This window comes from Vibrio sp. 2017_1457_13 (genome assembly GCF_030851525.1).
GTDB classification, from domain to species: domain Bacteria; phylum Pseudomonadota; class Gammaproteobacteria; order Enterobacterales; family Vibrionaceae; genus Vibrio; species Vibrio metschnikovii.
On sequence record NZ_VHTA01000009.1, the window covers coordinates 57,672 to 115,342 of the forward strand.

Sequence of the window (57,671 nt, forward strand, 5' to 3'; positions counted from 1 at the left end):
AAGCGTTGTTGGTGACCCGCAGTGAGCATGGTATGACCTTGTTGCGTCGTGGTATGGAGCCTTTCCATTTGCCAACGCAAGCCAAAGAAGTCTTTGATGTAACCGGTGCTGGTGATACGGTGATTTCGGTGCTTGCTGCGTCGGTGGCTGCAGGTAAATCTTTGGATGAAGCGTGTGTTTTAGCCAATGCTGCCGCTGGCGTTGTGGTTGGAAAACTGGGAACTTCGACGGTATCGACGATTGAATTGGCTGAAGCCATTCATGGTAGCAAAGAGGCGGATTTTGGCATTATTGGTGAAAGTGCGCTGATTGAAGCGGTCAAAAAAGCCAAAGCCCGCGGTGAAAAAGTTGTCATGACTAACGGCTGTTTTGATATTTTACACGCTGGACATGTGTCTTATTTGAACCATGCAGCAGAGCTTGGCGATCGCTTAATTGTAGCGGTTAATACCGATGAGTCGGTGAAACGTTTGAAAGGCCCAGGGCGTCCGGTCAATCCAACCGATCGTCGTATGGCGGTGCTAGCCGGGCTAGGTGCCGTAGATTGGGTGGTTCCATTTAGCGAAGATACTCCGCAGCGCTTAATTTCAGAAGTGTTACCAAGCATTTTAGTTAAAGGTGGCGACTATAAACCTGAAGATATCGCTGGTGGTGAAGAAGTGATTGCTGCGGGTGGTGAAGTGAAAGTACTGAATTTCGAAGAAGGCTGTTCGACCACAGACATTATCAAGGCGATTAAAGGCGGTAAAGGTTAACGACGGTGATCTCGATGGAGATAGCCAATCGCTGTGTTTTCAGTGCGTAAGCGCATAAAAATAAGGGGCTTCAATTGAAGCCCCTTATTTCATTTTGGGATTGCTTTATCGACTCACGCGTTGTAGTCCAGCATTGATATCGAGAATATCTTGTTCGCTGAGAGAGCCAATTGCTTGACTAAGTTGTAGACGATTCAAAATATAATCGTAGCGCGCTGAAGAGAGATTACGGTTAGCGTCATACAGACGTCGCGTTGCATCTAATACATCAACAATCGTCCGAGTACCAACTTCAAAACCGGCTTCGGTTGCTTCTAGGGCAGAACGAGCGGAAATCACCGATTGTTCATAAGCACGTAATGCGCCAATTGAAGCGTTGATATTGTTGTTATAGGCGCGCACATCTTTGACCACGCTGCGGAAGGTCGCTTCTAAGTCTTGGCTTGCGGTGACAAACGCATGTTCGGCTTGTTTGGTTAATGACGTTACGTTACCACCCGTATACAGCGGAACATTGAGATTTAGCCCAATGGTAAAATCGTTAAAATCGGTATTATTCGCGGAATTATTGCTATTCGACTCACGCGCATAATTATAACCACCGTTTAACTTCAACGACGGTAAATGACCGGAACTGGCGAGAGCGATATTATCTTTTGCCACATCTTGAGCAATACGCGAAGAAAGCAAGGCTAAGTTTTGTTGCTGAGCTCGCTCGATCAATGCCTGCATTGATTCCGTATTACGGCTGGCTGAAAAGCGTTGAGTATCAAGAATGCTTAATTGTGAATAGCCTTGACCAGTAATTTCTCTTAATGATTCATAGCTATTGATTAAGGTGTTATCCGCTAAAACTTCTTGCGCTAAAACGCTATCGTATTGCGCTTGTGCATCATGGACATCCGTAATGGCTGAGAGCCCAACGTCAAAACGCTGCTTAGTTTGTTCTAACTGACGTGCCACAGCGGCTTTTTCGGCACGGACAAATTCTAAGTTATCTTGTGCACTCAACACTTCGAAGTAGGCTTGAGCGACGCGCAACATCAATCCTTGTTGTACGGCGGCGTATTGTGCATCGGCTTGGCGAGCTTGTTTCTCAGTAGTATCTAATGATACCCAACTTGAGCGGTTATACAGTTCTTGAGCAAAACTGATGCCTGCTGATAGGCGATCGCTATCGCGCGCATCAACATCGCTACGAGTGAGGTTATACCCAGCCGTTAAATTAATCTGTGGTAACAACGAACTACGGCTCGAATTGATTGCTTCAAAAGCGGCTTCACGACGAGCAGCAGCACTGAGCAATTGCGGATCATTTTGTTTTGCTTGATCATAAATTTGTGCAAGATCATCGGCCCATGCGTTAATACTAAAGCTACCAAGGGTTGCACTCACTAAAAAAGGAAGCAGTTTTTTCATCGGTCCTATTCCTGCCTAGATATGAAAGGAGTTACGTTGACAGAGTGTAACTCAAATTGTTGGTATTTCATGCGAAAGTTTGCACTTTTTTACACTTAATTATCCACTTGTGCAATATAAATTAATGTATTAACCAACCAGTGACAGAGCTTGCGAATGGTTCATTACACAAAAAAGTTTATTTAATCAGCTATCTATCATGATAAAAGAGCAATCACTTAAAAAAAAACATAACTTTTATACAAAAAGTTGAGCAATGTCGTTGGCAGTCGTAAACCTTCATGAGTAAACTAATAGATTCACCGAGAAGGAATGGCTATGCAACCCACAAACCAAGAAAAAGACCACTTTAGCGTTAATGATCTGCAGATTGTCTCAAAAAAGACACTGTTCCAAGGTTTTTTTCGCATGGTTAAATACCAATTTAAGCATCGATTATTCCAAGGTGGGTGGAGTGAGACGATCGAGCGAGAAATGTTCGAGCGTGGTCACGCCGCGGCGCTGTTAGCTTATGATCCTCAACGTGATGAAGTAGTGATCATTGAGCAGATCCGGGTCGGGGCACTAGAACATGATCAGCCATGGCAGAAAGAAATTATCGCAGGCATGATTGAACCGGGTGAGGATGCGCAGGACGTTGTACGTCGTGAAGCATTCGAAGAGGCTGGGATCTCGGTGGCAAGATTAGAAAAAATCACCAGTTATTACCCTTCTTCAGGGGGATGTTCTGAGAAACTCGATGTCTACATTGGTGAAGTAGATACTACACTGGCGGGAGGTGTGCATGGTTTGGACACTGAAGGTGAAGATATTAAAGTGCATGTACTCAGTCGTCAGCAAGCTTATCAATGGATCAAAGATGGCCAAATTGAGAATGGTGCCTCAATAATCGCACTACAATGGTTAGAGTTGCATCATCAGCAATTACAATCTCAATGGCGGAGTTGATAACCTCATGCGCAGATCGATAGCCACTAAGCCGTATCATGTGGATCTTGCGGATCTGATGCGAACTTATGAAACCAATTACGCAAAACTCAATGCTCTGCTGCCAAAACCAGCGAGTGTGGGTGAAGTCCGTTGTTATCAAGCGGCTGATCTGATTTATCAGTTACAAGTGCTCGAGGTCACAAAGTACACAACTTTGGTGGAAATTTGTCAAAGTGATGATATTTCAACGTTTTCATTACCCGTGATGTCTGTCAGGCTGTATCACGATGCACGAGTTGCTGAAGTGTGTGCTAGCGATCAATTAACGCGTATTGCGGCTCGTTATGAGTATCCTAACCATAAGATGGTGCAAAAAGATGAGAAAGCACAAATCAACCGTTTTTTAGGTGATTGGCTCACCTTCTGTTTGAAACAAGGCATTAGCCGAGCGCCGATTAATATTAACTATTCATAGCATTAGGTTTATCAATTTGAACGTGTCGCCCAGTTTAGACCCATCAGACAATATTAAGCTTGTTCAGATCACGGACACGCACCTGTTTGCGGCTGATGACGGTTGTTTACTTAGTGTGAATACAGCAGACAGTTTTCATGCCATTGTGCAAGCGATTATTGAGCAAAAGGTTGCTTTTGATGCTCTGCTTGCTACTGGCGATATTTCACAAGATCATAGCGCGGAGTCTTATCAGCGTTTTGCTTCTGAGATCAGCGCCTTGCAAAAAGCGTGCTTTTGGTTACCGGGTAATCATGATTATAAACCCAACATGGGTAGTGTTATGCCGTCTTCACAACTGCATGCCCCCGAGCATGTCTTGCTTGGGAAGCACTGGCAAATGATTTTACTCGACTCTCAAGTCGTTGGCGTGCCGCATGGCCGTCTCAGTGATTACCAACTGAATCTATTAGATGAAAAACTCGCTCAACATCCAGATCGCTATGCGTTGATTTTATTGCATCATCATCCTCTGTTAGTGGGCAGTGCTTGGCTTGATCAACATACCTTAAAAGACAGTGATGCATTTTGGAGCGTCATTCAGCGACATCAAAACGCACGAGCCGTTTTGTGTGGTCACGTTCATCAAGATATGGACCGCACTTTCGCCGGGGTAAAAGTAATGGCAAGTCCGTCAACGTGTGTACAGTTTAAACCGAATTCCGATGATTTCGCGTTAGATCAATGCTCTCCTGGTTGGCGTGAGCTTGAATTGTACGCTGATGGTCAAGTGACAACGCAGGTCAAACGATTAGCACGCGGAGCCTTTGTGCCGGACTTTACTTCAAATGGGTATTAATATGGGTGTGCGCTCTTCGCTACTGCTGTATATACATGGTTTTAACAGCTCACCGCTTTCACACAAAGCTCAGGTGATCCAGCAGTATTGTGCTCAGCAACGGCCGGATATCAAGGTCGTTATCCCTAAATTAGCGCCTTTTCCACAGCAAGCCGCTGAACAGTTACGTAATTTAATGGAGTCTTATCAAGCCGATTATCAGATTGGTCTGGTGGGAAGTTCATTAGGTGGCTATTTAGCCACTTGGCTTAATGCGCACTATACGGTTCCTGCGGTGTTGGTGAATCCAGCGGTGAAACCGTATGAATTACTGCGTAATTTTCTTGGTGAGCAGCAGAATCCGTATACTCAACAACGTTACCTGCTGACGGTTGATCATATTGATGAATTAAAAGCGCTAGAGATTGACTCGATTGATCATCCTGAGCATTTTTGGCTATTACAGCAAACGGGTGATGAAGTGCTCGATTATCGACAAGCGGTAGAGAAATATCGTCATGCTCGCCAGACGGTTGAAGACGGTGGTGATCATAGTTTTGTTGGTTTTGAGCGCTATCCGTCGGCAATCATCGATTTTCTGCACTTATAAATTCGCTGTCATCATGCGCGAAAAGTCATAATTTTACCTTAGGCTTACGGATGTCACTTGACATCGAAGGGGCTCTTCCAGACTATGTCTGTCTTGTTCTTGCTCCATTGAGCTGCTGTGTTTTATCACCAAATCTGCTTTTTGGTGGATAATTCAAGCGTAAATCCTTAATGGGTAGTAAAGTTACCAATCATTTATCGATAAAAGCATTCCGTATTATGACTGAACAATATAATGCTGGAGCCATCGAAGTTCTCAATGGCTTAGAACCAGTACGTCGCCGTCCCGGGATGTATACGGATACCACGCGTCCCAATCATCTTGGGCAAGAAGTCATCGACAACAGTGTCGATGAAGCGTTGGCCGGATACGCCACCAAGGTTCAGGTGATACTTCACGCTGATCAATCACTAGAGGTGATTGATGATGGGCGTGGTATGCCCGTAGACATTCATCCTGAAGAGAACGTTTCTGGGGTTGAACTTATTTTATGTAAGCTTCACGCTGGCGGTAAATTCTCCAATAAAAGCTACCAATTTTCTGGTGGTTTACACGGGGTGGGGATTTCGGTGGTTAACGCCCTTTCTAAACGGGTTGAAGTGACGGTTCGCCGTGACGGTCAGGTGTATGACATTGCCTTTGAACATGGTGAAAAAGTCTCTGATTTAACGGTCACTGGGACTTGTGGACGTCGTAATCGTGGTACTTCGGTGCATTTTTGGCCAGAAGCGCGTTATTTTGATTCTGCCAATTTTTCCGTCTCGCGTTTGGTCAATAATTTACGCGCCAAAGCCGTACTTTGCCCCGGTCTAGAAATTACTTTCACCGATAAAGTGAACAATAACGAGTATCGTTGGCTGTATGAAGACGGTTTGAAAGACTATCTTGCCGAAGGGGTAAAAGGTTATACCTTATTGCCTGAAGAGCCGTTTACGGGCGAGTTTAAAACCGAGACAGAAGCCGCAAATTGGGCAGTCATTTGGTTACCGGAAGGTGGCGATTTAATTACCGAAAGCTACGTGAACTTAATTCCTACTCCACAAGGTGGTACGCACGTTAATGGTTTACGCCAAGGGCTACTTGATGCGATGCGTGAATTTTGTGAATTTCGTAATTTGTTGCCGCGTGGAGTCAAACTTACCGGTGAGGACGTATTCGATCGCTGCGCCTATGTCTTATCGATAAAAATGCAGGATCCACAATTCGCAGGACAAACCAAAGAGCGACTCTCTTCTCGCCAAACCGCCTCGTTTGTTGCCAGTGTTGTTAAAGATTCGTTTAGCTTATGGTTGAATGAAAAGCCACAATTGGCTGAGCTATTGGCAGAAGTGTGTATCAGCAATGCTCATCGCCGGATGCGCGCGAGTAAAAAAGTGGTGCGTAAGAAAATCGCTTCTGGTCCTGCGCTGCCTGGTAAGTTAACCGATTGTTCTCAGCAAGATCTCAGCCGCACAGAACTGTTTCTGGTCGAAGGGGATTCGGCGGGTGGCAGTGCCAAACAGGCGCGAAACCGTGAGTTTCAAGCCATCATGCCACTGCGCGGTAAAATCCTTAATACTTGGGAAGTCTCGGCCGATCAAGTGCTGGCTTCACAAGAGGTGCATGATATTTCTGTTGCCTTGGGGATTGACCCTGATAATGATGATTTAGAGGCGCTGCGTTACGGTAAAGTCTGTATTTTAGCCGATGCGGACTCTGATGGGTTACACATTGCGACATTGCTGTGCGCCTTATTCACTCGTCATTTTCGTGCCTTGGTTCGTGCCGGTCACGTCTATGTGGCGATGCCGCCACTGTATCGGATTGATTGCGGTAAAGAAGTGCACTATGCACTTGATGACAATGAAAAAAAGGCAATCATCGAACGTCTCAGTAGTAAAAAAGCTAAAATCAACGTCCAACGTTTTAAAGGCTTGGGGGAGATGAATCCTCTGCAATTACGTGAGACCACCATGGATCCGAACACCCGTCGTTTAGTGCAGTTAACCATTGATGACGATAAAGAGACCGATGAAATGATGGATATGTTGCTGGGTAAAAAACGCGCGGACGATCGACGCAGTTGGTTACAACGCAATGGTGATATGGCCGAGGTACAATAGAATGTCGAGTGAAATCAGTTTTGAGGGCGTAGAACAGTTACCGCTGCGCAAGTTTACCGAGGACGCCTATCTCAATTACTCTATGTATGTGATTATGGACCGCGCCTTACCTTATATCGGCGATGGTTTAAAGCCGGTTCAGCGGCGGATCATTTACGCCATGTCTGAGCTGGGGTTGTCGGCATCAGCGAAATACAAAAAATCGGCACGAACCGTCGGTGATGTACTGGGTAAGTATCATCCTCATGGCGATTCGGCCTGTTATGAAGCCATGGTATTGATGGCACAGCCGTTTTCTTATCGTTACCCACTGGTTGATGGTCAAGGCAACTGGGGGGCTCCGGATGATCCTAAATCGTTCGCCGCGATGCGTTATACCGAAGCTAAGTTGTCTAAATTTGCCGAAGTGCTATTGGGTGAATTAGGCCAAGGTACGGTGGAATGGCAGCCTAACTTTGATGGCACCATGCAAGAGCCGAAAATGTTACCGGCTCGCTTACCACATATTTTGCTTAATGGGGTTACCGGCATTGCTGTTGGTATGGCAACCGATATTCCGCCCCATAATGTCCGTGAAGTCGTTGAGGCGACGATTCACCTCATCGAGCATCCTTCTGCCAGTCTTATTGACTTGATACAGTATGTCAAAGGGCCTGATTTTCCAACCGAAGCGGAAATAATTTCACCACCGTCTGATTTAGAAAAAATCTATCAAACCGGGCGTGGTAGCATCAAAATGCGTGCGGTATGGCATAAAGAAGGCTCGGATATCGTTATTTCAGCGCTGCCACACCAAGTCTCTGGTGCGAAACTGTTGGAGCAAATCGCTGGGCAAATGCGCGCTAAAAAGCTGCCGATGGTGGAAGATTTACGCGATGAATCGGATCACGAAAACCCAACACGGATAGTGATTGTACCGCGCTCAAGTCGAGTTGATTGCGATACTTTGATGAATCATTTATTCGCTTCAACTGATTTAGAAAAGAGTTTTCGGGTTAACCTCAATATGATTGGCCTGAACAATCGCCCTGAAGTTAAAGGCTTAACGCAGATTCTGAGTGAATGGATTGAATTTCGCCGTGAAACGGTGCGCGCTCGTTTGCAATATCGTCTTGATAAGGTTTTGGCTCGCTTACATATCCTACAGGGTTTGTTGATTGCTTATCTCAATATTGACGAAGTGATAGAGATCATTCGTCAAGAAGATGAACCCAAAGGCATCTTGATGGAGCGCTTCGGGATTAGCGACATTCAAGCCGATGCGATTTTAGACACCAAACTGCGCCATTTAGCAAAACTTGAAGAAGTCAAAATTCGTGGCGAACAAGATGCTTTGGATAAAGAGCGCGCTAAATTAGAAGAGTTACTTGGTTCTGAGCGACGCTTGAACACGCTACTCAAGAAAGAATTAAAAGCGGATGCGGAAAAATACGGTGACGATCGCCGCTCACCGATTGTTGAGCGTGCGGAGGCCAAAGCCTTAACCGAACGTGACCTGATGCCTAATGAAATGATCACTGTGGTGATCTCAGAGAAAGGTTGGGTACGTCATGCCAAAGGGCATGAGGTTGATTGCCATAGCTTGAACTATAAATCCGGTGATAACTACCTCGCGCATGCTTGCGGGAAGAGTAATCAACAGGTGGCTTTTTTAGGCAGTGATGGGCGTAGTTATTCATTAGAAGCACATACTCTGCCTTCTGCTCGTGGTCAGGGAGAGCCGATTACCGGACGGTTGAACATTACTGAAGGCAGTTCGATTCGCCAAGTAATTATGGGTGAAGACGATCAGCTATGGTTGGTTGGTTCTGATGCCGGTTATGGTTTTGTGTGTAAAGGTTCGGATCTGTTATCGAAAAATCGCAGTGGTAAAGCTTTAGTGAATTTGCCGAATAACTCTGAGTTACTGGCACCACAAGCCGTCAATGATCTGCAGCATGATGAGATTTTAGCGGTGACCAATCAGGGACGAATGCTGCTATTTCCAATCAAAGATCTGCCGCAATTAAGCAAAGGTAAAGGCAATAAGATCATTAATATTCCTAGTGCGAAAGCGAAAGCGCGAGAAGAAGTGGTTTCTCATTTGCTGGCTATTCCGTCTGGATCATCGATTACGCTTTACGCTGGAAAGCGAAAGTTAGGCTTAAAGCCTACGGATTTAGATAATTTCCGAGGTGAGCGAGGCCGCCGAGGGGCACTGCTACCGAGAGGATTACAGCGGGTGACGCAAATAGAGATTGATGCAGAACCTACCGAACCTTTGGTTGTAGAATAAGAGCATAAAAAATCCCCAGCCAATCTGCTGGGGATTTTTTTATGCTCATATTTACTTCAGGGTGGTGGGTATTTTAAACCTCTATCCCTGAGAGACTTATAGCGGCTCTTCAGACCAACCGTCACTATCTGACATATCGGGTGCACCAGGAATGGTATTTTCTTCATCAGCCCAAGTACCAAAATCAATCATCTGACACTGTTTACTACAAAAGGGCCGGAAAGGACTTTGCGCGCTCCACGGCACATCATCGCCACATTGGGGGCACTTTACCACGGTGATTTTTTTTGACATGACACTATCCTGTAGGTAAACCAAATCAGAAGGATACGGATTTAGCAGCACACCGCAAGATCAAAAGGAATATTTCGGCTGCTGGCTTTACCAGAAGAAAAATCAATGAACTTAATGGCAAAGCGATTTTTATGACCAGAAATCATCGGATAGACGCCGTACTCTAAAGGAATCGATAAACGCAGGATATTCGCGTCTTCCGCGTCGCTTTGGTAGAAACCATCTTGTGCCATTCGTGCTCGGAAATGTCCGGTTTCTCGGGTGAGTTTTAGCCATAATGCAAGCGCATCAGATAGGGGTTGCAAGGTTGCAACCCATTGTTTTATGTCGAGTTGCTTCTGTTCTGATGATAAGTGTAGCCAGTAATGCAGAGCGGGAAGATCAAAGCAACAAGAGCCACCGGGGAGGTTAAATCGTTGACGAATGGTACTTAAGAATCGATCATCTTTTAGCGATTGGCCGAAGCGTTCGCCGGCTAATAGGCAGCGATGAACACTGTCAATCTCTTGTAACAGGCTAGTCAGCATCTGTTGGTCGACACCGTCAATATCAATCCATTGTCGGTAGGTTTGACGCTGTTTTTCAATATCTTTTGCTAATTCACTTTTCAGTTGCATCTGCTCAAAAATATCTAGCAGGTCAAAGAGAGAACGAAACAGCAACTGATGCTGAATACCGTCAGCCGTTTGACAGGCTCGATCCATTTGATTGAGCAGCGCTTCGACGCGTAAATAAATGCGCGTTTTTTCATTTAGCGGATGTTCAAACTTATGTGTGCTCATGAAACTGGCCTTGATTGATTTACCTGTATTCTCACCGATTTGTACCGCTCATTACCAGATACTTTTGATGTAATTCTGTGATTTGCGGCAAAAGTTGTCGGTTTTTTGCTCCATTTTTAATCACATCATCGGCCATCGCTAAACGCTCAGCTCGGGTTGCTTGAGCGGCTAAGATCGCTCGAGCTTGTTGTTCATCCACCTTATCTCGTGCCATGGTGCGCGAAATTTGAGTCTGTTCATCTACATCAATCACTAACACGCGATCAACCATCGATTGTAATTGATTTTCAATTAATAACGGTACAACGAGTAAACCATAAGGCGATGTAACGAGCTTTAATTGCTCGGCCATTTGTTGGTTGATCAGTGGGTGTAACGTTGAGTTAAGCCATTGTTTTTCTTTAGGGTCGGCAAAAATTCGTTCACGCAAGGCGCTGCGGTTTAAGTGGCCATCGTCTTGTAAAATATCCTCACCAAAGTGCTCGATGATGGCGCTCAGGCCCGGAGTACCGACTTCAACCACTTGCCGAGCAATGATATCGGCATCAACGATATCAATCGAGAAATGTTCTTGAAACAGATTGGCGACAGTGGTTTTGCCACTCGCGATGCCTCCAGTTAGGCCAATAATCAGCGTCATGAGCGTTATCCTACTAATGAATATAGATACCAAGCGATCAGTTTATCGCCCCACAACATCGCCAGCCAACCAGCAATCGCCAAGTAAGGACCAAACGGGAAAGCTTTATTAATGCCTTGTTTTTGCAAACGCAATTGAATCAATCCAAACACCAAACCGACCAGTGAAGAGAGTAATACGATTAACGGTAATAATTGCCAACCTAACCAAGCTCCGAGCGCGGCAAGCAGCTTAAAGTCACCATAGCCCATACCTTCTTTACCGGTCAGTAGCTTAAATAGCCAATAAATCGACCATAAGCAAAGATAGCCTGCTATCGCTCCAATCACGGCATCATTCAGTGAGAGTGGGCTAATATTCAACAGTGCTAGGCTGATCCCTGCCCACAGTAAAGGCAGAGTCAATTGGTCTGGCAGCAACATACTATCCAAATCAATGAAGGTGGCGGCAATTAACACATAAGTAAACAGCAGCAGTGCCACACTATAAGGGCTAAAGCTAAAGTGCAGAGCAATGATCAAACTGCTCACGGCAGTTAATAGCTCAATCGCCGGATAGCGAGCGCTGATCGGTGCTGAACAGTGCGCGCATTTGCCTTGCAAGCAGAGCCAACTGATAAGTGGAATATTATCTCTTATGCGCAAAGGCGTATGACATTTAGGGCAAGTTGAACGAGGTGTACTGAGCGTGAGCTTGCCATCAGGGGGTGTGATGCCATAGTCAGGAAAAGCATCGGCACATTCTTGACGCCATTCTCGTTGCATCATCGTTGGTAAGCGGTAAATCACCACATTCAAAAAACTACCAATGATTAACCCTAATAGCGTTGCTAAGGCGGGAAATAGCCAAGGTATATAGTAAAAAATGTCCATTTAGGGTGCTCTTGTTAGCAGCAGGAGTGTTATTCCCTTTCAACTTAGAGTGGGCGTGAGGTGGGCTAAGCCTATTGATATTTAATGAGCGCTTAGCAAGGCGATGAGCTTATCACTCATCATGACCAATCTGCTTCTTCAGTGATTTGGGGATAAAACATCGAAAGTGAGTATACTACCCCAATACACTCATTAAGTTAAAGATAGGTAAATACATTGCCACGACCAGTCCACCAACCACTGTACCAAGAAAGACAATAATTAGGGGCTCGAGGATTTTACCTAAATTATCTACGGTGTTATCAACGTCGAATTCATAAATCGTTGCTACTTTATTCAGCATGTCATCGAGCTTACCAGACTCCTCGCCAATCATAACCATTTGTAGAACCAATTCTGGGAAAGCGCCGGTATTGCGCATTGCGATATACATTGGCATGCCTGCCGCAGTATCTCGGTAGACTTGTTGAATAGCCGTTTCAAAATGAAGATTACCTGCGGTTTTCGCGGTCGTTTTTAGGCTATCAAGAATCGGGATCCCAGCCGCAAAGCTGGTGGCGAGGGTTCGGCTAAATTTGGCGATCGACGCTTTGCAGAGTATGCCACCAACAATGGGTATAGTGAGTGCTAAGCGGCTGGTTTTTAAACGGAATTGGAACGATTTTTTACGGATAAGTTTAAAACCGAATACGATGGCAATGCAGAGCAGTACAAAGACTAAGCTGTAGGCTTGAACCAGATGCGACAGTTTAAGTACTTGTTGAGTAAACCAAGGTAACTCGGCACCAAAACCTTGAAACATAAGCTCAAATTCAGGAATAATCATGGTGAGCATTAAGTAAGAGACGCCAAGCGCAACCAACATCACCATCGCTGGATAGATTAACGCTTTGATCACTTTGGCGCGCAGTTGTTCGGTTTTCTCTCGATAGGTGGCAAGGCGCTCAAAAACTTCCGCCAAGTTACCCGATTGTTCACCCGTTTGTACCAAATCAACGTAAAGAGGGTCAAACAGGCTACTGGCGGTACGCATTGCTTTTGAGATCGGCGTCCCTGCTGCTACGCCTTTACTTATTTGAGTGATGATCGATTTCATTTCTGCTTTTTGATGACTATCAGCGACTAACTTTAAGGCTTGAACAATGGGGACCCCCGTCGCGAGCATGGTCGAGAGTTGGCGAGTCAGCAGGGTAATCTCTTTGTTTGTGGCGCGATGAGTGAGACGAGTGATCAAAGAGAGGCTGCTTTTTTTGATCTTTTGAATTTGCACATGTTGATCTTTGAGTTTATCGCGCACTTCCAATTCGCTGATCGCTAAAAATTGCCCTGACACTTTTTTGCCAGAGCTATTGATGCCTTTCCAGCGATAATTTTTCAGTTCTTGTGCTTTAGATAGCGTCATAGCGAGAAATCCAATCGATTAGAAGTAAAGAACACGCTGCAGCTCGTCAATGCTGGTGATCCCCTGTTGGAGTTTTTCTATTCCAGATTCTTGTAAAGTTTGCATACCATTAGCTTTAGCAATGGCTTCGATATGAGTAATGGAAGCGCGCTGCATGATCGCTTCAGCTAATTGGCTATTAAACGCCATCACTTCATAAATGCCGACTCGGCCACTGTAGCCTTTGGTGCACTCACTGCAACCGTTCGGATCCGCCGCGTAGAGAATGTCATCGGCTGATAAGTCAAACTGCTGTTGTTCCGTTACGTTTGGTTGTTTGGCGACTTTACAGTTCGGACATAAACGGCGTGCTAAGCGCTGAGCGATGATTAAGCTTAATGAAGAAGCGAGATTAAAAGGTTCAATGCCCATATTAGTCAGGCGAATCACGGTCTCTGCTGCTGAGTTAGTGTGTAACGTGGAGAGCACTAAATGCCCGGTTTGAGCAGCTTTAACGGCAATTTCAGCTGTCTCGACATCACGGATTTCACCGACCATAACAATGTCCGGATCTTGGCGTAAAAAAGAACGCAGCGCCTTAGCAAAGCCAAAACCGATTTTCGGTTGCACTTGTACCTGATTGATGCCGGGGAGATTGATTTCGACGGGATCTTCGGCGGTAGAAATATTCACCTGCTCACGATTTAATAAACTCAGCCCAGTATAAAGGGAAACGGTTTTGCCGCTGCCGGTTGGACCAGTCATCAAAATCATCCCTTGTGGCTGTTTGAGAGCATTGAGATAGAGCTGTTTTTGCATCTCGTTGTAGCCTAATTTGTCAATATCTAAACTGGCGGCGCTGCTATCGAGTAAACGTAGGACAATTTTTTCTCCCCATAAGGTGGGTAAGGTGGAAACGCGCATATCAATCGCGGTGGTGGCATTGAGGCGCAGTTTAATTCGCCCGTCTTGTGGCAAGCGCCGCTCGGCGATATCCAGTTTCGCTAAAATTTTAATTCGCGCCGCTAGCCGGCGGCCTAAATGGCTGGCGGGTTGTTGGGTTTGCACCAAAATACCATCACAGCGTAAGCGAACTCGATAAAGGGACTCGTAAGGTTCAAAGTGAATATCGGACGCGCCTTTACGCACCGCATCAAGCAAGATTTGGTTAATAAACCGGCTAACTGGAGAGTCATCTTGGCTAAGATCCTCGACTTGTTGCTGCTCATCATCAGAAATATCGACTAAGCTGGCTAGCTCGTCTTGGCTGATCTCTTTGCCTTGCGCAGAATGCCCAACTAATGAGCGTCCGTATAAGCGACGAATAGCCCCTTGTAGTGCTTTATAGTCTGCCAACACCACTTCAATCGCGAGTCCGGTGGCAAAGCGAAATTCTTCTTCTGCTTGCAGATGAGTCGGGTCGGCCATGGCTAAGGTGAGCACCAAGCCATTATTCTCAATTGGTAGCGCTTGGTAGCGCATGATTAACTCACGTAATCCGAGCTGTTGGCACAGCTCTGGGTAGGCATAATCGTTAAGATTTTGGAGCGGTAAAGCGAATATCTGACTGATGTGTTCGCTCAGCTCTTGGCTATCGAAGATCGCTAAATCCAGCAAAGCTTCCGGCGCACTGGCGCCAGAAGCTTGGATATGTTCGACCAGCGCTTTTTCTTGGGTCAGGCTAAGTAGTTGCGCCTGACGCAAAATCGCGATGAGATTGGTGAGCATTTTATATCTTTTAATTTACTATAAAGCGTGACTATTTATTATCCTTCTTTTGTTTTACAGGCTTTGGGTTGTAAATCTGTGTCAATAGATGTCTCACATTTCCAATATCCTTCATCTGTTCTTTCTAATGTGAGCGTTTGAGTAGTAATTTTGGGACTCACACCAGTATCATTAAACTTAAATATGATTTCCCCTGCGCCTTTTTCACCTGGTTTTAAAGAGATTGCACCTAAGGCAGTTTTTCCATCATTGGTAATGCCAACTATACTAAGTTGATCCTCTTTAGGAAAAGCGCCTTCTCCCACAACATAGGTTTCAACATTAGTACGGATTCCTGTGATGGTAGCTAGTGCTGAGGCGGCTTCGCTTTTCGCAACGTAATTTTGGTATTGTGGAACGGCAATTGCCGCTAGCACGCCAATGATCGCCACGACGATCATCAGTTCAATTAGAGTAAAGCCTTGTTGTTTAGTGTAGTGAGTTTTCATGACTGAATTATCCTTGGGTATGGTCAGTTGTTGAGACCGAATTAGGATAAGTGTCTGGTTGCATTAATAAAACTGTCACATAAATGTGTTTCGAGTCAGGCGACAGTTTTTACATCCGCGTTGAAATGTCGTTGCTGAAATTCTGCGAGTCAGTTAAAGATATCCCGATAAACAGTGTGGCAATTGGTGTTTATCGGGAGTGATAAAGAGGCAATGGTGGTTTGATATCAATTCGATGATAGGCTGAGGCGATGCTTCAGGGGGATAAAACCCGATGAACCTTTAGCCTTTTAGGCGCATGGAGAGATCCAACGCTTGAATATGCTTGGTTAATGCCCCTACCGAAATATAATCCACTCCCGTTTGCGCGTATTCGCGAATGGTCGCTAAGGTGACATTGCCTGAGTTTTCCAGAGCAGCCCGTCCTGCGTTGATACGCACGGCTTCACGCATCATCTCTAGGGTAAAATTATCGAGCATAATAATATCAGCCCCGGCGTGAATCGCTTCTTCGAGCTCGGCTAAGTTTTCGGTTTCCACTTCAACCGGTTTGCCCGGATTAAGCGCTTTTGCAGTCGTGATCGCGGGGGTGATCCCGCCGCAAGCAATAATATGATTCTCTTTGATCAGGTAAGCATCAAATACACCGATACGATGGTTAAAGCCCCCGCCACAAGTGACGGCGTATTTTAAGGCATTACGTAGTCCCGGTAGCGTTTTGCGGGTATCCAATAGACGACACGAGGTGCCTTCCAGTTGCTTGACGTATTGGGCGGTAACGGTAGCGCAGCCAGATAAGGTTTGGATAAAATTCATAGCGTTACGTTCACCGGTCAAGAGTGCGCGCGCAGGGCCGCTTAGCGTGCACAATACTTGATTGGGTTCGAGCGAGTCACCATCTTGCACATGCCAATCTATCGCTACTTCACCACCAAGTTGTCGAAAAACTTCATCAGCCCAAGCTTGTCCACAAAATACGCCCGATTCGCGAGTGATGATCGTCGCCACATTATGGACATCGGCAGGGATCAGGCTGGCGGTAATATCTGCCGTTGGATCGACGCTACCACCAAGATCTTCTTCTAGTGCATCACGTACCGCACGCGTAATATCTAAGGGAAGCTGTTGTTTAAGGTAATCAAGGCGTTGTTGGCTGTTATGGGTGTTTTTCATCGCGAATCTAATCTAATATGCTATCGAACGGAGTTTGAATGATACGCTGACTAGGCGTGAAATTCAGCCACTAATCACGGATTTTGTGTAATCGATAAGGTGAAATTGATGATTGACCCAGCAGGCTGGTATCAAGTCGCTCGACATGTTCCGTCGCCTTTTTTTGATCAGCGCACTCAGCAACAACCCATTTCTCTATTGGTCGTGCATAACATCAGTTTACCGCCGGGGCAGTTCGGAGGGCCTTATATTGAACAGTTTTTTACCGGTCAATTGGATCCGAGCGCACACCCATTTTTTGCCACTATTGCGACGATGCAGGTCTCAGCGCACTGTTTAATTCGCCGTGATGGCGAGGTCGTGCAGTTTGTGCCTTTTTCTGGGCGAGCTTGGCATGCTGGACAATCATCCTTTGCGGGTCAAGCGCGGTGTAATGATTATTCAATAGGTATAGAGTTAGAGGGCAGTGATTATGTGCCCTATACTTCAGCGCAATACCAATCATTGGTACGCTTAACAAAGGCTTTGCAACAGCGTTATCCGGCAATCACTCAGCAGCGAATCACCGGTCATCAATATATCGCTCCGCAACGCAAAACCGATCCAGGATTGGTATTTGATTGGCGCTATTTTTTTCAGCAGCTATCGCTTTAATTGAGCTGTTGATATTCAGTGAGGATCTGTTCTACCCAGTTGGCAATACGCTCATCACTGAGTTCATATTGTGAATCTTCATCGAGTGCTAAACCGACAAAATATTCACCATCGGCAGTCAGTGCTTTCGAGGCATCAAAATGGTAACCATGATTGGGCCAGTAGCCAATAAGCTTAGCGCCGCTCTTCTGGATCTCGTCGTGCAGCATCCCCATCGCATCCAGATACCACTCGCCATAGCCTTCTTGATCGCCTAAGCCGAACAATGCGACGCACTTGTCGTTTAGCGGTACGCCATCGATGTGATCCCATATTGCACTCCAATCTTCTTGGATTTCACCAAAATCCCAAGTTGAGATGCCTAAAATCAGCAGGTCGTAATCACGCATTTTGCTTAGTGGCGTCTCCTTGACATTATGGAGGGTCAATAATTCTTCGCCAATAATGGCGCGCATTTTTTCCGCTGCCATTTCGGTATAACAGGTGGTAGAACCGTAAAATAGGCCAATTTTCATAGAATCTTATTCATGGTTTAGAACGATGGACGAATTCTATACCCAATTCGACCAGAGATGCCACCTAGGAGTGGCGACTATTTTGTGGTATTAAGTTGAGGTCTAAATCTAATAAATAATGAGAAGAAGCGGTGTCAAAGCAATTGTCGGCCGACCATGGACTGGTTGAGCAGTTTTTAGATGCGATGTGGATGGAGCGAGGATTAGCGGAAAATACCCTGATGTCTTATCGCAATGACCTCACAAAATTATTGCTCTGGATGGAGCAACACGATTACCGATTAGATTTCATCAGCTTGGCTGGGTTGTTGGAGTATCAGAGCTGGCTAACCGATCAAGATTATAAACAAACCTCACGAGCAAGAATGCTCTCGGCGTTACGTCGTTTATTTCAGTATTTGCATCGTGAAAAAGTGCGTAGTGACGATCCGAGTGCCTTATTGGTGAGCCCTAAATTGCCACAGCGTTTACCGAAAGATCTCAGTGAAGAGCAAGTCGAAGCGCTGTTGAATGCGCCGGATCCTAATGATCCATTGGAGTTGCGTGATAAAGCCATGCTAGAGTTATTGTATGCGACCGGACTGCGTGTTACTGAACTGATTTCGTTAACCATGGAAAACATCAGCTTACGTCAAGGTGTGGTGCGGGTAGTTGGTAAGGGCGGTAAAGAGCGTTTAGTGCCGATGGGTGAAAATGCCATTGAATGGATTGAAACGTTTATCGCTCAAGGGCGCTTACATTTACTGGGCGAGAATACGTCTGATGTGGTCTTCCCAAGTAAACGTGCGCAACAAATGACGCGGCAGACCTTTTGGCATCGGATTAAATATTATGCCGTGATTGCTGGGATTGATGTCGAAAAGCTGTCTCCCCATGTTTTACGTCATGCCTTTGCCACCCATTTACTCAACTATGGTGCCGATTTACGCGTGGTACAGATGCTGCTTGGTCATAGTGACTTATCGACCACGCAAATTTATACTCATGTTGCGACTGAGCGACTCAAACAAATACACAGCGAGCACCATCCAAGGGCTTAAAAGAAAGGATTATTTATGAAGGTTTTACACCGTCTGACGCTTTTTGCTTTACCATTTTTCACCATGGCATGCCATGCACAGGAATCAAAAGAGCAAACGCCAAGTTTGGATAAAGCAGGGTTTGAGCAACGTTTTGCCCCATTAGGTATTGATGTCACGGCTATCGTTGCTTCTGAGATCAGCGGATTGGTCGAAGTGCAAACGCCCGGTGGCGTGTTATATGCCTCACCAGACGGTAAACATTTTATTGCCGGAACGTTATACGCATTGAAGGATGACGGCAGTTATGTCGATGTATTAGCCAAGCGCCAAGCGCCGATTAATGCACAAAAACTACAACAAGTTGCATCGAGCACAATTGAATTTAAAGCGCCTCAAGAGCGCTATATCGTGAGTGTGTTTACCGATACGACCTGCGGTTATTGTGTTCGTTTGCATAGCCAAATTAAAGATTACAATGATTTGGGGATCACCATCCGTTATTTAGCGTTTCCTCGTCAAGGCGTTGCCGGCCCTGTTGCCGAGCAAATGGCGGCGATGTGGTGTGCTAGCGATCCGAAGCAAGCCATGCACGAGGTGAAAATTGAGCGCAAAACGTTAACCCCGCAAGGGAATATCGCTCAATGTAAACAGACCATTGCTGAACATTATCAATTAGGTCAAGAGCTGGGTATTTCAGGTACGCCAGCAATGTTCTTACCAAACGGTGAGATGATCGGTGGCTACTTACCCGCAGCTCAATTACTGCAACGCCTTCAACAAGGCTAATCTCACGACGTTGTTTATTACGAGGAAACAGGCTTGGCATGTCCAAGCCTGATTATTTTTATGATCGAGATCCACAGAAGACCAGAAGTCGATTTAAGCCTATTGCCTGACAGTATCCCCGATTTATTGAAACGTATTTATATTAATCGAGGCATTACCCGTGTTGAGCAATTAGAGAAAAGCGCTAAATCTTTGCATTCGTATCAAAGTCTGCACGGGATTGAACTAGCCGTGTCACTCCTATTGAATGCCATTGAGCAGCAAAAGCGGATCATTATTGTCGGCGATTTTGATGCCGATGGGGCCACGAGTTGCGCGCTGTCGGTATTAGCGCTGAGAATGCTGGGTAGCCGTAATGTTGATTATTTAGTCCCTAATCGTTTTGAAGATGGCTATGGACTCAGTCCTGAAGTGGTTGATCAAGCCTTACATATGGGCGCAGAGATGATCATGACGGTGGATAATGGCGTCTCTTCCATCGAAGGGGTACGTTATGCCAAGCAACATGGTTTGCAAGTCTTAGTCACCGATCACCATTTACCCGGACAGGTATTGCCTGAGGTCGATGCCATGGTGAATCCTAATCTACAGCAGTGTGCGTTTCCGTCAAAAGCGCTTGCTGGAGTAGGGGTGGCGTTTTACTTAATGATGGCACTGTGCGTGCATATGCGTCAGTCAGGATGGTTTATTAAACACGGCATCCCTGAACCTAAACTTATGGAATTGATCGATTTAGTGGCATTAGGTACCGTGGCTGATGTGGTTCCGCTGGATGACAATAATCGGATTTTAGTCCATCAAGGTTTACAGCGTATTCGCGCAGGTAAAGCCCGTCCGGGTATCCAAGCCTTAATTGAAATTGCTAAACGCGATGCGCGAAAGCTAGTGGCCGCCGATTTCGGTTTTGCGCTCGGGCCAAGGATTAACGCGGCTGGGCGGTTGGATGATATGTCGTTTGGGGTTGAACTGTTGTTAACCGACAATATCCATGCCGCGCGGCGTATGGCCAGCGAATTGGATGCCCTGAATCAAACTCGTAAAGAAATCGAAGAAGGGATGAAGCAAGAAGCGTTGGCGTTTTGTGAGCGTCTTCAGTTTGCCGATAATAGCGCGTTGCCACAGGGGTTAGTGTTATTTCAACGAGATTGGCATCAAGGGGTGATCGGTATTTTAGCTTCCCGGGTCAAAGACAAATACCACCGTCCCGTGATTGCCTTTGCCGATGGTGGCGACGGATTAATTAAAGGTTCTTGTCGCTCGATCCCTAGCTTACACATGCGAGATACCTTAGATAAAATTGATACCCAGAATCCGGGGATCATTATCAAATTCGGTGGTCATGCGATGGCGGCAGGGTTAACCATTGCTGAAGCTAACTTGCCGCGTTTTCGTCAGCTGTTTGAGCACGAAGTGGCTTTGCAGTTAGATGAAGCCAGCTTAAAAGGGATCGTACTCAGTGATGGTGAGTTAACTCCAGAAGAGTTCTCGATGCATACCGCCGAGTTATTAAGATCCGCAGGGCCTTGGGGACAAGCCTTCCCTGATCCACTGTTTGACGGTGAGTTTAAAGTTCTCCACCAAAAATTAGTCGGTGAAAAACACTTAAAATTAATGCTTGAACCGTTATTTAAAGGTCGTCCAACCAATATCATGATCGATGGTATTGCTTTTAATGTTGATCTCCGTCGTTGGCCCGATGCTTCGGTGAAAACGGTACGCTTAGCTTATAAACTCGACATTAACGAATTCCGTGGCAACCAGTCTTTACAGTTACTGATTGATTGCTTAGAAGCCAAATAATCCTCGCCAACTTCTCATTCCGGACTGAGTTCACCTACACTCAGTCCGGTCACTCTATTGCTATTATTTTTCGCTACGACCTTATTAGGTTATTGACTTAGGCTTAATTTGTAATTGGTCTGACCTATACTATTGCTGTTTTAATACGCGGTTGTTATCAAAGTGTTTTAACTTGGCGGGTTCTATGATTTGGGTCAACTTTTGACTGGACACTCGCGTTTTAATTATGTTAATTTCTACCCCAACTTGAAATTGGTATTACCAATTGCCTGCAAAAAATGACCAGTAGAAGAACAATAAATTATGGCTTATCAAAGGATTCGTCAGCCGAAACTTTCTGATGTGATAGAGCAAGAGTTAGAACGGTTGATTGTGGAAGGAACATTAGCCCCAGGGCAGCAACTCCCTCCGGAGCGCGAGCTGGCAAAACAGTTCGAGGTTTCTCGTCCTTCGATACGTGAAGCGATACAGCGTTTAGAAGCAAAACGTTTATTGACGCGTCGCCAAGGTGGCGGAACCTTTGTCAGTGAACATATCTGGCAAAGTTTCTCTGATCCTCTGCTAAATTTATTGTCTAGTCATTCGGAAACACAGTTAGATTTACTGGAAGCACGCCATGCGTTGGAAGGTATTTCAGCTTATTTTGCCGCTTTGCGTGGTACCGATGAAGATTTTGCTCGTATTCAAACCAGTTTGGCGCGAATTAGCGAAGTTCAAGACTTGAAAGATACCGAAGCAGAAGCCAGCACGGTCATGGCCTTTTTGATAGCGATTACCGAAGCCACTCATAATGTGGTGCTGCTGCATATCGTTCGTAGCCTTGCGCCTTTGCTTGAGCAAAATATTTTGCAAAATTTTAAATTATTACGCCGCCGCCCCGAAGCGGAGGAGAAAGTAACTAAGCACCGAGCTAATATCGTGGATGCGATCGTTTCTGGTCAGCCAGAAAAAGCACGAGAAATGTCACACTCACATTTAGCTTATATCGAAGAAACATTGTTGGATTTGACCCGAGAAGAGTCTCGACGTGAACGTTCTCTCCGTCGCATCCAACAGGGTAATGAGCCGCAATAGCGGTCCATTGCGGTTCTAAATAAATCCAACCAACAGAAGGATAGATCGCCATGTCTGACATGAAGCATGACGTAGATGCACTGGAAACTCAGGAGTGGCTAGCTGCCCTGGAATCCGTGGTACGTGAAGAAGGCGTAGAGCGTGCGCAATTTTTACTAGAAGAAGTTCTAGAAAAAGCTCGTCTTGGTGGTGTAGATATGCCAACCGGTATCAACACTAATTACATCAATACGATCCCTGCAGCCCAAGAGCCCGCTTACCCTGGCGACACCACGATTGAAAAACGTATTCGTTCAATCATTCGTTGGAACGCGATCATGATTGTTCTTCGTGCTTCGAAGAAAGATCTTGATTTGGGTGGCCATATGGCTTCTTTCCAGTCTTCTGCCGCGTTTTATGAAACGTGCTTCAACCATTTCTTCCGTGCTCCTAACGAAAAAGATGGTGGTGACCTCGTTTATTATCAAGGTCATATTTCTCCAGGAATCTACGCGCGTGCCTTCGTTGAAGGTCGCCTGACTGCTGAACAATTGGACAACTTCCGTCAGGAAGTCGATGGCAAAGGTCTGCCTTCTTACCCACACCCGAAATTGATGCCTGAATTCTGGCAATTCCCGACCGTATCTATGGGTCTGGGTCCAATCGCCTCTATTTATCAAGCTCGTTTCCTTAAGTACCTAGATGGTCGTGGTCTTAAAGATACTTCTGAGCAACGCGTTTACGCTTTCCTTGGTGATGGTGAAATGGATGAGCCAGAATCACGCGGCGCAATCTCTTTTGCTGCTCGTGAAAAACTGGATAACCTATGTTTCCTTATCAACTGTAACTTGCAGCGTCTTGATGGCCCAGTGATGGGTAACGGCAAGATCATTCAAGAGCTAGAAGGCCTATTTAAAGGCGCTGGCTGGAATGTGGTTAAAGTGATTTGGGGTAACAACTGGGATGCACTATTAGCGAAAGACACCTCTGGTAAGTTACTGCAATTGATGAATGAAACCATCGATGGCGATTACCAAACGTTCAAAGCGAAAGATGGTGCTTACGTTCGTGAACACTTCTTTGGTAAATACCCAGAAACAGCGGCACTGGTTGCCGATATGACTGATGATGAGATTTTTGCTCTGAAACGTGGTGGTCATGAGCCATCAAAACTGTTCGCAGCGTTCAAGAATGCGCAAGAAACTAAAGGTCGTCCAACCGTTATCCTAGCGAAAACCGTTAAAGGTTATGGCATGGGTGAAGCGGCGGAAGGTAAAAACATTGCGCACCAAGTGAAGAAAATGGACATGACCCATGTTCTTGCGATGCGTAATCGTCTTGGTTTACAAGATCTTATCTCAGATGAAGCGATCAACGATTTACCTTACTTAACGCTTGAAGAAGGTTCAAAAGAGTACGAGTACTTGCATGCGCGTCGTAAAGCCTTACATGGTTATACACCACAGCGTTTGCCTAACTTTACTCAGCCTTTAGTTATTCCTGAGTTAGAAGAATTCAAACCGCTACTTGAAGAGCAAAAGCGTGATATCTCTTCGACCATGGCGTTTGTACGTACGTTGAATATTCTTCTGAAAGACAAGAATATTGCCAAAAACATCGTACCGATCATTGCTGATGAAGCGCGTACCTTTGGTATGGAAGGTCTGTTCCGTCAAATCGGTATTTACAACCCGCATGGTCAGAACTACACCCCACAAGATCGTGATATCGTTTCTTACTACAAAGAAGCGACGTCAGGCCAGGTATTGCAAGAAGGCATCAACGAGCTAGGCGCAATGTCGTCATGGGTATCAGCGGCGACCTCTTACAGCACTAACGATCTACCGATGATCCCGTTCTATATTTACTACTCGATGTTTGGTTTCCAACGCGTTGGTGATATGGCATGGATGGCGGGCGACCAACAAGCTCGTGGCTTCCTATTGGGCGCAACGGCGGGTCGTACTACGCTAAATGGTGAAGGTCTACAGCATGAAGATGGCCACTCACACATCCTAGCGAGCACAGTACCAAACTGTATCTCTTATGACCCAACCTTCGCTTATGAAGTGGCGGTGATCATTCAAGACGGTATTCGTCGTATGTATGGTGACCAAGAGAACGTGTTCTACTACTTGACGCTAATGAACGAAAACTACGCAATGCCAGCAATGCCTGAAGGCGCTGAAGAAGGCATCCGTAAAGGTATCTACAAGCTAGAAACCTACACAGGTTCAAAAGCGAAAGTTCAGTTGATGAGCTCTGGCACGATCATGAATGAAGTGCGCAAAGCCGCGCAAATTCTGAGTGATGATTATGGCGTTGCTTCGGATGTTTACTCGGTGACTTCATTTAACGAATTAGCTCGTGATGGTCAAGCGTGTGAGCGTGATGCAATGCTTCATCCTGAAGCGGAAGCCAAAGTACCTTATATCGCACAAGTGATGGGTACAGAGCCTGCGATTGCTGCGACTGACTACATGAAAAACTATGCGGAGCAAGTACGTGCTTACGTTCCTGCGGAGTCTTATAAAGTATTAGGTACAGATGGCTTTGGTCGTTCAGACAGCCGTGAAAACCTTCGCCGTCACTTTGAAGTGAATGCAGGTTATGTTGTGGTTGCAGCACTAAGCGAACTGGCCAAACGTGGTGAAGTTGAGAAATCGGTAGTGGTTGAAGCTATCAAGAAATTTGATATCGACACCGAAAAAACTAACCCGCTATACGCTTAATTGAAGGTAGGAAAGAATAATGGCAATCGAAATTAATGTACCGGATATCGGTGCCGATGAGGTTGAAGTTACTGAGATTCTTGTCAGCGTTGGCGACAAGGTTGAAGAAGATCAATCGCTTCTCACTGTTGAAGGTGATAAAGCCTCAATGGAAGTTCCTGCATCTCAAGCAGGTATTGTTAAAGAGATCAAAGTGACTGTCGGCGACAAAGTAACGACCGGCTCTTTGATCATGGTGTTTGAAGCTGAAGGTGCCGCTGCAGCGGCTCCTGTGGCTGAGGCTCCTGTTGCTGCTGCGGCCGCCGCTCCTGCCGCTACTGAACTGAAAGAAGTTCAAGTACCGGATATTGGTAGCGATGAAGTTGAGGTGACTGAAATTATGGTTGCCATCGGCGACGTGGTAACAGAAGAGCAATCGTTGATCACCGTTGAAGGCGATAAAGCCTCAATGGAAGTACCCGCGCCTTTCGCTGGTACAGTGAAAGAAATCAAAATTGCCTCTGGTGACAAAGTGACTACGGGTTCTTTGATCATGGTCTTTGAAGTAGCTGGTTCTGGTACTTCGGCTCCAGCGCCTGTTGCTCAAGCTAGCGCTCCAGCAGCTCCGGCTGTAGCAGCAGATAAAGACGTTCAAGTGCCAGATATCGGTGGCGATGAAGTTGAAGTGACCGAAATCATGGTTGCGGTTGGCGACATGGTTGAAGAAGAGCAATCGTTGATTACTGTTGAAGGCGATAAAGCCTCGATGGAAGTTCCTGCACCTTTTGCTGGTAAAGTGAAAGCGATTAAAGTCGCTGCGGGTGACAAAGTTTCTACTGGCTCACTGATCATGGTGTTTGAAGTGGCTGGCGCAGCTCCTGCGCAAGTGGCGGTTGCTGCTCCTGTACAAGCTTCAGCACCAAGCGCTGCCGCTGCTGCACCAGTAGCACAAGCGAGTGCTGCTACGACAGCTGATTTCCAAGAGAATCATGAATACGCTCATGCCTCTCCAGTGGTTCGTCGTCTCGCTCGTGAGTTCGGTGTTAACCTGTCTAAAGTGAAAGGATCTGGTCGTAAGAGCCGTATCTTAAAAGAAGACGTACAAAACTACGTTAAAGAAGCGCTAAAGCGTCTTGAATCTGGATCCGCGGCGGTCGCTTCTGGTAAAGGTGATGGCGCGGCACTTGGTCTGCTTCCTTGGCCAAAAGTGGACTTTAGCAAGTTTGGTGAAACCGAAGTTCAACCACTTTCTCGCATTAAGAAGATCTCTGGTGCTAACTTGCACCGTAACTGGGTAATGATCCCACACGTTACCCAATGGGATAACGCGGACATCACTGAGTTAGAGAATTTCCGTAAAGAGCAAAACGCTATCGAAGCGAAGAAAGACACTGGCATGAAGATCACCCCACTGGTGTTCATCATGAAAGCGGTCGCTAAAGCGCTAGAAGCCTTCCCTGCATTTAACTCTTCATTGTCTGAAGATGGCGAAAGCTTGATTCTCAAGAAGTACGTTAACGTGGGTATTGCGGTAGATACCCCGAATGGTCTAGTGGTACCTGTATTTAAAGATGTTAATAAAAAAGGCATCTACGAGCTTTCAGCTGAGCTGGCTGAAGTCTCGAAAAAAGCGCGTGCCGGTAAACTGACCGCTGCTGATATGCAAGGTGGCTGCTTTACTATCTCTAGCCTAGGTGGTATTGGTGGTACGGCATTTACGCCGATCGTCAATGCACCAGAAGTGGGTATTCTTGGTGTATCTAAGTCGGAAATTAAGCCAGTGTGGAACGGTAAAGAATTTGCTCCACGCTTACAGCTTCCATTGTCACTGTCTTACGATCACCGAGTGATCGACGGTGCAGAAGGTGCACGCTTTATTACGTACTTGAATGGCTGCCTAAGCGATATTCGTCGTTTAGTATTATAAGCAGTTAGCGAGTGAAGGCGGCTTTTCAGCCGCCTTGATTCAACTATTATCTTGTAATTGGCTGATATAGTGTTTTTTATTCAGCGAATTGTCGTCTAGCTCACAGGCTAAATGGATTTACTTTTCACACCATTAACATCTCTGTAAACTGTTGCGGTCTGAAAAATAATCGTTTTAAACCATTATGTTTGATTAAATTCTTTATTATCAAGCAAGATAGAACCCTCCACTCAGCCTGTTAGGGATATTGACTATAAGAGGTCGAAATGAGCAAAGAAATTAAAGCCCAAGTTGTTGTACTGGGCGCAGGTCCTGCCGGTTACTCCGCGGCTTTCCGTTGTGCGGATTTAGGTCTTGAAACCGTACTCGTTGAACGTTATAGCACCCTTGGTGGTGTTTGTTTGAATGTCGGCTGTATCCCATCAAAAGCGCTACTCCACGTTGCTAAAGTGATTGAAGAAGCGAAAGCGCTCGCTGATCACGGCATTGTATTCGGTGAACCACAAACCGATATTGATAAAGTTCGTTTATGGAAAGAAAAAGTCATTAACCAGCTAACGGGCGGTCTTGGCGGTATGGCTAAGATGCGTAAAGTAACCGTGGTGAATGGCTTTGGTAAATTTACCGGTCCGAATACGCTTGAAGTCGATGGTGAAGAAGGTAAGACACTGGTTAACTTCGATAATGCGATCGTAGCTGCCGGATCTCGTCCAATTAAATTGCCGTTTATTCCTCATGAAGATCCTCGCATTTGGGATTCAACCGATGCACTAGAGCTAAGAGAAGTTCCAGGGAAACTGCTTATTATGGGTGGTGGTATCATCGGTCTTGAGATGGCAACGGTTTACCACTCTCTCGGTTCTAAGATCGACGTTGTTGAGATGTTCGATCAAGTGATTCCTGCGGCAGATAAAGATGTTGTGAAGGTGTATACCAAACGCATTCAGAACAAATTTAACTTGATGCTCGAAACCAAAGTGACCGCTGTAGAAGCTAAAGAAGATGGTATCTACGTGTCAATGGAAGGTAAGAAAGCACCAGCAGAAGCTGAACGTTATGATGCGGTCTTAGTTGCTATCGGTCGTGTGCCAAATGGTAAACTGATGGACGCTGAAAAAGCGGGTATTGAAGTTGATGAGCGTGGCTTTATCCATGTCGATAAGCAAATGCGTACCAATGTGCCACATATTTTTGCGATTGGTGACATTGTCGGTCAGCCAATGTTGGCACACAAAGGTGTCCATGAAGGCCATGTAGCTGCTGAAGTGATCTCTGGTAAGAAACACTACTTTGATCCAAAAGTGATTCCATCCATCGCGTATACCGAGCCAGAAGTTGCTTGGGTTGGTAAGACTGAGAAAGAAGCGAAAGCGGAAGGTCTTAACTACGAAGTCGCTACTTTCCCATGGGCTGCTTCAGGTCGTGCTATTGCTTCTGATTGTGCAGACGGTATGACTAAGCTTATCTTTGATAAAGAGACTCATCGTGTGATCGGTGGTGCGATTGTCGGTACCAATGGTGGTGAACTGCTTGGTGAAATTGGTTTAGCGATTGAAATGGGTTGTGATGCAGAAGATATCGCGCTCACGATTCACGCTCACCCAACGCTGCACGAGTCGGTTGGTCTTGCTGCTGAAGTGTTTGAAGGGACAATTACTGACCTGCCAAACGCGAAAGCCAAAAAGAAAAAGTAATTGATCGTTTTTGAATAATAAAAGCCGCTGAATGATTCAGCGGCTTTTTGCTATCTTTTGAAGTTAACGGGATTCGATCCTCCCGTTATTCAAGATACAGCTGACTAGATAGCTACTGCGCGATCGCCTTGATAGATACAGAGCATATTTAAATAGTTATTAACCAGTTTCTGCATATCGGCCTCATCACGCGCTCGATTGGCTTGAACGAACAGCGAGTAGCAGATGCCGTGAAACAGGGTAGCAAGATCTTCAGGGTTATGTTTGCTACATACTTCTGAGCGCTCAATCGCTTTTGAAAAGACATTTTTCACTAGCAGTTGATTGGTACGATTACTCGACATAAAGAGTGGCCATACTTCATCACGCGTAGAGGCGCTCCACTCAAACCACACTTTTAACCAGTGACAATCGTCGATAGCCAAACTCACCATACCCGACGCGATATTGTGCATATTTTGCTTTGCATGCAAATCGAGATCGATATGGTCAGTTAAGAAATTAGAGAACTCACGCACCACAAAAGTGAGAACGTCATCGACGAGATCTTCACGGGTCGGGAAGTAATTGAATACCGTGGCTACTGAGACCTGAGCGATCTCAGCAATGTCAGCATGGCCGCCACGACCAATACCTCGTTTCGCGAAGACTTCTAGCGCGATTTCCATGAGTTGCTGTTTACGTTTTTGTGGAGATAGCCTTGTTCTAGGGCGTTTCTCAATAGATGCGTCCATAGTTGTTTTCCTTGCCAATTGACTGAGTTGTTGCGTATTTAGTTACGCTAATGATTTTTTTATAATTTGTTTAAAAAACCGTATGAGTGTAATGGTGCATATGTTTCAGGTCAATACGTTGTGGGTAAAAAGTGCGCTTTGTTATGAAATGACTTGTCCTTCAATGAGTTTTATTGATGGTTTAGCGAATGATGTTCATCATTCTGATATTAATAGGCGAGGGAAAACAGAGCGTTAAAGAGGGTAGGTGTTTTAGTCGGGTAATTATGCGCAGTAAGGTGGTGAAAGGTTAACACCCCGCGTCGGCGATGTTATTATACCTACCGAACCAACCTGCGATAGGCTGCACACTGGTGTCGAATGTCGCTCTAACCCATGAGATAGGTATGAAACATACAGTAGAAGTGATGATTTCTGAGCACGATGTTCAGCAACGCATTCGTGAATTAGGTAAACAGATTACTGAGCATTACCAAGAGAGTGAAGATTTAGTCTTGGTTGGATTATTGCGTGGCTCATTTGTGTTTATGGCCGACTTAGCTCGTGCGATTGATAAAATTCATCACGTCGATTTTATGACAGCATCAAGTTACGGCAATAGCATGCAAAGTTCGCGTGATGTACGAATTTTGAAAGATCTGGATGATGACATCAAAGGCAAAGACGTTTTACTGGTTGAAGATATTATCGATACTGGCAATACTCTAACCAAGGTTAAGGAGTTTTTAGCGCTACGTGAGCCTAACTCCATCAATATTTGTACTCTATTAGATAAGCCTTCACGCCGTGAAGTTCATGTCGATGTTCAATGGGTTGGTTTTGAAATTCCTGATGAATTTGTGGTCGGTGTCGGTATTGATTATGCACAGAAGTACCGTCATTTGCCTTACATTGGTAAAGTCGTGCCGCAAGAGTAAGATCAATCTTCACCTAAAAGTATGCCCACCATCATGTGGGCATTACCTCATCGCTTAAAGCGCATCCTAGCTATGATTTAACGACACAATAGCTGATGTTGTGGATTAAGGATCTTCTCCATCGCTTTATGATAGCTTCCGTCAACCAGTTCTTGAGAATCGCAGCGTAGACCTAAATACTCAAGCTTTCCATCTTCAATACCATAGACCATACCATGCAGCTCAACGTCTTGACCACGTAACCAAGCGGTTTGCATGATGGTGGAGTTACCTAGGTTGTAGACTTGCTCTGCGACGTTAATTTCTGCCAGTTTGTCTGAGCGATCTTTCTCTGGCATCTGCTCTAAATAGTGACGATGCTTAAAGTACAAATCGCGAATATGCAGCAGCCAGTTATTGATTAGGCCTAATTGAGGATTATCGATCGCTGCCGTCACACCGCCACAGCCGTAATGACCACAGACAATAATGTGTTTCACTTTTAGTACATCGACCGCGTATTGCACAACCGACAGACAGTTAAGATCAGTATGAATCACTTGATTGGCGACATTACGATGAACAAACAGCTCTCCTGAGTACAATCCAGTTAAGCGTTCTGCTGGGACACGGCTATCCGAGCAACCAATCCATAAAAAATCGGGGTTCTGTCCTTTGGCTAACTTTGCGAAGTATTCTGGCCGTTCGGATTTGATTGACTCTGACCAACGAGAGTTATTTTCAAAAAGCTGTTTAAGTACTGGCATCTTCGTTCCCTTTATTAACTGAGCCAACTATACACAATGTGCTTACACGATTCTCTGATAAATTAGCAGATAGATTACTCATCTGAGCAGTTTATCATAGTGGTTTTTATGCAAAATAATCTTGTCCTCTACGGCTTATTTGAGGCAATGGTAGTGATAGGGGGATATTTTATTATTTCCTAATGTAAGGGGTTGAAAAAACGTCATCTCGCCAGCACATCTAGTGATGTTGTTATCGTCATAGCCTAGAGTCTGTAATTAATATGTATGCATTAGAAATTGATCAGTTGCGTAAAACCTATCAAGGTGGGTTTGAAGCATTGAAAGGCATTAGTTTAACGGTAAAAAAAGGCGATTTTTACGCGTTACTCGGGCCAAATGGGGCAGGTAAATCGACTACTATCGGTATTATTTCTTCTCTGGTGAACAAAACCTCAGGCCAAGTTAACGTATTTGGATATGATATCGATACTCATCTTGAACAGGCTAAGCAGTATTTGGGGTTGGTCCCGCAGGAGTTTAACTTTAACCCTTTTGAAACCGTAGAGCAGATTGTTATTCAGCAAGCGGGCTATTACGGCGTACCGAAGCGCTTAGCGAAAGAGCGAGCGAAAACTTATCTCAGCCAACTGGATTTATGGGATAAGCGCAAAGAGCGTGCTCGTAATCTCTCCGGCGGCATGAAACGGCGTTTAATGATTGCTCGAGCTTTGATGCATCAGCCACAACTGCTGATTTTAGATGAGCCAACGGCAGGGGTTGATATTGAGCTGCGTCGCTCGATGTGGGAGTTTTTAAAAAAAATTAATCAGCAGGGCATTACGATTATTCTGACTACTCACTATCTGGAAGAAGCGGAAATGCTCTGTCGTAATATTGGTATTATTCATCGTGGTGAGTTGATTGAAAACACCACCATGAAGGCACTGTTGGGTAAACTGAGTGTCGAGACGTTTATTCTCGATATCGATGATGAACAGAAAGTGCAACCGTTATCCCAAGTGATCTCTCAGCGCATGGTTGATGGATCTTTAGAAATTGAACTCGATAAAAGCCAAGGCTTAAATGCCGTTTTTCAACAGTTAACTCAACAAGGCGTTAGCGTACGTTCAATGCGTAATAAGGCCAACCGCTTAGAAGAGTTGTTTGTCACGATTGTGCGTGATTCGAATCGGGGGGATAACTAATGTACGCTATTTATTGGACGGCTTTTTGTAGTCTACTGCGCAAAGAAATTACTCGTTTTACTCGTATTTGGGTGCAAACGCTGGTGCCTCCCGTGATCACCATGAGCCTGTATTTTGTGATTTTCGGTAATTTGATCGGTTCACGCATTGGTCAGATGAATGGCTTTAGCTATATGGAATATATTGTCCCTGGTCTTATCATGATGTCGGTGATCACCAACTCTTATTCTAATGTGGCTTCGTCATTTTTTAGTGCTAAGTTTCAAAAGAATATTGAAGAGTTATTGGTTGCGCCAGTACCGAATTACGTGATCATTGCCGGTTACGTGATGGGGGGAGTGGTACGCGGTCTGTTGGTTGGTGCATTAGTGACGTTTGTTTCATTGTTTTTTGTCAACTTACAAATCGAACATTGGGGCATTATCTGTGCAACGGTTTTTCTGACATCGATTGTGTTTTCTTTAGGTGGATTAATTAACGCCGTTTTTGCGCGAACCTTTGATGATATTTCGATCATCCCGACATTTATTCTTACGCCATTGACGTATTTGGGCGGTGTTTTTTATTCAATCAGCTTATTACCGGACTTTTGGCAAGCGGTATCGAAAATTAACCCAATCGTCTATATGGTTAATGCATTCCGTTATGGTTTCTTAGGCGTTTCGGATGTTAATGTGGTGACTTCATTTAGCGTATTGGCGGTATTTATTATCGTCCTTTATTCGATTGCTCATTACTTAGTGAGTAAAGGTAAAGGATTACGCAGTTAATCACTATTATCGATGGGTATTGTCGATGGTTATCACCGATAGGTAAGCCACGAATAAAAAGGTCAACCTTTAGCAGGTTGACCTTTTTATTTAGAGAATCGCGCTCAATATACCGAGGGCAAAGGGTTACTCTTCTTCACTGCTACTTTTAGTATCAGCATTAAGTTCAACCACTTGATTGTCGATAAGTCTCACTTTACCTAAAAAAGCCGCCATTAAAATGACCGCTTGTTTACTCTCTGCACTGATCGGTAATAGGGTTTGCGCATCGCGAATAAACAGATTATCAGGCTCAATATCGGCCGCTCGTAATTGGTCAATCGCATCTTCAATGATCGAGGGATAATCATCTCGACCACCGCGGATGGTGCTGCTTATCCAACGCATCGTGCGGGCGAGTACGGGAGCTCGTTGACGCTCATCAATGGTTAATAAGTTATTGCGCGAACTCATCGCTAAACCATCCATTTCACGTACGGTAGCGACACCGACGATCTCAATGTCTAGACATAAGTCTTGAACCATTTGTCGAATGACGGCTAACTGCTGATAATCTTTTTCGCCAAAACAGGCGATGTTAGGCTGAACTATATTAAATAGCTTATTAACGACCGTCGCGACACCACGAAAGTGACCTGGACGGGACGCTCCTTCCAGCATCTGAGAAAGCCCTGGGACTTCAACAAAGGTTTGTTTATCCAGTCCATTGGGATAAATCGTCTCGGCAGTCGGAGTAAAGACCAACTCAACGCCTTCACTATTCAACTTACTAAGATCGTCATCTAAAGTGCGTGGGTAGTTATTGAGATCGTCGGCACGTTCGAACTGCATTGGGTTGACAAAAATGCTAACCACGACAACATCAGCCAATTCACGGGCTTTACGAACTAAGGTCAAATGACCTTCGTGTAAATTGCCCATGGTTGGCACAAAAGCCACTTGGCGACCATCACGCTTATACTGTTTTATCTGCTCGCGAAGAGCTGAAATATCAGCAAAAGTCTGCATGGATTACTCCTTTAGGCAATAGTATGTGCATCATCAGGAAACGCGCCGCTTAACACATCAGCCATATATTTGGCGACCGCTTGGCGCATATCTCCTGTCTCTGCGAGGAAATTTTTGGAAAATTTGGGCATATAATTGGCCGAGATACCGAACATGTCGTGCATTACTAAGATCTGTCCATCGGTGCTGTTACCAGCACCAATGCCAATCACCGGAACGTCAAGTAACTCAGTGATCCTTTTCGCCAATGCTGCGGGTACACACTCTAATACAATCAGTTGTGCCCCTGCGTCTTGTAAGGCGATCGCATCTTTCACCATACGATCAGCTTTGTCTTGTTCACGACCTTGTACTTTATAACCACCAAAAATATTGACTGATTGAGGGGTAAGCCCTAAATGAGCGCAGACTGGAACGGCGCGTTCAGTGAGCATTTTGACCGTCTCAACCAACCAGTCGCCGCCTTCAATCTTGACCATGTTGGCTCCAGCACGCATCAGCTGAGCGGCGTTCTCACACGCTTGCTCAGGTGTAGCGTAACTCATGAAGGGCATGTCTGCCATCAGTAGGCAATTTGGACTCCCGGCTCTCACACAGCGCGTGTGATAAGCAATATCGGCAATAGTCACTGGCAGCGTATCATTTTGCCCTTGCAGTACCATACCTAGAGAGTCACCGACCAGTAACACTGGCATTTCTTGGCTTTCAAACAATTGAGCAAAGCTCGCATCGTAGGCGGTTACCGTTGGAAATTTACGGCCTTGCTGTTTCCAGTTTATCAGGTCGTTAATGGTTATTTTTTTCATAGGATGTCCTTATACTCAGGTTGGCGAGTGCCAAATACTAAGTCCATTACGATCAACCTCTGAGAGTAGATCGCTCAGCTTAGTTCCATCAGGGAGAGATAAATCAGGGGCTATTTCATCTAGGGGGTAAAGTACGAATTCACGCACTTTCATACCGTAATGAGGTACCGTTAAGCGTGGTGAATCGATGATCTCATCGCCATAGAGAAGGATATCTAAATCGAGCGTTCTTGGCCCCCAGCGTTCAGCTTTACGCTCACGTCCTTGCTCTTGTTCGATAGCTTGAGTGCAATCTAGCAGAGCTAATGGACTGAGCTGAGTATCAATTACGACAACAGCATTGATGTATTCTGGCTGATCTTGGGGCCCCATTGGCGTACTACTGTACAGCGATGAGGCAGCAATAAACTGTGATTTCGGCAACTGTTTGAGTGCCTCAATCGCTTGTTTGGCTTGTAATATGGGCTTTGCTAAATTACTGCCTACCGCAATATAAGCGATGGTCATAGCGCTGTTTTTCCCTTAGGTTTGCGCTTACGAGTGGACGGTTTACGTCGACGAGTACTCGGGCCGTCACTATCCGCACTGTCTAAGTCGTTGACCATGGCTTGGCGCATATTACGACCCGCATTTTGGAATGTTTGCCACCATTTCGCGAGTTTTTGCACGTCGCCGCCTTCAATCTCACCACGCATTTCAAGGAAATCAAATCCAGCGCGGAACTTATTGAGCTCTAATAAGCGGAAGGCGCGTTTGCCGTTACGACGAGGTAAACGCAACTGCATCTGCCAAATTTCTCGAATGGTCGTGGTATGGCGACGTGGAATCGCAATCGACTTAACGACTTGGTCGAGAATATCGTTGCTTGCTTCCATCACCGCATCGTAAAAATTAAGCGCTTTGGATGCCATTAATTGTTCAGCGATCGTGACCATTGGATACCAAAGAAACGCGGCAAACATAAAGGCCGGATTGATGCGTTTACCTTCTTCGATACGTAAATCAGTAGAGTCAAGCACCAAATCAAGCATCTGCTCGGTTTGTGATGAGTAATCTTCCGTAAAGTATTCAGCAACCTGCGGGAATAACTGTTGGAACAGGTTGTACTCACGCATCAAATGATAGGTCTCTAAACCATGACCACTTTGCAGCATTTTCAGCGATTCTTCGTACAAGCGTGCCGAAGGGATTTCTTTTAATAGTGGAGCCAGCGTTTCAATCGGGGCGGCGGTATCTTCTTCGATATCAAAATCCAATTTAACGGCGAAACGAATCGCGCGCAGCATGCGCACCGGATCTTCACGATAGCGAGTTTGTGGATCGCCGATTAAGCGGATCAACTTATCATCGAGATCTTCAATACCACCAGCATAATCATGAATACTATAGTCAGCAATGTTGTAGTACATCGCATTGACCGTGAAATCACGGCGTTCAGCATCTTCATCGATGGTTCCATACACGTTATCACGCAACAGCATGCCCGCTTCTGACTGCGCTGCGATGTGTTGATTGATCTCTTGATGATGACCGCGGAAAGTGGCGACTTCAATCACGTCACGACCAAACATGATGTGTGCTAAACGAAAGCGGCGGCCAATCAGGCGACAGTTACGAAATAGCTGACGGATCTGCTCTGGGGTCGCATTGGTGGCAATATCAAAATCTTTTGGAGTATGGTTGAGCAATAAATCACGCACACCTCCTCCAACTAAATAAGCATCGAATCCGGCACCGTGTAAGCGGTACAAGACTTTTAAAGCATTTTCGCTAATCAACTGCCGAGAGATATTATGCTCTTGGCGAGTGATTACGTTGAGCGCAAGCTCTGGGTATACGCGAGGTTCGCGTGTTTCTAATTCATTATTATTCATGTGCATCTGACAATGATTGGTGTTGGCTATTCAAGCGTTGTGGTGCACCTGTTGTGGCTTAAATGGGCCGAATTGCGGCTAATAATAGCGTAGATAGCGCCGTTTGAGAATCACGGTGTGATCTTTGTCGCTTCAGGGAGCTGCGCGACTTGCCAATGTTGACTCCCCCAATGAATGATTTCGTCGAGCTGAGCATCGATAACTTCGTCCGGTATTGCAAAGCCTAAAAACTGCATCGCGCGAATCAACGTCGGTTTGGGATGTTCAATATCAATCGCTGGGGCGTGATTTTGTTTAGAGAGTTTATTCCCGTTACCATCCATCGCCAATGGTAAATGTAAGTAGTGAATCGGCTTTTGTTGTAAAGTGTGATACAGGCTAATTTGTCGCCCGGTTGGCTCAATCAAATCGGCACCACGGACCACTTCAGTGACGCCTTGTGCGATATCATCAATGACCACGGCGAGATTATAAGCAAATAAGCCATCACGACGTTTGATGATAAAATCTTCTTCCGCTAATGGCTTAGGAATGGTGATGTTACCTTGTTTTAGATCGGTAAATTGATAAGTCGGATAGTCCATGCGTAGACGAATCGCACAAGATTGGCGCGGATTGAGGAATACCCCTCGGCAAGTGCCAGTATAAAATCCACCGCTTTGCTTGATCTGTTGGCGAGTGCATTGGCAGCGATAAGCTTGCCCTGACTTAAGCCAAGCATCGATTTGGTCTTGATAGAGAGTGTGCCGCTGGCTTTGATAAACCACTTCACCATCCCATGTTAAGCCATAGGCTTCCAGTGTTTGTAAGATCGATTGTGCCGCGCCGGGCATTTCTCGTGGCGGGTCGAGATCTTCTATGCGCACCAGCCATTTCCCTTGCTGACTTTTGGCTTGAAAATAACTGCCCAACGCGGCAATCAGCGAACCAAAATGCAGTGGACCAGAAGGTGAGGGAGCAAAGCGACCGATGTAATTCATAGTGATAACAGTTAAATGTAGTAAAAAATACAGTCCGTTGAGTCGGAAATAGCTGCGGCAGAGTAACCGCGCTAGCTTGCAATAGTAAGCAAATCACCGCCAATAAAAAAGGAGCATGGTGCTCCTTTTTTATCATCAATCAGCGTTGCGACTGTGGTTAGCCCATCATCTGCTTTTCTTTGATTTCTGCCAGTGTCTTACAATCGATACACAAGTCTGCCGTTGGACGAGCTTCTAAACGGCGAATACCGATTTCAACACCGCAAGATTCACAGAAGCCGAAATCGTCTTCTTTGATCTTATCGAGCGTCTTTTCAATTTTTTTGATCAAGCGACGTTCACGATCACGGTTACGCAGTTCTAGGCTGAATTCTTCTTCCTGAGACGCGCGATCCACGGGATCGGGAAAGTTTGCTGCTTCATCCTGCATATGGTGAACGGTGCGACTGACTTCTTCCCTAAGCTGGTTACGCCAAGCTTCTAAAATTTTAGTAAAATGAGCGATCTGATCCGGCGACATATACTCTTCACCGGGTTTGGTCTGATACGGCTCAACACCTGCAATGGCTAGGGTGCCTAGCGTTTTCTTTTTGGATTCTGGCATACAGCATCTCCTACTAACACCTAGTCAACTGCGAGAGCAGTTAATTTGAGGCGGGTATCTATAGCAAAAAGAAGGGGCCGAGGCAAATACTCAATCGTAAACTTATCGTCAATGTGAAGGTGTCATCATTTTTTTACTGTGAAGGCACAAACTCGATTGGCGATACTAATTGGATTTCTCGTGGTGAAAGTTGCGCTTTATAGCACAGTACTTCGACACCGGCTTCTTGAGCCATGGTTAACAATTGTGAATAGTTCGCGTCAATATGGTGAGCGATAGAGACTTTTTCAATCCCTGAATGCAAAACAGTGAATAAAAGTACTGCTCTACTCCCATTTTTGGCCATTTCGGTCAGTTCACGTAAGTGTTTTTGTCCTCGTAAGGTTACCGCGTCTGGGAAATAACCTTGACCGACAGATGGCTTTCCTACGTGATGATTGAGAGAAGGATCATCAAGTAAGGTGACACTTTTCACTTCTACATAACAGTTTGGTAAATCTGGACCACTAAGCAAGAGATCAATTCGGCTATTTTCTTGGCCATATTTTACTTCGCTCTGTCGCTGAGGGTAGCCTTGTAGCTCCTTAATCGTCCCGTTTTCAATCGCTTCCAATGCCAATTGATTGGCTCGTAAGGTATTCACCACAATCTGTTGAGAGGAGAGGGTTTCGGTGAGTTCCCAACTGTGTGGATATTTACGCTTAGGATTGTCGGAGGTGGAATACCATACTCGACTGCCGGGTTGAGCACAGCCGGTCATTGCCCCTGTGTTGGCGCAGTGGATAGTCATGATTGAGCCATCGTTTAATTGGACATCGGCTAAAAAACGTTTGTAGCGTTTGATTAAGATGGCGCTGTGTAGCTCAGGGATAAATTGCATCCGATAACCAGTTTGATAAGGGAAAGGCTTATTTTATACGTTAAAAACAATCTAAAGGCACGTTGAGTGATTCGGATTGACCATCAATCATACTTATCGCGTCTGGCTTTTTACTGTTTGTAAAAGGTTTACTTTCGAGACACAACATAATGTACTGAAAGTAAGTTAGTTGGGTTTCACTACTGTTTTTATGTACAATACTGCGTTGCTTTTTGAGAAGGACGCTATTTTGTCAGCTTTACCTATCGATGCGGTTATTCCTGAATTACTTCGTGCTATCCAACAGCAAAATCAAGTGATCCTTAAAGCGCCTCCTGGGGCAGGAAAATCGACCCGTTTTCCGTTACAACTTTTGCAGGCTAATCTGATCGACGGCAAGATCATTATGCTGGAGCCGCGCAGACTGGCCGCGCGTAATATTGCCTATTATTTAGCACAGCAATTGGGTGAGTCGGTTGGCCAAACGGTGGGTTATCGAGTGCGTGGTGAGAGTCAGGTTAGTGCACAGACTCGCTTAGAAGTCGTCACTGAAGGGATCATGACGCGGATGATTCAGCACGATCCAGAGTTAAGTGGTGTCGATTTAGTGATCTTTGATGAATTTCACGAACGCAGTCTCCAAGCGGATACCGCCTTAGCGTTCAGTTTGGAAGTGCAAATGGCATTGCGTGATGACTTGAAAATTGTTGTTATGTCAGCAACTTTAGACAGCTCTGCATTACAAACGCTATTGCCTCGCGCTGGTTACCTTGAATCACAAGGACGCAGTTATCCCGTCACTGTTGACTATCGTCCGCTATCGGCCAATCAAACTTGGCAGGCGGTGATGGAGCAGCAGATCCGTGGCTTACTCACCCAGCACAGCGGATCGTTACTGGCATTTTTACCCAGTGCGGCCAGTATTGCTCAGTTACAACAGCGGCTCAGCGACTTGCCCAGCGAGATTAGCGTGCATGGCTTATTTGGTCAGATGCCTTTTGAGCAGCAACAACAAGCGCTGCTTCCTGCCAAGAGTGGTCAACGTAAAGTGGTATTAGCGACCAATATTGCCGAGACCTCATTAACCATTGAGGGCATTCGCTTAGTGGTTGATTCTGGGCTTGAGCGGCGAGCTCGTTTTGATTTGAAAACGGGTATTACTCGCCTAGAACAGGTCAGAATTAGTCAGTCTTCGGCTCAGCAAAGAGCCGGGCGTGCGGGGCGTTTAGAGCCTGGTTTGTGCGTGCGACTGTACAGTGAAGCGCAGTTGAAGCAGCAGCCATCCACACCACCACCAGAAATTTTACACAGTGATTTAGCCTCGCTGGCTTTAGAACTTGCCCAATGGGGAGCGCAATCAGCCAGTGATTTATTATGGTTGGATGTGCCTCCTCCATCGGCGCTTGAGCAAGCTCAAGCGTTGTTGGCTGATTTACAATTACTGGATACGCGGGGGCAACTGACTAGCGCAGGAAAACAAGCCCATCAATTAGGTGTTGAGCCTCGATTAGCAGCCATGCTCATTTGGGCGGCAGCTCAAAGCCCCGCTTATTTATCGACGGCTGTGGCATTAACGGCCTTATTGGAGGAGCCTGAACGGCAAGTATTGGATATTCAGCACAGTCTGCATCGTTGGCAGCAGCGGTTACACCGCCAATCTTCCCAATTGGATCAGCGAGCGAGCTCATTAGCGAGTCTATTAAGCTCTCGTTTTTGTCTTTCAGATGTGGATGAACGATTGCTGGCCAGTGTTGCCTATTTTGCGTTTCCTGATCGTTTAGCCCAGCAACGGGGGCGTCATGGGCAATATGTTTTAGCTAATGGTCATGGTGCCTTTACCTTTGATGATCATCCTCTTGCCAGTAGTCAATATTTGCTTGCGCTGGATTTGTTGCGTGGCCAGCAGCAAGCAAGTCAAATTTTTACGGCTCTGCAGGTTGATATTCAATCATTAGTTACCGATCACCGTGAGCGTCTTATCGAGCAGGAGTGGGTTGATTGGGATGATAAATCCCAGCGCTTTGTTGCGGAAAAGCAACAGCGATTCGGTAAGTTACTGATTGCTCGGCAAGTGCTTCCTGCCCCTGAATCTGAAAAAATCACCGAGGCTTTACTTAATTTTGTCCAGCGCCAAGGGCTTTCGGTATTACATTGGGATAGTGCTAGCCAAGAATGGCTTGCGCGGGTGCGCTGCGCTTGCCAATGGCTGCCGGAAGAGGCATGGCCTGATATGAGCGATGAAGGGTTATTGAATCATCTGGCAGATTGGTTAGCGCCTTATCTCATCGGTATTCGTTCTGGAAAGGCTTTGCAGCAAGTACCGATTATTGAAGCTCTGAATGCCTATTTAGCTTGGCCATTGAATCAGCAATTAGACGAATGGTTACCCACTCATCATCTTTTGCCAACGGGTACACGAAAAAAAATTCGTTATCAAGTTGGGTATGATCCGGTGTTGTCGGTGAGAATGCAGGAAGTCTTTGGTGAAAAAAGCTCGCCGTTGATAGCGAAAGGACGGATAGCCGTGGTAATGGAGTTGTTATCCCCCGCACAACGCCCCCTGCAGATCACCCGTGATTTAGCCAGTTTTTGGCAGGGCGCTTACCGCGATGTACAAAAAGAGATGAAAGGGCGATACCCAAAACATATTTGGCCGGATGATCCGGCTAACCACAGTGCGACGACAAAAACGAAACGACATCTAAACTCATGACCAATAAAAAAACTCCGCTTAAACGGCCAGCTTCGAAAAAAGTCGAGCCTACCAATAAAGCATCGAAAAAAACGGCTGCCAAAAGCCATTCTTCTTCAATGGCTCAACGGGCAACCTCTCCTTGGTGGCGACGATTGTGGGGTGTCGCTTGGAAGTGTGCACTCGCTTTATTAGCCGTGCTACTGTTTGCTGGGCTGTATCTAGATAGTGTGGTCAAACAGCGCTTTGAAGGCCAATTGTTTGATTTGCCTACCGTGATGTATGCCCGAGTATTGACTCTGCAACCAGGCGATAGCATTACCTTAGCCGAGGTGCGTAATGAATTGGATATCTTAAATTATCGCAAAGTGAGTCAACCTCGTTTGGCTGGCGAGTATTCGTCTTCGGCGACGCGTATTGAGTTAATTCGTCGTCCCTTTGAATTCGCTGATGGACCAGAGGCGGATCGGCACGTGATGCTGACATTTGATCAAAACGGTTTACAACAGATCCAATCTTTAGAAGCGCGCCAAGGTCAGCTCGGTTTTTTTCGTTTAGATCCGAAAATGCTCGGCATGTTAGAACGTAATGCGTTAGAGCAACGTTTATTCCTACGTCGTGAGCAGTTTCCCGAAGTGATGGTTGATGCCTTGCTTGCCACGGAGGATCGCTATTTTTATCAGCATGACGGTATCTCTCCGTGGTCGATTGCACGTGCGATGCTTGCCAACCTTAAAGCGGGAAGAACGGTGCAGGGCGGCAGTACCTTAACTCAGCAGCTAGCGAAAAATATCTTTTTATCCAGTGACCGCACCTTATGGCGAAAAGTTCGTGAAGCTTATTTAGCGCTGATCATTGATTATCGCTACAGCAAAGACCGGATCCTTGAAGCTTACCTCAACGAAGTGTACCTTGGACAAAATGGTCGCGAAGCGATTCATGGTTTTGGATTAGCGTCGCGGTTGTATTTTGGTCAGCCTCTGCAAGAGTTACGCATTGATCAACTGGCTTTATTGGTCGGTATGGTTAAAGGGCCGTCTTTTTATCATCCAGTACGTTTTCCTGAGCGCGCGCGTGAGCGACGTGATCTGGTACTGAGATTAATGATGGATCAAAATATTCTCAACGCTCAACAATACCAACAAGCGATAGCCAGGCCATTGGATGTGCAGCCACAACCAAGAATCGCCAGTCGGCAACCCGCTTATTTCCAGCAAGTTTCGATTGAATTAAGATCGCAATTGGCAGAACGTTTTCAAGCGGATCAAGGGTTGCGAGTGTTTACTTCGCTTGATCCGGTATCGCAAGCCAAGCTGGAGCAAGCCATTGCCGAGCAAGTACCAGTATTAGCCAAGCAAGCAGGTAATGAATTAGAGGCTGCGGCGATTGCTGTCGATCGGACCAGTGGTGAAATTCGTGCCATGGTCGGAGGTAAGCGCACAGGCTATGATGGTTTTAACCGCGCCCTTAATGCCAGTCGTCCGATTGGCTCATTAGTCAAACCAGCCGTGTACTTAACCGCGCTCGCGCAGCCTGAACGTTATCATTTGGCTACTACCTTAATTGATAAGCCAATCAGCCTAAAAGGCAGTGAGGGCAGTGTTTGGACTCCGCGCAATTTTGATCGTCAATACCGAGGTGATGTGCCTTTATATCAAGCGTTAGCCAAATCATTCAATGTGCCGACGGTGCAACTTGGTATGGCATTAGGCATTGATAACGTCTCAAAAACCTTGCAGCAATTGGGTGTCGATGGCCAAGAGATTCGTCCTGTACCAGCCATGTTACTAGGGGCATTTTCACTCACACCTTATCAGGTGGCGCAAATGTATCAAACCGTGACCAATTCCGGTAGAAAAGCGCCACTCTCTGCGCTACGTTCAGTGGTTGATTTACAAGGCAATGTGCTTTATCAATCGATCCCTAAGGTCTCGCAAGTCGTCGATGAACAAGCCGCATGGCTGACCACTTACGCCATGAAACAAGGCGTTCAGCAAGGTACGGGGCGATACCTCACGAATCAGTTTGCTTGGGCGGCATTAGCTGGAAAAACGGGCACCAGTAGTGATCGGCGTGATAGCTGGTTTGTCGGTGTTGATGGCCGTGAAGTGACCACCATTTGGCTTGGACGCGATGATAACCAACCGACACAATTAACCGGAGCGAGTGGTGCACTGCGCGTCTATGCCGAATATTTACGTCAGCGCACGCCTGAAGTCTTATCATTGCCGTGGCCAAATGGGATTACGATGATGGGCTTTAAACCTACCGCCTCTGGCGCCTTACAAGTTGATTGCGGCAGTGAATTTACCTTGCCAGTTTGGGATCGAACCGGTGAAATGAAGAAACAGTGTGAGAACCGCCCCCAAGAGTGGTTAAAAAATCTCTTTCGGTGGTAATCTATAATCTCGCTTATTTATAGTGGCTTGATTTTTAAGGATGAGAGGACAAGGTGTGAAGTGTTTTCAGCTTAGTGTGATGGTTATTTTTACCACAATGTTCCCTTGGTTTGTATCAGCAGAACATACGGAACATGTCGTTGTCACTCGCGATGATATCAACCACCCTCGTCCGATCATTGCGCTTGTTTTAGCGGGTGGCGGTGCGAAAGGCGCGGCCCATATGGGAGTGCTTAAGGCGCTCGAAGAGATGAAAATACCGGTCGATATTGTGCTTGGTACCAGCATGGGAGCCTATGTCGCGGGGCTTTATGCGACGGGCATGGATGCGGAAGAAATTGAAAGTGTCATTTATAGCGTTAACTGGCAATCGGGTTATCGTGATCGGGTCAGTCGTAGCCAGCGTCGAGTGCGTGATAAAGAGTACGAAGACCGTTATCAATTAACCACCGATTTGGGTTTTGGTTGGGATGGAGTTCGTGCTCCGCGCGGCGTGGTACAAGGGCAAAGTATGCTGCGTATTTTGCGTAAAACCTCAGGTAACCTTGCTAAGTTAGACTCGTTTGATGATTTGGTGATCCCGTATCGTGCGGTAGCGACCGATATTATTGAAATGCAACCCGTAGTATTAGATAAAGGCTACTTAGTCGATGCGATGATGGCCAGTATGTCAGTGCCTGGTGCCTTGCCGCCTTATGATATTGACGGCCGTTGGTTAGTCGATGGCGGGGTAACCAATAATATGCCGGTCGATATTGCCAAGCAAATGGGGGCTGATGTAGTGATTGCGGTCGATATAAGCTCCGATTATAAACAGCAAGACTCATTCAGCAGCTTTTTAAGTGCCGCCAATCAGTTGTCCAATTACCTTGTGCGCCGCACGACTGAGCGTCAAGTCTCTCATCTCAGTGAGCAGGATATCTTACTCAGACCAAATGTTGGGCTGATGGAAACCACCGATTTTTATAAAATGCCCGATGCTTTTATTGAAGGCTATCAGACCGCGCTAGAGCATCAGCCGCAATTACAAGTGCTTGCTTTGAGTAGTGCTCAATATCAAAACTATATTGATGGCAAAGCGGAGCGCCGGCGACAGTTGCACTATGGCGATATGCTAACGGTCGACGATATCGCGATTCGTAACCACTCTCATTATAGTGACTTACTGTTAAAAAATAGGTTGAACCTAGCGCAAAATACGACGTTAAGTACCGAAGAGATAGAAGCCAGCGTTGATCGACTCTATGCCTTAGACCGATTTAAATTGGTTCGTTACCAATATGAACAAGTTGAGCAAGAAAATCATTTGCTGATCGATGTCTACGAAAAAGGCTGGGGTCCTAATTATTTAAATTTTCGCTTTTTTTTAGAAGATGATTTTAGTACCACCAGTCAATATTCGTTAGGCGCGTCTTTGAATTTTACCGATTTGGGTTCACATGGTGCCGAATTAGCGTTGAATATGGACTTAGGGACGGATAAGCAACTAGAAGCCGAGCTCTATTCACCGCTGTTCTCCAGTCAAAAGACCTTTGCGTCGTTTACTGCGCGTTATCGGGATGATAATCGCCAAATTCCGTTCGATGATTTATTTGAAAATACCGGACTGTCCGCGACACGCAATTATATTCCCATCACTTACCGGACCTTGACTGGAGAGGCGGCGCTTGGCTATCAACAAACCTTATGGCGTCAGTTAAGAGTAGGCGCGCGTTATGTTGATGGACAAGTACAGCCATCAACGGTGCCAGATTATGGCAATGGCACGTTTACTCGCCAAGGCGTATTTATCAACTATCGAATTGATTCACTGGATAATTTTAGTTTACCCCGTGAAGGTAACTACATCGATCTTGAATATTTTATTTCGCATGATGATGTCAATGATTTAGTCGAACAAGCCAATAGCAGTTCTGATACGGTATACGATATTTCCGCTAAGTTGATGTCGGCAAAAAGTGTTGGGCGGCACACGTTAGTCGCTAATTTAGATTATGGAGAAGTGAGGAGTAAAAACTCCATTACTCCGGTCGAACCTAAAACCATCGGTGGTTTTTTAAATTTATCGGGTATTCCGCGTAAAAGCTTATTGGGACAGAACAAAATATTCACCAGTTTAGTCTATCGCTACCGTTGGTTTGATAATGATTTTGGTTTATTTAATGCGCCATTTTATTTAGGGGCGTCAATTGAGTATGGCGGCGTATGGTCGGATCCTGATTTGAAAATTGATACGGCGCCTAAGTATGTTGCCGGTTCGATTTTTGCGGGTATCGACTCGCCGATTGGCCCAGTGATGTTCGGTTATGGACGAACCGAGCAAAATTACGATTCATTTTATCTTATTATTGGCACGACATTTTAAGTGCAGCTTGGTAGCGAGTAAGTTTCATCTTAACTTGCTATGTTGGTCAACATGATGAGATTTTAATTTATCGTTAATTTTGCTATTCTATTGTCCACAGTTTGGCCTCTAGGGCGCGGTTTCTCAATCATATTTGAATGAAAACATCAGCAATGGAGAGCCAAGTTTCCAAGGATGTTCACTCACCTTTTAATAACAACTGGGGTGAACCGCAATGAGAGGAAAAAGTCGTGCTTGAAGCCTACCGTAAACACGTCGCAGAGCGTGCCGCTGAAGGAGTGGTCCCTAAACCTTTAGACGCTGAACAAGTTTCTGGACTTGTTGAATTATTGAAAAATCCCCCACAGGGTGAAGAAGACTTCATCCTTGATCTACTTGAAAATCGTATTCCTCCTGGTGTTGATGAAGCCGCTTATGTTAAAGCTGGTTTCTTAACAGCGATCACTAAAGGTGAGGTTTCGTCTCCTCTCGTTAGTCGGGAAAAAGCCGCGCAACTGCTTGGCACCATGCAAGGTGGTTATAATATTGAACCTCTGGTTTCTTTATTAGACGATACCACGCTTGCCCCGATTGCGGTTAAGGCGCTATCACACACGCTATTAATGTTTGATGCTTTTTATGACGTTGAAGAAAAAGCGCAAAAAGGCAATACCTTTGCTCAGCAAGTGATGCAAGCTTGGGCGGATGCCGATTGGTTCTTATCTAAACCCGCTTTAGCAGAAAAGATCACCTTAACGGTCTTTAAAGTCACGGGTGAAACCAACACTGATGATTTATCCCCCGCGCCAGATGCGTGGTCTCGTCCTGATATTCCTGTTCATGCGTTAGCGATGCTGAAAAATGAGCGCGAAGGTATTCATCCGGATCAACCTGGCAGTATCGGACCAATTGGCCAGATCGAAGCTCTCAAACAAAAAGGCCATCAACTGGTCTATGTGGGCGATGTTGTCGGGACAGGCTCTTCTCGTAAGTCGGCGACTAACTCCGTACTTTGGTTTATGGGTGATGACATTCCTTTTGTTCCCAATAAACGTGCTGGCGGTTATGTCCTAGGCGGTAAAATTGCACCTATTTTCTTAAATACGATGGAAGATGCAGGGGCTTTACCGATAGAAGTGGATGTCTCCAAACTGCATATGGGTGACGTGATTGACGTGTATCCGTATGAAGGCAAAGTCTGCAATCATCAAACGGGTGAAGTACTCGCTACGTTTAAATTAAAAACGGACGTTTTGATTGATGAAGTACGTGCTGGTGGCCGTATTCCATTGATTATCGGCCGAGGATTAACCGATAAAGCACGTGAATCACTGGGGTTAGAGCCGTCAACGGTGTTTCGTCGTCCAGTGCCTGTGGCTGAAAGCAAAAAAGGTTTCACTCTGGCACAAAAAATGGTCGGCAAAGCGTGTGGCGTAAAAGGGGTACGACCTGGAACGTATTGCGAACCGAGAATGACGACGGTTGGCTCGCAAGATACTACTGGACCGATGACTCGTGATGAGCTGAAAGATTTGGCTTGTTTGGGCTTTTCTGCCGATTTAGTGATGCAGTCTTTTTGTCACACTTCCGCTTACCCGAAACCGGTCGATGTTAATACGCACCATACCCTGCCTGATTTTATTATGAATCGTGGCGGCGTTTCATTGCGTCCGGGAGATGGTGTTATTCACTCTTGGTTGAACCGTATGCTACTGCCAGATACGGTCGGAACGGGGGGAGACTCTCATACTCGTTTCCCATTGGGTATTTCTTTCCCTGCTGGCTCAGGTTTAGTGGCGTTTGCGGCGGCAACGGGTGTCATGCCATTGGATATGCCAGAATCGATTTTGGTTCGTTTTAAAGGTCAGATGCAGCCTGGGATCACTTTACGTGATCTGGTTCATGCCATCCCTTATTTCGGTATCAAGCAAGGTCTGCTCACGGTAGAGAAAACCGGTAAAATCAACGAGTTTTCAGGTCGGGTGTTAGAAATTGAAGGGGTTGAACATTTAACCGTTGAGCAAGCTTTCGAACTGTCTGATGCTTCTGCTGAGCGCTCTGCTGCCGGTTGTACGGTCAAGCTATCGCAAGCGTCGATTGCCGAGTACCTGAATTCAAACATCACCATGCTTAAGTGGATGATTGCTGAAGGGTATGGCGATCGCCGGACGATTGAGCGCCGCATTAAAGCGATGGAAGAGTGGTTAGCGAATCCAGAGCTGATGGAAGCCGATAAAGATGCAGAATATGCTCATGTGATAGAGATTGATTTAGCCGATATCAAAGAGCCGATTCTATGTGCGCCTAACGATCCTGATGATGCTCGTTTATTGTCTGATTGTGCAGGAACTAAAATCGACGAAGTCTTCATTGGTTCTTGTATGACCAATATTGGCCACTTCAGAGCGGCAGGTAAACTGCTAGAAAAATACAATGGTCAGCTCGATACTCGTTTATGGATAGCGCCACCGACTAAGATGGATCGCGACCAATTAACCGAAGAGGGCTACTACGGCATCTTTGGCCGTGCTGGGGTACGGATTGAAACTCCGGGATGCTCTTTGTGTATGGGTAACCAAGCGCGAGTGGCTGATAAATCAACCGTCATGTCGACGTCAACGCGTAACTTCCCGAACCGTTTGGGAACTGGAGCGAATGTGTACCTGGCTTCAGCGGAGCTATCAGCGGTTGGGGCGATATTGGGCCGTATTCCGACCATGACCGAGTATTTGGATTACGCGAAGCAGATTGATGCCACGGCAGCCGATACCTATCGCTATTTGAACTTCCATCTGATGCCTCATTACACCAAGAAGGCAGATACAGTGATTGTTCAGCAAGCCGTATAATAGATATACCCAAACGCTAAATCTTATCGTTTAGCCGTCTTTTGACCAATCAAGAGCCACCGTACCGGTGGCTCTTTTTTATTGCTGCTGGAGACTAAACCTAGTTTTTGCTTTCTTGGTAGCCGATTTTTCCGTTGTTTTCATCGTTCTGTATGTAAATAATGTAAATTGAATAAAAATGAGACTGGTTATCATGTAGCTTTCTGGGAGTTTTATTCGTTAATAGACCAGCCATGTTTTATAAGCACCGTACTTTTCAGCTTTGGGCTCGCCGTTTACACATTTATGTCTCTATGGCGGTATTAGGGCTAATGCTGTTTTTTGCTGTCACAGGGATAACCCTTAATCGGCCGGAGCTATTTGTAGCCAGTCAGGCGAAGACATCCGAATGGCGAGTCACTATTCCTCAGCATTTATTGTTTGTTGAAAGCAAAGTTGCGATTAATGAACCGGAATTACGCCAATTTCTTGCTCAGCATACGCCGATCCGTGGCCAGATGTCGCGACTCGATATCTATCTAGATTCAGACAATGGTGTCTTACAAGAAGGTGAAGCGAGTGCGAGCTTTACCGCTCCCGGCTACAGTGCCGCGTTGTTTATCGATTTGGTCTCTAGAGAAGCGGAGCTCGATATCAGTGATTATGGCTGGGTAGCTAAATTCAATGATCTCCATAAAGGGCGTCATAGTGGTGAGTGGTGGAAATGGGTGATTGACGTTTCATCTCTGTTGATGCTGGTGTTTATCTTATCAGGCCTTGCCCTATTACTGCCAAAGAAAAGCACACTGCGTTATGCCATACGTTGGTGCAGCTTTGGCACTTTGATCACGTTTGTTATTTATTGGCTGGCAGTGCCGTAAAGCTTGTCTATGCGCCCAGCTATTTTAGGTTGGTTATGATTACTATTTTTGTGGACGACAGAGCATGAAGAAACAGCGAGGACGGGTTTACGCTTGGTTATTGGGACTCAGTGTACTGAGCGTTAATGTATTCGCCGCGCCTTTGGGTAAGCTGGATATTGAGTTTGAACTGCCAAAGCTGGACGTTGGAATGTACGCCAGACCTTATGTTGCGATTTGGATAGAAGACGCTCAAGGTCAGCCAGTGCGTACGGTTGCCTTATGGCAGAAAGAAGATACTTGGCTTAAAGATATTCGTCGCTGGTGGCGACAAGTGGGTCGTTACGATCGGGCATTGATCGATGCGGTGACATCCGCGACTCGTCCGGCGGGACAATACCGTTTGCAATGGGATGGTTTAGATGACCAAGGTCAGCCATTAGCGCAAGGGGACTACCTGTTTTATGCCGAAGTAGTCCGTGAACACGGTGGCCGAGACGTAGTACGACAAGCAATGACGTTGCATGCTCAGCCTGAGCAGTATCAACTCGATGCTACTTATGAAACGGGCGTGATCAGGCTACGTTATCAACCTTAATAATCGCCATTTAATCCAAGGATAGTCGTTAATAGTATGACGGCTCTTCAACTAAGAGCACTACATAGGAATGAATAAATGATGTTGTATCGCGTATTTTCTACGGCTTTATTAGCGCTTGCGGCCTTAGCGTCAGCGGCTGCGGTCGCCCATCCTCGTTGGGTATTACCGAGTGAGTTTACGGTCTCTTCACAAGAGGGTGATTGGATCACCACTGACGCCAGCGCGTCACACGGAACTTTTGTCTTCGATAAGCCGTTAGGATTGGATTCTGGCGTAGTGATCACGCCAAGTGGTCAGCGCGAGCGCTTTGCTTTCGTGGCTAAGCATAAGCGTAAGTCGAGCTTCGATTTCTTTTTCTCAGAGCCAGGAACCCATAAAATCAGCCTTACCGGTCAGCCATTTTATATGACCACCTACACCATTGGTGCTCGTCAAACGCCACGACGTATTGCTGCCAATGCCGCAGAGCGTGATGCGGTGTTGCCTGAAGGGGCACAGAATGTGCAAAGTGTTTTGGTGTTTAACCGTACTGAAGCTTATGTGACGGTGAATCAACCGTCTAGACAAGTTTTTGAATTAGAAAAGAAATTCTTAGAATTGGTTCCTGTGACTCATCCAGCAGACATTATTGAAGGTGAAGCGGCCGTTTTGCAGTTTTTCTTTAATGGACAACCCCAAGCTGGTGTAGAAGCAGAAATTCGTCAAGATGGTACTTTGTACCGTAATCAACAAGAAGCGGTGATTTTGACTAGCGATAAGGATGGCAAAATTCAATTCACGCCACATCAAGCGGGTCGCTATTTACTAATTGCCGGTTTTAGCGGCCCTTTAGATGATAATCCACTTGCTGAACAAGCGCGTTCTTCCATCCATTTAACTTTTGAAGCGGTTTTAAAATAAGAGGTATGCAATGAAGTGGCAACAGTGGCTTGTGTTAACGAGTGGTTTATTGAGTGGCTTGAGTTGGGCTCATTTTCCAGTCATGGAGTGCCAAAAACAGGCTGATCACATCTTGTGCCAAGCGGGATACAGCGACAGTAGTCCGGCGATCAATGAAACGGTACGTATGTTTGATTATGACGATGTACTGATTGAAATTGGAAAAACCGATCAACGTTCTGAGGTGACGTTTACTATCCCAAACGGTGACTATTACATTGTGTTTGATCCCGGCCATGAAGCGCCTGTTGAGATTGATGGCGTTGAACTTTAACTCTCACTCTCACTCGTCAACGCCGTCGACGGTGCGCGTTCAGGTCAAGGCGGATAAGGGCAGTCAAGAGACATGGTGGGTGCTAGGCAGCATGCTGTTGATCCTACTGGTCTCGGCACTGTTGTTGCGTGGTATGCAGGTGGATAATACGCCTCAGACCTCGCCGCTCTCTTTTGAGCTGCATGCTACGGATCTTAATGAAAAACAAAAAAGTCTGTTGATTGAACTGAGTCTTGCTGAGCAAGAGCTGCGTTTCTTTCACCATCTAGAGCATCAGTGGCCTTCGGTGCAATGGCTGGCAGAAGAGGGTATTGCGCCTTTTGTGCGTGATAGTAGCTGGCATTATTTGGGTGAACATCAATGGCAGCAGGTTGCTCAAGGCTATTTAGGATTGGCGCAAGACCCTAGTCAAGTTGGACATGTATTGATCTGGTATCCAGAAGGCCCTGATGCTGACGCGCAAGTCTGGTTTTTTACTCAGCCGATTGTGGGAGAGTTATCAGACTGGTTAGCACTTACTGATTCATCATGGATTCAAGCTGGGTGGAAGCGTTGGCCGCTGTCTGCCTCACTATCGCATTAATAAGAGAAAAATCGTTATGTTATCAAGCCAGATTAGAGCCGTCTTTCATAGAACGCTGTTAACGATCTCCTTACTGTTTGCCAGTCACGCGGTTGCGGGAGCTGATAAATTGACTATCGGTATCACGCTACACCCTTACTACAGTTATGTTGCCACGATTGTCCAAGATAGAGCGACCATTTTGCCACTGGTTGATGCAGGCTTTAATCCACACAATTATCAACCGCAACCGGGGGATTTACTGCGTTTACAGCAGATGGATGTTTTGGTGGTCAATGGCATCGGTCATGATGATTATGCGATGAAAGTACTTGCTGCCGCTCAGCGTTCCGATCTTCAGGTTATTTATGCTAATCAACAGGTGCCATTACTCGCAGCAATGGGCGCGAGTGTTGGCGATGGTGCCAAAAATCCCCATACTTTTGTGGGTATCGCAACCTCGATTCAAAAGGTCTATACCATTGCTCAGGCTTTAGCTCAGCTTGACCCGGATAATGGTCAATTTTATCTCGCCAATGCGCGGCAATTTGCGCGCCAGATGCGTCAAATGAAGCAAGCGGCGATGCAACAATTGATCGATGCCAATGTTCAAGCTTTAAAAGTGGCAACCACTCATAACGCCTATAACTATTTACTGCAAGAATTTGGGATTGAAGTCAGTGCGGTGATTGAACCTGCCCACGGGGTTGAGCCGAGTGCCAGCCAGCTACAAGATACGATCAATAAAATTCGCCAGTCTGGAATTAATGTCCTGTTTTATGAACTAGAAATGCCGAATCGCTTTGTCGATACCATTGAGCGCGAAACTGGCGTCAAGTTATACCGGTTTTCACACATGACTCATGGCCCTTTTACGGCCGATAAAGTGATCAAAGAGATGCAAGACAACACACAAACGTTAGTGCAAGCCATTCATTATGCTAATCAGATGAGCGAGCAAGCTCAATGATGCTGGGACCGGCAATTCATCTTAGCCAACTGAGTTTAGGTTACGCCAATCAACAGGTTTTAATGCCGTTTGATCATGCGTTTGCCGCTGGCCAATGCCATATCATTATGGGGCCAAATGGCGGAGGAAAAACCTCTTTACTGCGTTCAATTATGGGCTTAACCCCTTTTCAGGGCAGTATTGCTCTTGAGTGGCCGCTGGGCGCTAAGCAGCAAATGGGGTATGTGCCTCAAAAAGCCTTATTTGAATCAAGTTTACCGATCAGTGTGATGGATTTTATGCTGCTCAATATCAGCCGGTTACCGCTGTTTTTACAAGCGCTGTCACCTTACAAGCGAACGAATCGCGAGCGGGTTTTGAACAGTCTACAGCGGGTTGGTATGGCGAGTCGTGCTCATTTACGTCTGGGTCAATTATCAGGCGGTGAATTGCAACGGGTGATGTTTGCTCAGGCGCTACTCGATAAGCCAGAGCTGCTGATTTTGGATGAACCGACAACCGGGATGGATGAGCAAGGCGTACAGTACTTAGAGCAACTGATTGCGGATTTAGTGGCCGAAGGTGTGACGGTATTAGCGGTACACCATGATATTGGCGCGGTACGGCGCATCTTGCAAACTACACCTGGCCAAGTCCATGTCATCAATCGTCAATTGGTCGCCTCGGGACCGGTCGCACAAGTCTTGCACCCTGATAATATTGAGCGACTTTTTGAGCACTACAGTCAGCATGGGCATTTGGCGTCCAAACAAGAGCGAGCGGCTTAATGGAAACATTACAACAATGGCTGATCACCGGGGTTGAACGTGGTTGGTTAGCAGAAAGCTTTGCCTACGCTTTTATGCTCAATGCGTTAATTGCTGCGGTAATTTTAGGCCCTTTGCTTGGTGGGTTGGGGACTTTAGTGATAGCGAAACGCTTGGCATTTTTCTCCGAAGCGGTGGGCCATGCAGCGATTACGGGAATTGCTATCGGTATTTTATTAGGTGAAAGTCCCGAATCGCCGATGATTGGTTTGTTCAGCTTCTGCTTAATTTTTGCCTTACTGCTGCATTATGTGCGCAATCGCACCCAAGTACCTTACGATACTTTAGTGGGAGTATTTCTCTCCGCGGCCTTGGCATTGGGCGCAGCGCTACTGATGTACGTAGCGCGTAAAATCAATATTCATTTATTAGAAAACGTGTTGTTTGGATCGATTTTAACCGTCACTCGGCAAGATATTATGTTGCTGGTTCTGGTGTGTAGCTTGATCATGTTAGTACTGCTGCTCAGTTATAACCGTATCTTACTGGCTTGTTTAAGCCCAGATATCGCGAAAGTCCGCGGCTATCTGGTCAACGGTTATGACTATCTATTTGTCATCATGATAACCCTAGTGACGATAGTTTCGGTCAAAGTCATTGGCGCAATTTTAGTTGGTGCATTGCTGTTGATTCCTGGGGCGACGGCGCGTCTATTAACTCGTAATAATGCCAGCTTTGTGATGTTATCGGCTTGCTTAGCGACCTTAGCTTGCATTGGTGGAACCATTTTACCGGTTGTTTATCAATGGCCTTTACCTTCTGGGGCGGCGATTATTTTACTCTCAACCCTGTTTTTCATCAGCGCCACTTTATGGCGAGTATTAAGACCGAATGGATAACGTTATGTACCCTCACTGCCGAACCATCATGACTAAATTGTGGTTGCTATTGTGTAGTTCATTGCTGCTGGTGTCTCTATCAGCACAAGCTCAAGACCGAGTATTAACCTCTTTGCCGGTTACTTATTGGTTAACCAAGCAGCTGGTTGATCAGACGCCAATAGAGGTTGTCTATCTGCCATCGCCTCGTTTTAGTTTACAGCGTCACCAAAGCTGGTTTGATAGCGAGCAGCAAAAAGTGGCCAAGTACGCCAGAGAAGCGACAGCAGTCGTGACTATCCGCTCCATTTGGCCGCAAGACCCGATTTATCCTCAGGTGCGTCAATACAATATTCATCTGGTGCCCATTGATGCTGCGCAAGCCTTAACGCCAAGAGCGCCAGCGGTTTCATCATTACGAGATGGACAAGGACAGATCTCGCCGTATGTGTGGCTCAATCCACTCAATTTAACCACCATGCTGAATAATATTAGTCTCGATTTACAGCAAATATTCAGCTCGCAACAAGCGGCTATTCAAGCGAATCAGCAGCGCGTGGCGCGTGAACTACAGCAGCAGCTTTTTGCCAATCAAGCTCGATTGTTTAATCATGAGGTCGAAAGTGTGGTGTTGTTGGATGAAGCACTGCTCGATTTTGCTGCGGGCTACAGTTTATCAATCCAAGGGCAGCAATTTAAGCCGGAGCTGGAGTGGAATACGCAAGATCAACAACAGTTAAAACAATGGTTGCAAACGTCATCCGATGTTTGGGTATTGACGACTCGTCCGCCAAGCCCTGCGTTAAAGGCCTTATTGGGAGAGTTTTCACGCTATATTGTGATTGATCCGTTAAGCCGTTTAGGGCAAGGATTTGATGTTGAACATCCCTGGCAGCGCTGGCAAATTGATTTAGATTAACTCGTATGAAGGCTATCGGCTGTTGTGCTTGTATTTGAGTTAATAATAAATAGAATAATAACAATTCCTATTTGTTATTATTAAGCTCATGCCGACTATTCTAATTGCTGATGATGATCCGATGATGTGCCAACTGCTCGAATCTGTATTGGTGAATGAGGGCTATCAAGTCATCTGTGCCCATGATGGCGAGCAAGCGTTAACTCAGCTTGCCAGCCATCCCTTTGATCTGGTGTTACTCGATGTGATGATGCCTAAACTCAATGGATTGCAGGCGGCACGGCGCATCTGCCAGCGTTTTTCGACCCCGATTGTCATGATCAGTGCTTTTGCGGACGAAGCGGCAAAAATTGATGGCTATGAAGCCGGAGCGGATCACTATTTAACCAAACCGTTCAGTATTCCGAAATTACTCACTTTGATCAAAGCGACACTACGTCGAGTTGCATTAGAGAAACAGCGTCATACCCATCATTTTGCACTGAATTTTTCAGGGCAACTGTCAGCGCATATGGATACCTTGCGTCGGCTGCCGTTTACCCAAACCGAACTCGATTTAGTGACTTATCTGGCGGCTCATCCGCAGCAAGTGATCTCCAAATCTGAGCTACAGCATCAAGTGTTAAAACGAGAGTTGTGTCCGTTTGATCGTAATTTAGATATGCATATCAGTAATATACGTCGTAAGCTATCGCAAGCTGGATGGCCAAAATCCACCATTCGTACCGCGCGAGGCGTGGGATATCAATTTGCCAGTGCCCATGTTCAATAAAAGACAATGGTGTCTTTTTTCTGGGAACCATATTTGCCAGCGATTGGTGGTGCGTCTTTTTGCCAGTTTAGCGCTCAGTGTGTTGTTGATTTTGCTCTCTTTTACTGCCGTAGAGATGGTGCTCTATGAGCGTTTTTTAACCCTGCCTAATAAAGTCCAACGAGAATTACAACAGTTAAGTGCCAGCGCCAATCAACAGCGCCAGCTCGGTGCAGAGGCGCTAGCGCAATGGGAAATATCTCAGCCTTATTTATTGTACGTAATAGACAGTACTAATCATGTCGTCAGTGGACGAGATATTCACCCTCATGTGCAGATGAAAATGCGTAACGCTCGTCAGCTCACCGAGCCGATGGGAACTCGAGTCTCGAAACCGATGATCATTGTGCCGATGAGCGAGGGATATTCGCTGATGGTTCAGTTACCATGGCAGCAACATCCTGCATCGCGAGCGGGCTATTATCTTTGGTCAACGAATCTGTTGCTCAGCCTATTAATT

52 protein-coding genes (2 of these 52 cut by a window edge) are annotated in these 57,671 nt (G+C 45.9%); 33 read left to right on the forward strand and 19 right to left on the reverse strand.

Translation table 11 applies throughout. From position 1 onward, the window contains the following. Positions 1-755, forward strand: the 3' portion of a protein-coding gene (hldE, locus tag FKN88_RS13605; protein ID WP_306687550.1) for a bifunctional D-glycero-beta-D-manno-heptose-7-phosphate kinase/D-glycero-beta-D-manno-heptose 1-phosphate adenylyltransferase HldE. Its footprint begins 676 nt before the window's first position; only the last 755 of its 1,431 coding nucleotides appear in the window; the start codon falls outside the window, past its left edge; it ends in the stop codon at positions 753-755. Between the two features lie 105 nt (positions 756-860). Here hldE and tolC read toward each other — a convergent pair whose 3' ends face one another. Beyond that, positions 861-2,174, reverse strand: a complete 1,314-nt coding sequence (tolC, locus tag FKN88_RS13610; protein ID WP_154170142.1) for an outer membrane channel protein TolC — start codon at positions 2,172-2,174, stop codon at positions 861-863. A gap of 318 nt (positions 2,175-2,492) precedes the next feature. On the opposite strand from tolC, the gene nudF reads away from it, so the two are divergent. The 6 genes from nudF to parC all read left to right on the forward strand — a co-directional run bounded on the left by nudF (position 2,493) and on the right by parC (position 9,383). After that, complete coding sequence (gene nudF, locus FKN88_RS13615; protein WP_154170144.1) at positions 2,493-3,122, forward strand: ADP-ribose diphosphatase; 630 nt, start codon at positions 2,493-2,495, stop codon at positions 3,120-3,122. Positions 3,123-3,129: 7 nt separating this feature from the next. Beyond that, on the forward strand, positions 3,130-3,579 hold the full coding sequence (locus tag FKN88_RS13620; protein WP_154170146.1) for a DUF1249 family protein: 450 nt from the start codon (positions 3,130-3,132) through the stop codon (positions 3,577-3,579). A gap of 16 nt (positions 3,580-3,595) precedes the next feature. Next, positions 3,596-4,417, forward strand: coding sequence for a 3',5'-cyclic-AMP phosphodiesterase (gene cpdA / locus FKN88_RS13625; RefSeq protein ID WP_154170148.1), 822 nt, complete (start codon positions 3,596-3,598; stop codon positions 4,415-4,417). A gap of 1 nt (position 4,418) precedes the next feature. After that, entirely contained in the window at positions 4,419-5,006 is a 588-nt protein-coding gene (gene yqiA / locus FKN88_RS13630) for an esterase YqiA (protein ID WP_154170737.1), read from the forward strand. Between the two features lie 218 nt (positions 5,007-5,224). Then, complete coding sequence (parE, locus tag FKN88_RS13635; protein ID WP_040903866.1) at positions 5,225-7,108, forward strand: DNA topoisomerase IV subunit B; 1,884 nt, start codon at positions 5,225-5,227, stop codon at positions 7,106-7,108. A 1-nt stretch (position 7,109) separates the two neighbouring features. After that, on the forward strand, positions 7,110-9,383 hold the full coding sequence (parC, locus tag FKN88_RS13640) for a DNA topoisomerase IV subunit A (protein ID WP_154170150.1): 2,274 nt from the start codon (positions 7,110-7,112) through the stop codon (positions 9,381-9,383). A gap of 96 nt (positions 9,384-9,479) precedes the next feature. On the opposite strand, the gene yacG is transcribed toward parC, so the two are convergent. The 8 genes from yacG to nadC all read right to left on the reverse strand — a co-directional run bounded on the left by yacG (position 9,480) and on the right by nadC (position 16,741). Next, a complete protein-coding gene (gene yacG / locus FKN88_RS13645; protein WP_040903818.1) occupies positions 9,480-9,677 on the reverse strand; it encodes a DNA gyrase inhibitor YacG in 198 nt (65 codons plus the stop codon). A 41-nt stretch (positions 9,678-9,718) separates the two neighbouring features. Then, positions 9,719-10,459 carry a cell division protein ZapD gene (gene zapD / locus FKN88_RS13650; RefSeq protein WP_004394266.1) on the reverse strand — a complete coding sequence of 247 codons (741 nt, stop codon included), beginning with the start codon at positions 10,457-10,459 and terminating at the stop codon, positions 9,719-9,721. Positions 10,460-10,490: 31 nt separating this feature from the next. Further along, positions 10,491-11,099: a dephospho-CoA kinase gene (gene coaE, locus FKN88_RS13655; protein ID WP_154170152.1), complete on the reverse strand. Its 609-nt coding sequence runs from the start codon at positions 11,097-11,099 to the stop codon at positions 10,491-10,493. 5 nt (positions 11,100-11,104) lie between these two features. Then, entirely contained in the window at positions 11,105-11,971 is an 867-nt protein-coding gene (locus FKN88_RS13660) for an A24 family peptidase (RefSeq protein WP_306687551.1), read from the reverse strand. A 175-nt stretch (positions 11,972-12,146) separates the two neighbouring features. Beyond that, positions 12,147-13,373 carry a type II secretion system F family protein gene (locus FKN88_RS13665; protein WP_154170154.1) on the reverse strand — a complete coding sequence of 409 codons (1,227 nt, stop codon included), beginning with the start codon at positions 13,371-13,373 and terminating at the stop codon, positions 12,147-12,149. Between the two features lie 18 nt (positions 13,374-13,391). Continuing rightward, on the reverse strand, positions 13,392-15,080 hold the full coding sequence (gene pilB, locus FKN88_RS13670; protein WP_154170156.1) for a type IV-A pilus assembly ATPase PilB: 1,689 nt from the start codon (positions 15,078-15,080) through the stop codon (positions 13,392-13,394). A gap of 38 nt (positions 15,081-15,118) precedes the next feature. Next, a complete protein-coding gene (locus FKN88_RS13675) occupies positions 15,119-15,568 on the reverse strand; it encodes a pilin (protein WP_154170158.1) in 450 nt (149 codons plus the stop codon). A gap of 282 nt (positions 15,569-15,850) precedes the next feature. Then, on the reverse strand, positions 15,851-16,741 hold the full coding sequence (nadC, locus tag FKN88_RS13680; RefSeq protein ID WP_154170160.1) for a carboxylating nicotinate-nucleotide diphosphorylase: 891 nt from the start codon (positions 16,739-16,741) through the stop codon (positions 15,851-15,853). 108 nt (positions 16,742-16,849) lie between these two features. Between nadC and ampD the strand changes: the two genes are divergently transcribed. After that, the gene (ampD, locus tag FKN88_RS13685; protein ID WP_154170162.1) at positions 16,850-17,395 is read left to right on the forward strand and encodes a 1,6-anhydro-N-acetylmuramyl-L-alanine amidase AmpD; all 546 of its coding nucleotides are present in this window, start codon (positions 16,850-16,852) and stop codon (positions 17,393-17,395) included. Here the strand turns inward: ampD and fldB are convergent. Then, entirely contained in the window at positions 17,392-17,910 is a 519-nt protein-coding gene (fldB, locus tag FKN88_RS13690) for a flavodoxin FldB (RefSeq protein WP_154170164.1), read from the reverse strand. The genes ampD and fldB overlap by 4 nt on opposite strands. Positions 17,911-18,041: 131 nt before the next feature. Between fldB and xerD the strand changes: the two genes are divergently transcribed. From xerD to lpdA, 7 genes are all read left to right on the forward strand, one after another. Then, complete coding sequence (gene xerD / locus FKN88_RS13695; protein ID WP_154170166.1) at positions 18,042-18,950, forward strand: site-specific tyrosine recombinase XerD; 909 nt, start codon at positions 18,042-18,044, stop codon at positions 18,948-18,950. Between the two features lie 15 nt (positions 18,951-18,965). After that, the gene (locus tag FKN88_RS13700; protein WP_154170168.1) at positions 18,966-19,718 is read left to right on the forward strand and encodes a thioredoxin fold domain-containing protein; all 753 of its coding nucleotides are present in this window, start codon (positions 18,966-18,968) and stop codon (positions 19,716-19,718) included. A 60-nt stretch (positions 19,719-19,778) separates the two neighbouring features. Next, positions 19,779-21,518 (forward strand): single-stranded-DNA-specific exonuclease RecJ, encoded by a 1,740-nt coding sequence (gene recJ, locus FKN88_RS13705; RefSeq protein WP_306687571.1) that lies wholly within the window; start codon positions 19,779-19,781, stop codon positions 21,516-21,518. Between the two features lie 303 nt (positions 21,519-21,821). After that, on the forward strand, positions 21,822-22,592 hold the full coding sequence (pdhR, locus tag FKN88_RS13710; protein WP_004394247.1) for a pyruvate dehydrogenase complex transcriptional repressor PdhR: 771 nt from the start codon (positions 21,822-21,824) through the stop codon (positions 22,590-22,592). A 50-nt stretch (positions 22,593-22,642) separates the two neighbouring features. Then, positions 22,643-25,303 (forward strand): pyruvate dehydrogenase (acetyl-transferring), homodimeric type, encoded by a 2,661-nt coding sequence (aceE, locus tag FKN88_RS13715; RefSeq protein WP_161426634.1) that lies wholly within the window; start codon positions 22,643-22,645, stop codon positions 25,301-25,303. Positions 25,304-25,322: 19 nt separating this feature from the next. Then, positions 25,323-27,209, forward strand: a complete 1,887-nt coding sequence (gene aceF / locus FKN88_RS13720) for a pyruvate dehydrogenase complex dihydrolipoyllysine-residue acetyltransferase (RefSeq protein WP_154170170.1) — start codon at positions 25,323-25,325, stop codon at positions 27,207-27,209. Between the two features lie 266 nt (positions 27,210-27,475). Beyond that, complete coding sequence (gene lpdA / locus FKN88_RS13725; RefSeq protein ID WP_004394244.1) at positions 27,476-28,903, forward strand: dihydrolipoyl dehydrogenase; 1,428 nt, start codon at positions 27,476-27,478, stop codon at positions 28,901-28,903. A gap of 104 nt (positions 28,904-29,007) precedes the next feature. Here the strand turns inward: lpdA and FKN88_RS13730 are convergent, their stop codons facing one another. Next, positions 29,008-29,637 carry a LuxR/HapR/OpaR family quorum-sensing transcriptional regulator gene (locus tag FKN88_RS13730; protein ID WP_110167828.1) on the reverse strand — a complete coding sequence of 210 codons (630 nt, stop codon included), beginning with the start codon at positions 29,635-29,637 and terminating at the stop codon, positions 29,008-29,010. Positions 29,638-30,023: 386 nt separating this feature from the next. Here FKN88_RS13730 and hpt point away from each other — a divergent pair, with 386 nt between their 5' ends. Further along, positions 30,024-30,554, forward strand: a complete 531-nt coding sequence (gene hpt / locus FKN88_RS13735) for a hypoxanthine phosphoribosyltransferase (RefSeq protein ID WP_004394241.1) — start codon at positions 30,024-30,026, stop codon at positions 30,552-30,554. Positions 30,555-30,631: 77 nt separating this feature from the next. Here hpt and can read toward each other — a convergent pair whose 3' ends face one another. Beyond that, positions 30,632-31,300 (reverse strand): carbonate dehydratase, encoded by a 669-nt coding sequence (gene can / locus FKN88_RS13740; RefSeq protein WP_004394240.1) that lies wholly within the window; start codon positions 31,298-31,300, stop codon positions 30,632-30,634. A gap of 263 nt (positions 31,301-31,563) precedes the next feature. Here can and FKN88_RS13745 point away from each other — a divergent pair, with 263 nt between their 5' ends. Both FKN88_RS13745 and FKN88_RS13750 read left to right on the forward strand, forming a co-directional pair. Continuing rightward, the gene (locus FKN88_RS13745; protein ID WP_154170172.1) at positions 31,564-32,487 is read left to right on the forward strand and encodes an ABC transporter ATP-binding protein; all 924 of its coding nucleotides are present in this window, start codon (positions 31,564-31,566) and stop codon (positions 32,485-32,487) included. Further along, the gene (locus tag FKN88_RS13750) at positions 32,487-33,257 is read left to right on the forward strand and encodes an ABC transporter permease (RefSeq protein ID WP_004394238.1); all 771 of its coding nucleotides are present in this window, start codon (positions 32,487-32,489) and stop codon (positions 33,255-33,257) included. The genes FKN88_RS13745 and FKN88_RS13750 overlap by 1 nt, the downstream gene beginning before the upstream one ends. 126 nt (positions 33,258-33,383) lie before the next feature. Here the strand turns inward: FKN88_RS13750 and panC are convergent, their stop codons facing one another. The 7 genes from panC to sfsA all read right to left on the reverse strand — a co-directional run bounded on the left by panC (position 33,384) and on the right by sfsA (position 39,409). Beyond that, positions 33,384-34,265 (reverse strand): pantoate--beta-alanine ligase, encoded by an 882-nt coding sequence (gene panC / locus FKN88_RS13755; RefSeq protein ID WP_154170174.1) that lies wholly within the window; start codon positions 34,263-34,265, stop codon positions 33,384-33,386. A gap of 11 nt (positions 34,266-34,276) precedes the next feature. Continuing rightward, a complete protein-coding gene (gene panB, locus FKN88_RS13760) occupies positions 34,277-35,071 on the reverse strand; it encodes a 3-methyl-2-oxobutanoate hydroxymethyltransferase (RefSeq protein WP_154170176.1) in 795 nt (264 codons plus the stop codon). Between the two features lie 15 nt (positions 35,072-35,086). Then, entirely contained in the window at positions 35,087-35,578 is a 492-nt protein-coding gene (gene folK, locus FKN88_RS13765; protein WP_158138875.1) for a 2-amino-4-hydroxy-6-hydroxymethyldihydropteridine diphosphokinase, read from the reverse strand. After that, positions 35,575-36,945, reverse strand: a complete 1,371-nt coding sequence (gene pcnB, locus FKN88_RS13770) for a polynucleotide adenylyltransferase PcnB (protein WP_115152524.1) — start codon at positions 36,943-36,945, stop codon at positions 35,575-35,577. Before pcnB ends, folK begins: the two co-directional genes overlap by 4 nt. 110 nt (positions 36,946-37,055) lie before the next feature. Next, complete coding sequence (gene gluQRS, locus FKN88_RS13775) at positions 37,056-37,925, reverse strand: tRNA glutamyl-Q(34) synthetase GluQRS (protein ID WP_154170178.1); 870 nt, start codon at positions 37,923-37,925, stop codon at positions 37,056-37,058. Positions 37,926-38,082: 157 nt separating this feature from the next. Further along, positions 38,083-38,529, reverse strand: coding sequence for an RNA polymerase-binding protein DksA (gene dksA / locus FKN88_RS13780; RefSeq protein WP_072671411.1), 447 nt, complete (start codon positions 38,527-38,529; stop codon positions 38,083-38,085). Positions 38,530-38,662: 133 nt separating this feature from the next. After that, on the reverse strand, positions 38,663-39,409 hold the full coding sequence (gene sfsA / locus FKN88_RS13785) for a DNA/RNA nuclease SfsA (RefSeq protein ID WP_154170180.1): 747 nt from the start codon (positions 39,407-39,409) through the stop codon (positions 38,663-38,665). A gap of 229 nt (positions 39,410-39,638) precedes the next feature. Between sfsA and hrpB the strand changes: the two genes are divergently transcribed. From hrpB to FKN88_RS13860, 15 genes are all read left to right on the forward strand, one after another. Beyond that, entirely contained in the window at positions 39,639-42,101 is a 2,463-nt protein-coding gene (gene hrpB / locus FKN88_RS13790) for an ATP-dependent helicase HrpB (RefSeq protein WP_306687552.1), read from the forward strand. Continuing rightward, positions 42,098-44,479, forward strand: coding sequence for a penicillin-binding protein 1B (gene mrcB, locus FKN88_RS13795; protein ID WP_154170184.1), 2,382 nt, complete (start codon positions 42,098-42,100; stop codon positions 44,477-44,479). The genes hrpB and mrcB overlap by 4 nt, the downstream gene beginning before the upstream one ends. Before the next feature lie 55 nt (positions 44,480-44,534). Next, complete coding sequence (locus FKN88_RS13800; protein ID WP_373567183.1) at positions 44,535-46,844, forward strand: patatin-like phospholipase family protein; 2,310 nt, start codon at positions 44,535-44,537, stop codon at positions 46,842-46,844. A 230-nt stretch (positions 46,845-47,074) separates the two neighbouring features. After that, complete coding sequence (acnB, locus tag FKN88_RS13805; protein WP_306687553.1) at positions 47,075-49,672, forward strand: bifunctional aconitate hydratase 2/2-methylisocitrate dehydratase; 2,598 nt, start codon at positions 47,075-47,077, stop codon at positions 49,670-49,672. A 233-nt stretch (positions 49,673-49,905) separates the two neighbouring features. Then, the gene (locus tag FKN88_RS13810; protein WP_154170188.1) at positions 49,906-50,532 is read left to right on the forward strand and encodes a PepSY-associated TM helix domain-containing protein; all 627 of its coding nucleotides are present in this window, start codon (positions 49,906-49,908) and stop codon (positions 50,530-50,532) included. Between the two features lie 64 nt (positions 50,533-50,596). Then, complete coding sequence (locus FKN88_RS13815; protein ID WP_154170190.1) at positions 50,597-51,109, forward strand: DUF2271 domain-containing protein; 513 nt, start codon at positions 50,597-50,599, stop codon at positions 51,107-51,109. A gap of 78 nt (positions 51,110-51,187) precedes the next feature. After that, positions 51,188-52,012 (forward strand): DUF4198 domain-containing protein, encoded by an 825-nt coding sequence (locus FKN88_RS13820; protein WP_154170192.1) that lies wholly within the window; start codon positions 51,188-51,190, stop codon positions 52,010-52,012. 10 nt (positions 52,013-52,022) lie between these two features. Beyond that, positions 52,023-52,325, forward strand: a complete 303-nt coding sequence (locus FKN88_RS13825; protein WP_040903804.1) for a hypothetical protein — start codon at positions 52,023-52,025, stop codon at positions 52,323-52,325. After that, positions 52,309-52,908, forward strand: coding sequence for a DUF6162 family protein (locus FKN88_RS13830; protein WP_154170194.1), 600 nt, complete (start codon positions 52,309-52,311; stop codon positions 52,906-52,908). The genes FKN88_RS13825 and FKN88_RS13830 overlap by 17 nt, the downstream gene beginning before the upstream one ends. A 16-nt stretch (positions 52,909-52,924) precedes the next feature. Further along, entirely contained in the window at positions 52,925-53,857 is a 933-nt protein-coding gene (locus FKN88_RS13835) for a metal ABC transporter solute-binding protein, Zn/Mn family (protein WP_238925733.1), read from the forward strand. Then, complete coding sequence (locus FKN88_RS13840) at positions 53,857-54,624, forward strand: metal ABC transporter ATP-binding protein (RefSeq protein ID WP_154170739.1); 768 nt, start codon at positions 53,857-53,859, stop codon at positions 54,622-54,624. The genes FKN88_RS13835 and FKN88_RS13840 overlap by 1 nt, the downstream gene beginning before the upstream one ends. Further along, positions 54,624-55,502 (forward strand): metal ABC transporter permease, encoded by an 879-nt coding sequence (locus tag FKN88_RS13845; protein ID WP_004394220.1) that lies wholly within the window; start codon positions 54,624-54,626, stop codon positions 55,500-55,502. Before FKN88_RS13840 ends, FKN88_RS13845 begins: the two co-directional genes overlap by 1 nt. A 4-nt stretch (positions 55,503-55,506) precedes the next feature. After that, positions 55,507-56,400 carry a metal ABC transporter solute-binding protein, Zn/Mn family gene (locus FKN88_RS13850; RefSeq protein ID WP_154170196.1) on the forward strand — a complete coding sequence of 298 codons (894 nt, stop codon included), beginning with the start codon at positions 55,507-55,509 and terminating at the stop codon, positions 56,398-56,400. An 88-nt stretch (positions 56,401-56,488) separates the two neighbouring features. Further along, the gene (locus tag FKN88_RS13855; protein ID WP_154170198.1) at positions 56,489-57,172 is read left to right on the forward strand and encodes a response regulator transcription factor; all 684 of its coding nucleotides are present in this window, start codon (positions 56,489-56,491) and stop codon (positions 57,170-57,172) included. After that, positions 57,162-57,671: the beginning of a sensor histidine kinase gene (locus FKN88_RS13860; protein WP_170906290.1), read on the forward strand. The gene runs 885 nt beyond the window's last position; the window shows 510 of its 1,395 coding nt (coding positions 1-510); the start codon lies at positions 57,162-57,164; its stop codon lies beyond the right edge, outside the window. Before FKN88_RS13855 ends, FKN88_RS13860 begins: the two co-directional genes overlap by 11 nt.

What these genes read in the sequence shown, in the direction of transcription:
- panC (WP_154170174.1), bottom strand. Translation starts at nt 34,265, where the DNA reads ATGCAGACTTTTGCTGATATTTCAGCTCTTCGCGAGCAGATAAAACAG.
- FKN88_RS13730 (WP_110167828.1), bottom strand. Translation starts at nt 29,637, where the DNA reads ATGGACGCATCTATTGAGAAACGCCCTAGAACAAGGCTATCTCCACAA.
- FKN88_RS13825 (WP_040903804.1), top strand. Translation starts at nt 52,023, where the DNA reads ATGAAGTGGCAACAGTGGCTTGTGTTAACGAGTGGTTTATTGAGTGGC.
- ampD (WP_154170162.1), top strand. Translation starts at nt 16,850, where the DNA reads ATGATTGACCCAGCAGGCTGGTATCAAGTCGCTCGACATGTTCCGTCG.
- FKN88_RS13745 (WP_154170172.1), top strand. Translation starts at nt 31,564, where the DNA reads ATGTATGCATTAGAAATTGATCAGTTGCGTAAAACCTATCAAGGTGGG.
- sfsA (WP_154170180.1), bottom strand. Translation starts at nt 39,409, where the DNA reads ATGCAATTTATCCCTGAGCTACACAGCGCCATCTTAATCAAACGCTAC.
- FKN88_RS13700 (WP_154170168.1), top strand. Translation starts at nt 18,966, where the DNA reads ATGAAGGTTTTACACCGTCTGACGCTTTTTGCTTTACCATTTTTCACC.
- panB (WP_154170176.1), bottom strand. Translation starts at nt 35,071, where the DNA reads ATGAAAAAAATAACCATTAACGACCTGATAAACTGGAAACAGCAAGGC.
- FKN88_RS13835 (WP_238925733.1), top strand. Translation starts at nt 52,925, where the DNA reads ATGTTATCAAGCCAGATTAGAGCCGTCTTTCATAGAACGCTGTTAACG.
- recJ (WP_306687571.1), top strand. Translation starts at nt 19,779, where the DNA reads ATGATCGAGATCCACAGAAGACCAGAAGTCGATTTAAGCCTATTGCCT.
- coaE (WP_154170152.1), bottom strand. Translation starts at nt 11,099, where the DNA reads ATGACGCTGATTATTGGCCTAACTGGAGGCATCGCGAGTGGCAAAACC.
- dksA (WP_072671411.1), bottom strand. Translation starts at nt 38,529, where the DNA reads ATGCCAGAATCCAAAAAGAAAACGCTAGGCACCCTAGCCATTGCAGGT.
- nudF (WP_154170144.1), top strand. Translation starts at nt 2,493, where the DNA reads ATGCAACCCACAAACCAAGAAAAAGACCACTTTAGCGTTAATGATCTG.
- yqiA (WP_154170737.1), top strand. Translation starts at nt 4,419, where the DNA reads ATGGGTGTGCGCTCTTCGCTACTGCTGTATATACATGGTTTTAACAGC.
- aceF (WP_154170170.1), top strand. Translation starts at nt 25,323, where the DNA reads ATGGCAATCGAAATTAATGTACCGGATATCGGTGCCGATGAGGTTGAA.
- FKN88_RS13810 (WP_154170188.1), top strand. Translation starts at nt 49,906, where the DNA reads ATGTTTTATAAGCACCGTACTTTTCAGCTTTGGGCTCGCCGTTTACAC.
- gluQRS (WP_154170178.1), bottom strand. Translation starts at nt 37,925, where the DNA reads ATGAATTACATCGGTCGCTTTGCTCCCTCACCTTCTGGTCCACTGCAT.
- folK (WP_158138875.1), bottom strand. Translation starts at nt 35,578, where the DNA reads ATGACCATCGCTTATATTGCGGTAGGCAGTAATTTAGCAAAGCCCATA.
- FKN88_RS13815 (WP_154170190.1), top strand. Translation starts at nt 50,597, where the DNA reads ATGAAGAAACAGCGAGGACGGGTTTACGCTTGGTTATTGGGACTCAGT.
- parC (WP_154170150.1), top strand. Translation starts at nt 7,110, where the DNA reads ATGTCGAGTGAAATCAGTTTTGAGGGCGTAGAACAGTTACCGCTGCGC.
- FKN88_RS13840 (WP_154170739.1), top strand. Translation starts at nt 53,857, where the DNA reads ATGCTGGGACCGGCAATTCATCTTAGCCAACTGAGTTTAGGTTACGCC.
- pilB (WP_154170156.1), bottom strand. Translation starts at nt 15,080, where the DNA reads ATGCTCACCAATCTCATCGCGATTTTGCGTCAGGCGCAACTACTTAGC.
- FKN88_RS13830 (WP_154170194.1), top strand. Translation starts at nt 52,309, where the DNA reads ATGGCGTTGAACTTTAACTCTCACTCTCACTCGTCAACGCCGTCGACG.
- fldB (WP_154170164.1), bottom strand. Translation starts at nt 17,910, where the DNA reads ATGAAAATTGGCCTATTTTACGGTTCTACCACCTGTTATACCGAAATG.
- FKN88_RS13855 (WP_154170198.1), top strand. Translation starts at nt 56,489, where the DNA reads ATGCCGACTATTCTAATTGCTGATGATGATCCGATGATGTGCCAACTG.
- FKN88_RS13820 (WP_154170192.1), top strand. Translation starts at nt 51,188, where the DNA reads ATGATGTTGTATCGCGTATTTTCTACGGCTTTATTAGCGCTTGCGGCC.
- tolC (WP_154170142.1), bottom strand. Translation starts at nt 2,174, where the DNA reads ATGAAAAAACTGCTTCCTTTTTTAGTGAGTGCAACCCTTGGTAGCTTT.
- FKN88_RS13850 (WP_154170196.1), top strand. Translation starts at nt 55,507, where the DNA reads ATGTACCCTCACTGCCGAACCATCATGACTAAATTGTGGTTGCTATTG.
- parE (WP_040903866.1), top strand. Translation starts at nt 5,225, where the DNA reads ATGACTGAACAATATAATGCTGGAGCCATCGAAGTTCTCAATGGCTTA.
- can (WP_004394240.1), bottom strand. Translation starts at nt 31,300, where the DNA reads ATGCCAGTACTTAAACAGCTTTTTGAAAATAACTCTCGTTGGTCAGAG.
- zapD (WP_004394266.1), bottom strand. Translation starts at nt 10,459, where the DNA reads ATGAGCACACATAAGTTTGAACATCCGCTAAATGAAAAAACGCGCATT.
- FKN88_RS13620 (WP_154170146.1), top strand. Translation starts at nt 3,130, where the DNA reads ATGCGCAGATCGATAGCCACTAAGCCGTATCATGTGGATCTTGCGGAT.
- FKN88_RS13660 (WP_306687551.1), bottom strand. Translation starts at nt 11,971, where the DNA reads ATGGACATTTTTTACTATATACCTTGGCTATTTCCCGCCTTAGCAACG.
- aceE (WP_161426634.1), top strand. Translation starts at nt 22,643, where the DNA reads ATGTCTGACATGAAGCATGACGTAGATGCACTGGAAACTCAGGAGTGG.
- mrcB (WP_154170184.1), top strand. Translation starts at nt 42,098, where the DNA reads ATGACCAATAAAAAAACTCCGCTTAAACGGCCAGCTTCGAAAAAAGTC.
- FKN88_RS13845 (WP_004394220.1), top strand. Translation starts at nt 54,624, where the DNA reads ATGGAAACATTACAACAATGGCTGATCACCGGGGTTGAACGTGGTTGG.
- pdhR (WP_004394247.1), top strand. Translation starts at nt 21,822, where the DNA reads ATGGCTTATCAAAGGATTCGTCAGCCGAAACTTTCTGATGTGATAGAG.
- pcnB (WP_115152524.1), bottom strand. Translation starts at nt 36,945, where the DNA reads ATGAATAATAATGAATTAGAAACACGCGAACCTCGCGTATACCCAGAG.
- FKN88_RS13665 (WP_154170154.1), bottom strand. Translation starts at nt 13,373, where the DNA reads ATGACGCTATCTAAAGCACAAGAACTGAAAAATTATCGCTGGAAAGGC.
- yacG (WP_040903818.1), bottom strand. Translation starts at nt 9,677, where the DNA reads ATGTCAAAAAAAATCACCGTGGTAAAGTGCCCCCAATGTGGCGATGAT.
- FKN88_RS13675 (WP_154170158.1), bottom strand. Translation starts at nt 15,568, where the DNA reads ATGAAAACTCACTACACTAAACAACAAGGCTTTACTCTAATTGAACTG.
- lpdA (WP_004394244.1), top strand. Translation starts at nt 27,476, where the DNA reads ATGAGCAAAGAAATTAAAGCCCAAGTTGTTGTACTGGGCGCAGGTCCT.
- FKN88_RS13750 (WP_004394238.1), top strand. Translation starts at nt 32,487, where the DNA reads ATGTACGCTATTTATTGGACGGCTTTTTGTAGTCTACTGCGCAAAGAA.
- hpt (WP_004394241.1), top strand. Translation starts at nt 30,024, where the DNA reads ATGAAACATACAGTAGAAGTGATGATTTCTGAGCACGATGTTCAGCAA.
- nadC (WP_154170160.1), bottom strand. Translation starts at nt 16,741, where the DNA reads ATGAAAAACACCCATAACAGCCAACAACGCCTTGATTACCTTAAACAA.